The 57,671-nt window shown below is 64.8% G+C and carries 49 protein-coding genes and 2 pseudogenes (1 of these 51 cut by a window edge); 37 read left to right on the forward strand and 14 right to left on the reverse strand.

Features of this window, described 5'->3' with window-relative positions; translation table 11 throughout:
- Positions 1 to 55: 55 nt before the first annotated feature.
- The 13 genes and pseudogenes from pstC (V5F63_RS14150) to V5F63_RS14210 all read left to right on the forward strand — a co-directional run bounded on the left by pstC (V5F63_RS14150) (position 56) and on the right by V5F63_RS14210 (position 13,444).
- Positions 56 to 1,003 (forward strand): phosphate ABC transporter permease subunit PstC, encoded by a 948-nt coding sequence (pstC, locus tag V5F63_RS14150; RefSeq protein WP_394103187.1) that lies wholly within the window; start codon positions 56 to 58, stop codon positions 1,001 to 1,003.
- Positions 1,004 to 1,014: 11 nt separating this feature from the next.
- Positions 1,015 to 1,689 (forward strand): ABC transporter permease family protein, encoded by a 675-nt coding sequence (locus tag V5F63_RS14155; RefSeq protein ID WP_509210803.1) that lies wholly within the window; start codon positions 1,015 to 1,017, stop codon positions 1,687 to 1,689.
- Positions 1,637 to 2,514: pseudogene (locus V5F63_RS14160) on the forward strand (IS3 family transposase); the annotation flags it as partial. The gene V5F63_RS14155 and the pseudogene V5F63_RS14160, both read left to right, overlap by 53 nt.
- Positions 2,515 to 3,115: 601 nt before the next feature.
- The gene (locus V5F63_RS14165) at positions 3,116 to 3,415 is read left to right on the forward strand and encodes an ArsR/SmtB family transcription factor (protein WP_149577635.1); all 300 of its coding nucleotides are present in this window, start codon (positions 3,116 to 3,118) and stop codon (positions 3,413 to 3,415) included.
- A complete protein-coding gene (locus V5F63_RS14170) occupies positions 3,412 to 4,476 on the forward strand; it encodes a permease (protein WP_149577636.1) in 1,065 nt (354 codons plus the stop codon). The genes V5F63_RS14165 and V5F63_RS14170 overlap by 4 nt, the downstream gene beginning before the upstream one ends.
- Before the next feature lie 19 nt (positions 4,477 to 4,495).
- Positions 4,496 to 4,732, forward strand: coding sequence for a thioredoxin family protein (locus tag V5F63_RS14175; RefSeq protein WP_149577637.1), 237 nt, complete (start codon positions 4,496 to 4,498; stop codon positions 4,730 to 4,732).
- On the forward strand, positions 4,729 to 5,145 hold the full coding sequence (locus tag V5F63_RS14180; RefSeq protein ID WP_432445298.1) for an OsmC family protein: 417 nt from the start codon (positions 4,729 to 4,731) through the stop codon (positions 5,143 to 5,145). Before V5F63_RS14175 ends, V5F63_RS14180 begins: the two co-directional genes overlap by 4 nt.
- A gap of 67 nt (positions 5,146 to 5,212) precedes the next feature.
- A complete protein-coding gene (locus V5F63_RS14185; protein WP_149577639.1) occupies positions 5,213 to 6,400 on the forward strand; it encodes a thiolase family protein in 1,188 nt (395 codons plus the stop codon).
- A gap of 232 nt (positions 6,401 to 6,632) precedes the next feature.
- Entirely contained in the window at positions 6,633 to 7,508 is an 876-nt protein-coding gene (locus V5F63_RS14190; RefSeq protein WP_149577640.1) for a substrate-binding domain-containing protein, read from the forward strand.
- Between the two features lie 5 nt (positions 7,509 to 7,513).
- Positions 7,514 to 8,965, forward strand: coding sequence for a sensor histidine kinase (locus tag V5F63_RS14195; protein ID WP_149577641.1), 1,452 nt, complete (start codon positions 7,514 to 7,516; stop codon positions 8,963 to 8,965).
- A complete protein-coding gene (locus V5F63_RS14200; RefSeq protein ID WP_149577642.1) occupies positions 8,955 to 10,277 on the forward strand; it encodes a sigma-54-dependent transcriptional regulator in 1,323 nt (440 codons plus the stop codon). Before V5F63_RS14195 ends, V5F63_RS14200 begins: the two co-directional genes overlap by 11 nt.
- Before the next feature lie 171 nt (positions 10,278 to 10,448).
- Positions 10,449 to 10,970, forward strand: a complete 522-nt coding sequence (locus V5F63_RS14205) for an arsenate reductase (azurin) small subunit (RefSeq protein WP_012115921.1) — start codon at positions 10,449 to 10,451, stop codon at positions 10,968 to 10,970.
- Between the two features lie 11 nt (positions 10,971 to 10,981).
- Complete coding sequence (locus V5F63_RS14210; protein ID WP_149577643.1) at positions 10,982 to 13,444, forward strand: arsenate reductase (azurin) large subunit; 2,463 nt, start codon at positions 10,982 to 10,984, stop codon at positions 13,442 to 13,444.
- Positions 13,445 to 13,492: 48 nt separating this feature from the next.
- Here V5F63_RS14210 and V5F63_RS14215 read toward each other — a convergent pair whose 3' ends face one another.
- On the reverse strand, positions 13,493 to 14,341 hold the full coding sequence (locus V5F63_RS14215; protein WP_149577644.1) for a sulfite exporter TauE/SafE family protein: 849 nt from the start codon (positions 14,339 to 14,341) through the stop codon (positions 13,493 to 13,495).
- A 227-nt stretch (positions 14,342 to 14,568) separates the two neighbouring features.
- On the opposite strand from V5F63_RS14215, the gene V5F63_RS14220 reads away from it, so the two are divergent.
- Positions 14,569 to 15,522 carry a helix-turn-helix transcriptional regulator gene (locus V5F63_RS14220; RefSeq protein WP_149577645.1) on the forward strand — a complete coding sequence of 318 codons (954 nt, stop codon included), beginning with the start codon at positions 14,569 to 14,571 and terminating at the stop codon, positions 15,520 to 15,522.
- 84 nt (positions 15,523 to 15,606) lie between these two features.
- Here V5F63_RS14220 and pstB read toward each other — a convergent pair whose 3' ends face one another.
- From pstB to V5F63_RS14240, 4 genes are all read right to left on the reverse strand, one after another.
- Positions 15,607 to 16,446, reverse strand: a complete 840-nt coding sequence (gene pstB / locus V5F63_RS14225) for a phosphate ABC transporter ATP-binding protein PstB (protein WP_012115925.1) — start codon at positions 16,444 to 16,446, stop codon at positions 15,607 to 15,609.
- Entirely contained in the window at positions 16,446 to 17,381 is a 936-nt protein-coding gene (pstA, locus tag V5F63_RS14230; protein ID WP_012115926.1) for a phosphate ABC transporter permease PstA, read from the reverse strand. Before pstA ends, pstB begins: the two co-directional genes overlap by 1 nt.
- A 10-nt stretch (positions 17,382 to 17,391) precedes the next feature.
- Positions 17,392 to 18,243, reverse strand: a complete 852-nt coding sequence (gene pstC, locus V5F63_RS14235; RefSeq protein ID WP_081437185.1) for a phosphate ABC transporter permease subunit PstC — start codon at positions 18,241 to 18,243, stop codon at positions 17,392 to 17,394.
- 162 nt (positions 18,244 to 18,405) lie between these two features.
- Positions 18,406 to 19,407, reverse strand: coding sequence for a PstS family phosphate ABC transporter substrate-binding protein (locus V5F63_RS14240; protein ID WP_012115928.1), 1,002 nt, complete (start codon positions 19,405 to 19,407; stop codon positions 18,406 to 18,408).
- Between the two features lie 545 nt (positions 19,408 to 19,952).
- Here V5F63_RS14240 and pstS point away from each other — a divergent pair.
- The 13 genes from pstS to V5F63_RS14305 all read left to right on the forward strand — a co-directional run bounded on the left by pstS (position 19,953) and on the right by V5F63_RS14305 (position 32,698).
- Complete coding sequence (gene pstS, locus V5F63_RS14245; RefSeq protein WP_012115929.1) at positions 19,953 to 20,981, forward strand: phosphate ABC transporter substrate-binding protein PstS; 1,029 nt, start codon at positions 19,953 to 19,955, stop codon at positions 20,979 to 20,981.
- Between the two features lie 45 nt (positions 20,982 to 21,026).
- Positions 21,027 to 21,914, forward strand: a complete 888-nt coding sequence (locus V5F63_RS14250; protein WP_149577646.1) for an arsenate reductase/protein-tyrosine-phosphatase family protein — start codon at positions 21,027 to 21,029, stop codon at positions 21,912 to 21,914.
- A gap of 81 nt (positions 21,915 to 21,995) precedes the next feature.
- Positions 21,996 to 23,057 (forward strand): ACR3 family arsenite efflux transporter, encoded by a 1,062-nt coding sequence (arsB, locus tag V5F63_RS14255; protein ID WP_394102929.1) that lies wholly within the window; start codon positions 21,996 to 21,998, stop codon positions 23,055 to 23,057.
- Positions 23,058 to 23,109: 52 nt separating this feature from the next.
- Entirely contained in the window at positions 23,110 to 24,153 is a 1,044-nt protein-coding gene (locus tag V5F63_RS14260; protein WP_149577648.1) for an ArsJ-associated glyceraldehyde-3-phosphate dehydrogenase, read from the forward strand.
- A gap of 1 nt (position 24,154) precedes the next feature.
- On the forward strand, positions 24,155 to 25,414 hold the full coding sequence (gene arsJ, locus V5F63_RS14265) for an organoarsenical effux MFS transporter ArsJ (protein WP_149577649.1): 1,260 nt from the start codon (positions 24,155 to 24,157) through the stop codon (positions 25,412 to 25,414).
- Positions 25,415 to 25,480: 66 nt separating this feature from the next.
- Positions 25,481 to 26,449: a phosphate/phosphite/phosphonate ABC transporter substrate-binding protein gene (phnD, locus tag V5F63_RS14270; protein ID WP_149577650.1), complete on the forward strand. Its 969-nt coding sequence runs from the start codon at positions 25,481 to 25,483 to the stop codon at positions 26,447 to 26,449.
- 23 nt (positions 26,450 to 26,472) lie between these two features.
- Positions 26,473 to 27,327, forward strand: a complete 855-nt coding sequence (phnC, locus tag V5F63_RS14275; protein WP_394070222.1) for a phosphonate ABC transporter ATP-binding protein — start codon at positions 26,473 to 26,475, stop codon at positions 27,325 to 27,327.
- A complete protein-coding gene (gene phnE / locus V5F63_RS14280) occupies positions 27,324 to 28,130 on the forward strand; it encodes a phosphonate ABC transporter, permease protein PhnE (protein WP_149577652.1) in 807 nt (268 codons plus the stop codon). Before phnC ends, phnE (V5F63_RS14280) begins: the two co-directional genes overlap by 4 nt.
- On the forward strand, positions 28,130 to 28,948 hold the full coding sequence (phnE, locus tag V5F63_RS14285; RefSeq protein ID WP_012115937.1) for a phosphonate ABC transporter, permease protein PhnE: 819 nt from the start codon (positions 28,130 to 28,132) through the stop codon (positions 28,946 to 28,948). The genes phnE (V5F63_RS14280) and phnE (V5F63_RS14285) overlap by 1 nt, the downstream gene beginning before the upstream one ends.
- A gap of 17 nt (positions 28,949 to 28,965) precedes the next feature.
- Complete coding sequence (arsC, locus tag V5F63_RS14290) at positions 28,966 to 29,400, forward strand: arsenate reductase (glutaredoxin) (RefSeq protein WP_012115938.1); 435 nt, start codon at positions 28,966 to 28,968, stop codon at positions 29,398 to 29,400.
- A 121-nt stretch (positions 29,401 to 29,521) separates the two neighbouring features.
- On the forward strand, positions 29,522 to 29,926 hold the full coding sequence (locus tag V5F63_RS14295) for a PadR family transcriptional regulator (RefSeq protein ID WP_041575984.1): 405 nt from the start codon (positions 29,522 to 29,524) through the stop codon (positions 29,924 to 29,926).
- A gap of 61 nt (positions 29,927 to 29,987) precedes the next feature.
- Positions 29,988 to 31,403 (forward strand): FAD-dependent oxidoreductase, encoded by a 1,416-nt coding sequence (locus V5F63_RS14300; RefSeq protein ID WP_149577653.1) that lies wholly within the window; start codon positions 29,988 to 29,990, stop codon positions 31,401 to 31,403.
- Entirely contained in the window at positions 31,400 to 32,698 is a 1,299-nt protein-coding gene (locus tag V5F63_RS14305; RefSeq protein ID WP_149577654.1) for an MFS transporter, read from the forward strand. The genes V5F63_RS14300 and V5F63_RS14305 overlap by 4 nt, the downstream gene beginning before the upstream one ends.
- Before the next feature lie 306 nt (positions 32,699 to 33,004).
- Here V5F63_RS14305 and V5F63_RS14310 read toward each other — a convergent pair whose 3' ends face one another.
- From V5F63_RS14310 to V5F63_RS14350, 9 genes are all read right to left on the reverse strand, one after another.
- Entirely contained in the window at positions 33,005 to 34,216 is a 1,212-nt protein-coding gene (locus tag V5F63_RS14310; RefSeq protein WP_149577655.1) for a ZIP family metal transporter, read from the reverse strand.
- The gene (locus V5F63_RS14315) at positions 34,213 to 35,343 is read right to left on the reverse strand and encodes a multicopper oxidase domain-containing protein (protein ID WP_041577508.1); all 1,131 of its coding nucleotides are present in this window, start codon (positions 35,341 to 35,343) and stop codon (positions 34,213 to 34,215) included. The genes V5F63_RS14310 and V5F63_RS14315 overlap by 4 nt, the downstream gene beginning before the upstream one ends.
- A 582-nt stretch (positions 35,344 to 35,925) precedes the next feature.
- Positions 35,926 to 39,099 carry an efflux RND transporter permease subunit gene (locus tag V5F63_RS14320; RefSeq protein ID WP_348841910.1) on the reverse strand — a complete coding sequence of 1,058 codons (3,174 nt, stop codon included), beginning with the start codon at positions 39,097 to 39,099 and terminating at the stop codon, positions 35,926 to 35,928.
- Positions 39,096 to 40,517, reverse strand: coding sequence for an efflux RND transporter periplasmic adaptor subunit (locus V5F63_RS14325; RefSeq protein ID WP_012115945.1), 1,422 nt, complete (start codon positions 40,515 to 40,517; stop codon positions 39,096 to 39,098). The genes V5F63_RS14320 and V5F63_RS14325 overlap by 4 nt, the downstream gene beginning before the upstream one ends.
- Positions 40,514 to 40,921: a FixH family protein gene (locus V5F63_RS14330; RefSeq protein ID WP_012115946.1), complete on the reverse strand. Its 408-nt coding sequence runs from the start codon at positions 40,919 to 40,921 to the stop codon at positions 40,514 to 40,516. Before V5F63_RS14330 ends, V5F63_RS14325 begins: the two co-directional genes overlap by 4 nt.
- A gap of 131 nt (positions 40,922 to 41,052) precedes the next feature.
- On the reverse strand, positions 41,053 to 41,409 hold the full coding sequence (locus V5F63_RS14335) for a hypothetical protein (RefSeq protein WP_041577510.1): 357 nt from the start codon (positions 41,407 to 41,409) through the stop codon (positions 41,053 to 41,055).
- Between the two features lie 98 nt (positions 41,410 to 41,507).
- Positions 41,508 to 42,575, reverse strand: coding sequence for a helix-turn-helix domain-containing protein (locus V5F63_RS14340; RefSeq protein ID WP_012115948.1), 1,068 nt, complete (start codon positions 42,573 to 42,575; stop codon positions 41,508 to 41,510).
- A 3-nt stretch (positions 42,576 to 42,578) separates the two neighbouring features.
- Positions 42,579 to 43,220, reverse strand: coding sequence for a hypothetical protein (locus tag V5F63_RS14345; protein WP_209483271.1), 642 nt, complete (start codon positions 43,218 to 43,220; stop codon positions 42,579 to 42,581).
- Positions 43,221 to 43,511: 291 nt separating this feature from the next.
- Entirely contained in the window at positions 43,512 to 45,761 is a 2,250-nt protein-coding gene (locus tag V5F63_RS14350; RefSeq protein WP_348841909.1) for a heavy metal translocating P-type ATPase, read from the reverse strand.
- A 67-nt stretch (positions 45,762 to 45,828) separates the two neighbouring features.
- Between V5F63_RS14350 and V5F63_RS14355 the strand changes: the two genes are divergently transcribed.
- The 10 genes and pseudogenes from V5F63_RS14355 to V5F63_RS14400 form a co-directional block, all read left to right on the forward strand.
- The gene (locus V5F63_RS14355) at positions 45,829 to 46,353 is read left to right on the forward strand and encodes a MerR family transcriptional regulator (protein ID WP_348841908.1); all 525 of its coding nucleotides are present in this window, start codon (positions 45,829 to 45,831) and stop codon (positions 46,351 to 46,353) included.
- Between the two features lie 68 nt (positions 46,354 to 46,421).
- Entirely contained in the window at positions 46,422 to 46,853 is a 432-nt protein-coding gene (locus tag V5F63_RS14360) for a hypothetical protein (protein WP_149577664.1), read from the forward strand.
- 65 nt (positions 46,854 to 46,918) lie between these two features.
- Positions 46,919 to 48,190 (forward strand): TolC family protein, encoded by a 1,272-nt coding sequence (locus V5F63_RS14365; RefSeq protein WP_149577665.1) that lies wholly within the window; start codon positions 46,919 to 46,921, stop codon positions 48,188 to 48,190.
- Complete coding sequence (gene ihpB, locus V5F63_RS14370) at positions 48,187 to 49,176, forward strand: divalent metal ion exporter adaptor subunit IhpB (protein ID WP_348841907.1); 990 nt, start codon at positions 48,187 to 48,189, stop codon at positions 49,174 to 49,176. Before V5F63_RS14365 ends, ihpB begins: the two co-directional genes overlap by 4 nt.
- Entirely contained in the window at positions 49,166 to 49,555 is a 390-nt protein-coding gene (locus tag V5F63_RS14375) for a P-II family nitrogen regulator (RefSeq protein WP_149577667.1), read from the forward strand. Before ihpB ends, V5F63_RS14375 begins: the two co-directional genes overlap by 11 nt.
- On the forward strand, positions 49,552 to 52,761 hold the full coding sequence (locus tag V5F63_RS14380) for an efflux RND transporter permease subunit (RefSeq protein WP_149577668.1): 3,210 nt from the start codon (positions 49,552 to 49,554) through the stop codon (positions 52,759 to 52,761). The genes V5F63_RS14375 and V5F63_RS14380 overlap by 4 nt, the downstream gene beginning before the upstream one ends.
- Before the next feature lie 22 nt (positions 52,762 to 52,783).
- On the forward strand, positions 52,784 to 53,161 hold the full coding sequence (locus V5F63_RS14385; RefSeq protein WP_149577669.1) for a hypothetical protein: 378 nt from the start codon (positions 52,784 to 52,786) through the stop codon (positions 53,159 to 53,161).
- A 1,161-nt stretch (positions 53,162 to 54,322) separates the two neighbouring features.
- Positions 54,323 to 54,967: a hypothetical protein gene (locus V5F63_RS14390; RefSeq protein WP_348841906.1), complete on the forward strand. Its 645-nt coding sequence runs from the start codon at positions 54,323 to 54,325 to the stop codon at positions 54,965 to 54,967.
- 61 nt (positions 54,968 to 55,028) lie between these two features.
- Positions 55,029 to 57,533: pseudogene (locus V5F63_RS14395) on the forward strand (heavy metal translocating P-type ATPase).
- Positions 57,534 to 57,591: 58 nt separating this feature from the next.
- On the forward strand, positions 57,592 to 57,671 hold the 5' portion of the coding sequence (locus tag V5F63_RS14400) for a hypothetical protein (protein ID WP_188079577.1). It continues 397 nt past the right edge of the window; the window shows 80 of its 477 coding nt (coding positions 1–80); it begins with the start codon at positions 57,592 to 57,594; the stop codon falls past the right edge of the window.

Below are 57,671 nucleotides of genomic sequence, written 5' to 3' on the forward strand. Positions count from 1 at the left end.
AGCGGATCCGACGCCCGGGGAGGCGCTTTGGCGCCTCCCCACCATGAATGGAAGCTTGATCGACGTCATGATCGCGCAAGACAAAGCCTTGCGACCACGCCTGACGGTGTCACCCACATTCCTCGCGCTGCGGCGTATGGTGGATAGCACCATGCGCAGCGTTCTTTTTCTTTGTGCAGCGCTTTCGGTGCTGGTCACGATGGGTATCGTCTATGTCCTTTTGTCCGAAAGCACCAAGTTCTTCGCCCAGGTGTCGATCGTCGACTTCCTGACCGACACCCAGTGGACGCCTGTGTTCCGGGACAAGCATTTCGGCATCATGACCCTGGCTTCCGGCACCCTGGTGAGCTCTCTCATCGCCCTTCTGGTGGCAATTCCTGCCGGAACCGTGCTCGCCATCTATCTGTCGGAGTTTGCGCGGCCGCAGGTGCGAGAGACCATCAAGCCGTTCCTGGAACTGATCGCCGGCGTGCCGACCGTGGCCTTCGGCTATTTCGCGCTCCTGTTTCTCACGCCCATTTTCCAGATCTTCATCCTGGGACTCGCCGGCTTTAACCTGCTGGTGCCAGGCATCGTCATGGGGATCATGATCCTGCCCTACATCGTGTCAGTCAGCGAGGACGCCATGCGCGCGGTTCCCGGCACGCTTCGCGAAGGCGCCTATGCACTTGGCTTCACGCGGCTACAGACGGCGACACGGGTGGTGATCCCCGGCGCCTTCTCCGGGGTGACCGCGGGCTACATCCTCGGCATGTCGCGGGCGGTAGGCGAGACCATGGTGGTGGCCATTGCGGCCGGCCAGCAGGCCAAGCTCGCGCTCAACCCACTGGAAGGCGCCGCCACAATCACCGCTTACATCGTCCAGATCAGCCTTGGCGACGTGCCGCATGGCTCCATCGCCTATCTCACCATCTTCGCGGCTGGCATGACGCTGTTCCTCATGGCCTCCGCCTTCAACATCCTCGCCTTCTGGCTGCGCCAGAAGTACCGCGAAGTCTATTGAGGGAGATGCCTATGCAGCCGCTCGCCGCTCCCTCCTCCCGGCGCCGCTCGGACGCCGAGATCATCGCCCGCGCCCACCGTTCTGACCGCAGTTTCGCGGTTCTCGGCCTTGGCGTTCTCGTCCTCACCATGATCGTGCTGCTGTCGCTGATCGTCGACTTCATGGTTGATGGGCTCGGGCGCATCGACCTCGACTTCCTGACCAGCTTTCCCTCCCGGCGCGCGGCGGATGCCGGCATCCTGTCCGCTTGGGTCGGCACTACGCTGGTGATGCCGGTGACGACGGCGCTGGCGGTGCCGCTCGGCGTCGCGGCGGGCCTCAATCTTGAGGAACATGCGCCGAGCAACTGGATCACCCATCTCATCGAGATCAACGTCACCAATCTCGCTGGCGTGCCCTCCATCATTCACGGCCTGCTCGCTTTGGGCCTGTTCGTCCAGACCTTCGCCATGGGCCAGACTATCCTGGTGGCGGGCATGACGCTCGCGCTTCTCATCCTGCCCATTATCATCGTCGCCACGCGCGAGGCGGTGCGGTCGATCCCGATCGGGATCCGCGAGGGTGCCTGTTCTGATCCTCCCCCGTTTTTGTGGACACCCATGTTAGCTTTTGCGAGCTTCAGAGGAGTGTTCGATGGGCACACGGCGCCGGGTGTTTCCAGAGGCGTTCAAGCGGGAGGCCGTTGAGCGGGTAACCTCCAGCGGTCTTTCCGCCGGGCAGGTGGCGCAGGAGCTGGGGCTGCACGAGACGGTTCTGCGGCGGTGGGTGAGAGATCTGGCACCACAGGCGACGGGGCCGGCGCGGCGCCCGATCCTGCAGGCGGCGGGCCCGTCGCCGGCGGACCTTGCTGCGGAGAACGCCCGGCTCAGGCGGGAGAACGAGCGCCTGCGGATGGAGCGCGACATCTTAAAAAAAGCCGCGCTCATCTTCGGAGTGGCCTCCCGATGAAGTTCGGGTTCGTCGATGAGCATCGCGCTGTGTGGCCGGTTCGCGTGATGTGCGCGGCCCTCGGGCTGTCGGCCAGCGGCTATTATGCCTGGCGCGCCCGGCCGGAGAGCTTGCGCGCGCACACCAACCGGGCGCTCACCGACGACATCCGGCTGATCCACGCGCAGAGCAGCGGGACCTATGGCGCGCCCCGGATCCATGCGGTCCTGAGAGGGCACGGTCGGCGCGTGGGCCGTTCCCGCATCGAGCGGCTGATGCGCCGCGCCGGCATCCGGGGCCTGGCCGCCTTGCCAAGGCGCACGCGGACGACCGACAGCCGCCATTGCTATCCGATCGCTCCCAACAGGCTCGCCCGCAATTTCAGGACCTCCGTGCCGAACCAGATCTGGCTGGCGGACCTCACCTACATCCCCACCGGCGAGGGCTGGCTCACCCTTGCCGGCGTGCTCGACATGCACACCCGCAAGCTGGTCGGCTGGTCCATGCGCGAGACATTGCACACACAGATCGCGCTGGAAGCCCTCGCCATGGCCATCGAGCGCCAGCGGCCGGCACCCGGCCTCGATGCGGCCGAGGCAGAGATCAAGCGAATTGACCGGGAGCTCGACAAGTTGATGAAGCTCATCCTCGCGTCCGACAGCGACGACGCCCCCACCCCGATGATGAAGCACATGAAGGAGCTGGAGGCTCGCCAGAAGGAGCTAAAAGCGTTCCTGCAGGACGCCCAGGAGCCGCCGCCCCTCCTGCATCCAAACATGGCGCATCACAACCACGCCCAGGTGGATGAGCTGTATGCGGCGCTTCAGGAGGTTTCGGAGGAAAAGCGGATGACGGCGGCCGACCTGATTTGCTCGCCGGTGAAGGAGATCATCCTGACGCCGGCAGAAGGCGAGCTTCGGATCGACGTGCGAAGTGGCTGAAACTCTTGCGATTTCGCTCAAAAGCAAACGGCCCGCCAGAGGGGCGGGCCGATCGCAAGTCGAGATGGTTGCGGGGGCACGCAACCATCTCAAATTGCTATTTCGAGCCGCAGCATAGATATCCGCTCCGAGGTCGAGGGTGAGGGTTCAATTCCCCCTGATTTCGAGAAGCCCTGCGTTCCCAGTGACAAGCTAATTATAAAATGCGCTTGAACGCATATGCGCATTAAAGTAAAAGAAGCGTATGCAGTCCGCCCTCACCCTTCTGTCGGCCCTGGCCGAACCCACCCGCCTCGCGGCGGTCCACCTCCTGTGGGATGGGCACGAGCATTGCGTCTGCGAACTCGTGCGCGTCCTCGGCGTCACCCAATCCCGCATGTCGCGCCATATGGCGGTGCTCAAGCAGGCTGGCGTCGTGGTGGATCGGCGGGACGCCCAATGGGTGCGCTACCGTCGCAATCCCGAACTGCCGGCCGAGCAGGCAACCATCATCAATGCTGTCCTCACCACCCTGGACGCTTCATCGAACAGGAGAGCCGCATGAGCGCCGACCTGTCATTGACCGGGCGCAAGCCACCGAGGGATGCATCGTCACTGACCTGGGCGGCGGTGACGGCCGCGGCGATCGCCCTCTGGTTCGTGGTCTATGCCCAGCTCGCGCCGTTCTCCCAATGGCTAGTGGCCCGCCTGCCGGTGGAGCAAGGCAGCCATCTCGCTGAAGCGGTCGCGTTCTTCATCTACGACACGCCCAAGGTGCTGATGCTGCTGACGCTGGTGGTCTTCGCCATGGGCGTGGTGCGCAGCTTCTTCTCCGCCGAGCGCACCCGCGCCCTGCTCGCTGGAAAACGCGAGGGGCTCGGCAACATTGCGGCCGCCGGCCTCGGCATCGTCACGCCCTTCTGCTCCTGCTCGGCGGTGCCGCTGTTCGTCGGCTTCGTCTCCGCCGGGGTGCCCCTGGGCGTCACCTTCTCCTTCCTCATCGCCGCGCCCATGGTCAACGAGGTGGCGCTGGGCCTCCTGTTCGCGCTGGTCGGCTGGAAGGTGGCGCTCACCTATCTGGCATTCGGCCTCTCCATCGCCATTATCGCCGGCTGGGTCATCGGACGCCTGCACCTGGAGGGCTGGCTGGAAGACTGGGTGCGCAACGTGCGTGCCAGTCCGGTCGAGCTGCCGCCAAACGGTATGACGCTGGTGGATCGCATCAGGGCCGGCCTCGACGCGGTGCGCGACATCGTCGGCAAGGTCTGGATGTGGATCATCGCCGGCATCGCAGCGGGCGCCTTCATCCACGGCTATGTGCCGGAAGATCTCCTCGCCTCCATCATGGGGCGGGATGCGTGGTGGTCGGTTCCGGCTGCGGTGCTGCTGGGCATTCCCATGTATTCCAATGCCGCGGGCATCATCCCGGTGGTCGAGGCCCTGCTGGCGAAGGGGGCAGCGCTGGGCACCGTGCTCGCCTTCATGATGGCGGTCATCGCCCTGTCGCTGCCGGAAATGATCATCCTGCGCAAAGTCCTAAGCCTCAAGCTGATTGCCGTGTTTGTGGGCGTGGTCGGCATCGGCATCCTCGCCGTGGGCTTCCTGTTCAACGCGCTGTTTTCTTAAAACAAGAAAGGCAAAAGCCATGAAAGACGTGAAGGTGCTGGGCCCCGGCTGCTCTCGCTGCGAGGCAACGGCGCAGATGGTGCGGGATGAGGCGGCCAAGCTCGGGCTCGACGTCACGGTGGAAAAGGTCACCGACTATGCGGTGATCGCCGGATACGGCATCGCCTCGACGCCGGGCATCGTCATCGACGGCAAGGTGGTGCACGCCGGCGGCCTGCCGAAGCCGGACGATCTCGCCCGCTGGCTCGCGGCGTGAGCGCCGCCATGCTGGAATACAAGGTTCACGCGTCGCGCATCGACGTACACGGCAGCCTCGCCCGCACCAAAGAGGCCGAGATCACCCTCGACACCGACATTGGCGGGCGCGCCGATGCTTTCAACCCGGCGGAACTGTTCCTTGCCGCCATCGCGGCCTGCATGATCAAGGGCATCGAGCGGGTGACCCCGATGCTGAATTTCGAGCTGCGCGGGGTGGATGTCACGCTCCACGCCGTTCGGCAGGACGCGCCGCCGAAGATCATCTCGGTGGATTACGAGCTGATCATCGATACGGACGAGACGGAGCAGCGCCTGGCTTTGCTCCACACCAACGTCCGCAAGTACGGCACGATTTCGAACACCGTGGCGGAAGCGACCCGATTGGACGGGACGATCCGAAGGAAGGCATGAGGCGCATCAAGGCGCTGCGCGCACCCGCGCGAATGCGATCTGTCGTTATCCATGAAAGGCCAAGTCCATGACGAAACGAGACGTGGTCATCTGCGCGCCGGTGCGCACGGCGATCGGCACTTATAATGGCGCTCTGAAGGCGGTCCCCGCGACCGAGCTGGGTGCGACAGTCGTGCGCGAGACGCTCCGTCGCTCGGGCCTCGATGCAGCCAAGCTGTCGAGCCTCATCATGGGCAATGTGGTCCAGGCCGGCAACAAGATGAACCCCGCCCGCCAGGCGGCCGTCCATGGCGGCGTACCGGTGGAGGTGCCGGCCATGACTGTGAACCGGGTCTGCGGCTCCGGCGCCCAGGCCGTTGCCTCGGTCGCCCAGGAGATCTGGCTGGGCTTCGCCGATGCGGCGATCGCCGGCGGCATGGAGAACATGGACGCCGCGCCCTACCTCATGAGCGGCGGGCGCTGGGGCTATCGCATGGGCGATGCGCAGATCTACGATTCCATGCTGCGCGACGGCTTGAACGACGCCTTCTCGGGCGAGCATTCCGGTTGGCACACCGAAGACCTCGTGACCAAATGTGGTGTCTCCCGCGAGGATCAGGACCGTTGGGCGGCGCGCTCGCAACAGCGCTTTTCCCAGGCGCAGGCCGCCGGAAAATTCGATGCCGAGATCGTCGGTGTCGAAATCAAGGGCCGCAAGGGGCCGGAGATCTTCGCTCGCGACGAGCACAATCGGCCGGACACCACGATCGAATCCCTCACCAAGCTGAAGCCGGCCTTCCGTAAGGACGGCACCATCACCGCCGGAAACGCGCCCGGTCTCAATACCGGCGCCGCGGCGATGATCCTCGCCGAACGCGATTTCGCCGCGGCGAACGGCCTTGAGCCGCTGGCGCGGCTCGTCGCCTTCGGCGTCGGCGCGGTGGAGCCAGGCATGTTCGGCATCGGTCCGGTACCAGCCGTGCGCCAGGCGCTGGGGCGTGCGGGCTGGACGATCGCGGAGGTCGAGCGGGTGGAAATCAACGAGGCCTTCGCGGCGATCGCCCTCGCCGTTACCCGCGAGCTCGGCCTTGCCGAAGAGGTCGTCAATGTTGAAGGCGGGGCCATCGCCCATGGCCATCCCATCGGCGCGAGCGGGGCGATCCTGACCACGCGGCTCATCCATTCGATGCGGCGCGACGGCCTCAAGCGTGGCATCGTTACCCTCTGCATCGGCGGCGGCCAGGGCATCGCGCTGGCGATCGAAACACTGGCCTGACAGGCAGGTCAGACGCCCGTGCGGGCTGCCGGCTTCGGCCGCGATCCCGCGCGGGTTCTTTGAAAGTGGCCCTCGCGCCGCCAATTGATTCCACGGCAGAAGAACAAGCCTCCTGGCGGGGGCACTGCGCAAATTGTCGTTTCTCACGCCGACACGGATGCCCGTTTGCCTTTCAGGCCATCCGCGTTATTCTTCGATTTAAGAAGAATTACAAAGCGGGAGGCCCTAGCAAATGGGCGCCGGTTCGCGCATCGACCGCAGGGCGGTCCTTGCTGCCGCTGCTTCCATGGTCGGCGCGACGCTCGTGCCCCTGTTGGCGCGCGCCTCGGCCGGCATCATCCGTTTTGGCCTGACCCCCGTCTTCCTGACCTCCGACCTCGAACTGCTCGGCCGGCTTCAGATTTACCTGCGGCGGGCCACCGGCTTACCGGTCGAACTCGTCAGCCGGCGGACCTATCAGGAGATCACCGCGCTGCTGGTCTCGGGTCAGCTCGATGCCGCGTGGATCTGCGGCTATCCGTTCGTCGCCCATCGTGACGCGCTCCAGCTGGTCGCGGTTCCGCTGTGGCGCGGGCAGCCGCTCTATCAGTCCTGCCTCATCGTCGACCGGGACCGTGACGCACGGGACTTCCAGGACCTCAAGGGCGATATCCACGCCTTCTCGGACCCCGATTCCAATTCCGGCTTCCTCGTCACCCGCGCGCTTCTCGCGGAGCACGGCCTGAAGCCCCCGTCCTTCTTCGCCCGCACCTTCTTCACCTACGGCCATCGCAACGTGATCCGTGCCGTGGCCTCGGGCCTCGCCCAATCCGGTTCCGTGGACGGCTACGTCCTGGACGTTATGCGGGAGATCGAGCCGGAGCTGACGTCGCGCGTCGCCATCCTGCGCCGGTCCGAATGGCTCGGCTTCCCGCCCATCGCTGCCCCGCGCCATCCGCCAGACCCGCAGGCGCTCGCCGCGCTGACGGAGGCGCTTGCGCGCATGAACGAGGACGAGGATGGCAAGGCGGTGCTCGCCATGCTGCGGCTCGATGGTTTCGCGCCGCAGGAGGCGAGCCTCTTCGACCCCATCGCCGCAAAGGCGGCGCTCGTCGCGGGCACCGGGTGACGCCCATGATCGCGCGCCTTGACCCCCGCCAGTGGCCCGTCACCCTCAAGGTGCCCCTAGCGGTTGCGGCGCTCATGGTGCTGGTGGGGCTTGCACTCTCCGAGCGCGTGCTGAGCCGGCTGGGGGAGACGCAGGAGCGCCAGTTGCGCGCCTTGGCGCAGACCTATCTGGACAGCCTCTCCTCCGCGGTCGCACCCGCGATCCTAAGAGACGATGTCTGGGAAGTTTATGACGCCATCATGCGGGCACAGGCCCTCAACAAGAGCCTGCATCCGTTGAGCGCCGTGATCACCGACGCGGAGGGCCTCGTGATCGCGGCGTCCGATCCCCGTCGCTTCCCCATTGGGGTGCGTCTCCCGTCCGATCTCGCTCCGCTCGCAACCGGCCGGGATTTCAGATTCGAGGCGGGCGCCAGATCCGCCACCGCGACGCGCGTGCTTTCCTATCCTGGACGCATCGTCGGAATCATCCACGCCACTTTCGACACCAGCCATCTGGCTTTGGAGCGGCGCGACGTCGTCCTCGCGCTCGCGGCCACGAACGGGATGGTCACGCTGCTGCTCGCCGTGGCCGGCTGGTTGCTCGTCGCCCGCATGATGGCGCCGGTGCGCACGCTCTCGCGCTATCTGGGCGCTGCGAGCGAAGGGCGGGCGACGCCCGTTCCCCCGGAGGCGGTCGCGCGCAACGGCGCTGAATTCGCCCGCCTGTTCCTAGCCTACAATGCGCTGGTCCGGTCCATGTACGAGCGGGAGGACCTAGCCCGACAATTGGCGGACGAGCATCGGCTCGGCAGCCTCGGGCGGCTCACCTCGGCGCTCGCCCACGAGATCAACAACCCGCTGGGCGGCCTTTTTAACGCGCTGGCGACGCTGAAGACCCATGGACACCATGCGGCGGTCCGAAAATCGTCCCTCGGCCTTCTCGAACGAGGCCTCGTCGGTATCCGCGACGTGGTGCGCACCACCCTCGCTTTGTATCGGCCGGAGCAGGCGCCGCGACCCCTCGCCATGGCCGATTTCGAGGACCTGCAGCTACTGATTGCCCCCGCGGCGCGCCGGAAGGGTGTCGATCTGAGGTTCTCCGGTCCCGTCGACGTGTTGCTTCCTCTGCCCAGCACCCCGGTGCGCCAGGCCGTGCTGAACCTGCTGCTGAATGCGGTTTCCGCCGCCCCGCCGGGAAGCGAAGTGGCGGTGGATGCGTCGCTCACGCCGACGGCCCTGCATGTAATCGTGTCGGATCGAGGCAGCGGCCTGCCCGAGCCTGCGGGGTGCCTTCTTGCGGCTGGCGGGGAAACGGGTGGCCCACCCTGGGGCGGCGGCCTCGGCTTGTGGACCACCCGGCGCATCCTGGACGACCTCGGTGCCTCGGCCGAGGTCGAGCGGCCTGAAACGGGGGGAACGCGGATCCGTCTTCTCTTCCCTTTCATCGCCCCAATGGAGCTCGCCCATGTCGCATGAGCCTCCCGTCATCGGCCTCGTGGAGGACGATCCCATCATGGGCGAGAGCCTCGCGCAGCGGCTCGGCCTGGAGGGAATGAGGGTGCATTGGTGGCGGACCGGCTGCGCAGCGGTGGCGGATATCCGGAAGATTCGCTTCGAGGCTATCGTATGCGACATCCGCCTTCCGGATCTCGATGGGGAGGCTGTGTTCCGGGAAGCGGCGCACGTGCCTCGGACGCCGCCTTTCCTGTTCGTGACCGGCCATGGCGACATCGACCAAGCGGTGCGCCTGATGCGGTCCGGCGCGGCGGACTACGTCACCAAGCCCTTCGAGATGGAGGACTTCCTGGCGCGGCTCACCGACTTGCTGATGCCGCATGGAACCACGGAAGGCGGCACGTTGGGCGTCTCACCCGCCATCCGGCAGGTGGAGGCTCTGTTGTGCAGGATGGCTCGCCTGTCCTCCAATCTGCTCATCACGGGGGAGACAGGGACAGGTAAGGATGTAGCCGCCCGCTTCATCCATGCGCAATCGCGGCACGCGACCGCGCCGTTTATCGCGGTCAACTGCGCCGCCATTCCCGCCGACTTGATGGAAAGCGAGCTGTTCGGCCACGAGCGAGGCGCGTTCACCGGTGCCGCGCAGCGCCATCTCGGCTATGTGGAGCGCGCCGGCGACGGCACGCTGTTTCTCGACGAGATCGGGGAATTGCGTCCGGAGTTGCAGGCAAAACTCCTGCGGCTGATCGAGAGCAAGACGTTTCAGAGGGTCGGCGGTGAGCGCGAGATCGCCTTCGGCGGCCGTATCGTGACGGCCACCAACGCCGATCTGGCGCTGCGAGTTGTCGAGCGACAATTCCGCGAGGATCTCCTTTACCGCATCAACGCGGTCAGCATTCGCCTGCCATCTCTGCGGGAGCGCCCCGATGACATCCCATGGCTCATGGAGCGCTTCTTTACGGAATATAGCGCGGACACCGAGACCAACCTGAAAGGGATCAGCGCCCTCGCCGAGGAGGCCGCGATGCAGCATCCTTGGCCCGGGAATGTGCGGGAGCTGCGGAACCGGATGGAGCGTGCGGTCGCTCTTGCCTTGGGCCCCTGGCTGATGCCCGGGGATCTCTTTCCCGAGATCGTTCGCGAAGGCGCTGACGCCGGCCTACGGATCGGCTCACTGGAATCCGCGCGCCAGGAGGCGGAGAAGCGTCACATCCTCCGGGCGCTGTCCGCGACCGCGGGCGAACTCTCCGCCGCCGCCCGGCTCCTCGGCGTTGGGCGCACCACCCTGTGGGAGAAGATGCGCCGCCTCGGTTTGGGTAGCGACGGCTGACGGCGCGTTCGGGTTTCCGGACAGACGGCGCCGCAGCATGTTCGGGACGGCGGACGTGCTCGCCTCATCTCGCTCGTTAAATCATTGAATTCTCTACTCAGCTCCGCATGGCGCAGCTTCTGCAGGACGTCTTGCGTCCGAAAGGACCAATACGCTCTGGGAGGAGCTTTCATGAAAAGATGTCCCAGCCTCGTCGATGCCGGCCGCCGCAGCTTCCTGACCGGCGCCGGCCTTGCGACCGCAGGCGCCGCCGTCGCCTCCGTTCTGCCGGCCCAAGCCAAGGCGGCCCCTGCGGTCGCGTTGGTGAGATATCCAGCGAACCGCCTCGCCAATGTGAAGGACCTGAAAGTTAATGAGCCGCTGGACGTGGCCTATCCCGATGACGACGCGCCCGGCGTCCTTCTGAAGCTCGGGACACGCGTGGCCGGAGGCGCCGGACCCGACGGCGACATCGTCGGCTTCACCACCGTCTGCCCGCACAAGGGATTTCCCCTTTCTTACAGCACGACGGACAAGACGCTGAACTGCCCCGGCCATTATTCCCGCTTCGATTGCGAGAAAGGCGGCCAGCAGATCTGGGGCCAGGCGACGCAGAACCTGCCGCAATACGCGCTGCGTGTGGACGCGAAGGGCGACATCTATGCCGAAGGCGTGGATGAGCTGCTCTACGGCCGCCTCTCCAACGTGCTCTGAGGGAGGACACCATGGCTTACAAGCGCCAGATCGGCCAATTGCCCATCATTCCCGCCAATGCGACCGTCCACAACGTCGTCTGCCACTATTGCATCGTCGGCTGCGGCTACAAGGCCTATAGTTGGGACGCCCGATACGAGGGCGGCACGGCGCCGGGCGAGAACGCCTTCGGCGTCGATCTCTCCAGGCAACAGCCGGCAGAGACCGCAGCCTGGTATGCGCCGTCCATGTACAACATCGTCAGGCAGAACGGGCGAGACGTGCACATCGTCATCAAGCCCGACAAGGCGTGCGTGGTGAATTCCGGCCTCGGCTCCGTGCGCGGCGCGCGGATCGCCGAGATGAGCTATTCGCGCCAGCGCAACACCCAGCTCCAGCGCCTCACCGATCCCCAGGTCTGGCGCTACGGACAGCTCCAGCCCACGAGCTGGGACGACGCCCTCGACCTCGTCGCCCGCGTCACCGCAGCGGTGATCGCTGAGCAGGGCGAGGACGGCCTGTTCGTGTCCGCCTTCGACCACGGCGGCGCGGGCGGCGGATACGAGAACACCTGGGGCACCGGAAAGCTCTATTTCGGCGCCATGAAGGTAAAGAACATCCGCATCCACAATCGCCCGGCCTACAATTCGGAGGTCCACGGCTCGCGCGACATGGGGGTGGGCGAGCTCAACAATTGCTACGAGGACGCGGAGCTCGCCGACACCCTCGTAGCGGTGGGCACGAACGCGCTGGAAACCCAGACCAACTATTTCCTGAACCACTGGGTGCCCAACCTGCGCGGAACCTCCCTCGACAAGAAGAAGGCGGAGTTCGGCAGCGAGCCGGTGGCCAAGGCGCGCATCGTCATCGTCGATCCGCGCCGCACCGTCACCGTGAATGCCAGCGAGGTGGAGGCGGGCAAGGAGAACGTGCTCCATCTCGCCCTCAATTCCGGCACCGACCTGATCCTGTTCAACGCCTGGCTCACCTACGCGGCGGAGAAGGGGTGGATCGACAAGGGTTTCATCGCGGCCTCCACGAAGGACTTCGACAAGGCCCTGGCGGCCAACAAGGTGAGCGTGGCGGAAGCCGCTCGCGCCACCGGCCTCAGCGAGGCGGACATCGTCAAGGCGGTCACCTGGATCGGCGAGCCCAAGGCCGGCGGGGCACGTCGGCGGACCATGTTCGCCTATGAGAAGGGCCTCATCTGGGGCAATGACAACTACCGCACCAACCAGGCGCTGGTGAATCTCGCCCTCGCTACCGGCAATATCGGCCGTCCGGGCGGCGGCTGCGTGCGCATGGGCGGCCACCAGGAGGGTTATTGCCGCCCGTCCGACGCCCATGTGGGCCGGCCCGCAGCCTATGTGGACAAGCTGCTGATCGAGGGCAAGGGCGGCGTGCACCACATCTGGGGCTGCGACCACTACAAGACCACGCTCAACGCCATGGCTTTCAAGCGCGCCTACAAGATGCGCACGGACCTCGTGAAGGACGCCATGGCCAGCGTGCCCTACGGCGACCGCGATGCCATGGTGGCCGCCATCTTGGGCGCCATCCGCAAGGGTGGGCTGTTCAGCGTCGACGTGGACATCGTGCCGACCCATATCGGCGAGGCCGCCCATGTGATGCTGCCCGCCGCGACATCCGGCGAGATGAACCTCACCTCCATGAACGGCGAGCGGCGCATGCGCCTTACCGAGCGCTACATGGACCCGCCGGGCCAGGCCATGCCCGATTGCCTCATCGCCGCGCGGATCGCCAATCACATGGAGCGGGTGCTGCGCGCCATGGGCAAAACGGAGGTGGCGGACAAGTTCAAGGGCTTCGACTGGAAGAGCGAGGAAGACGCCTTCATGGACGGCTACGCCAAGAACGAAAAGGGCGGCGCGTTCGTCACCTACGATCGCCTGCGGACCATGGGCACTAACGGCTTCCAGGAGCCCGCCACGGCCTTCGCAGACGGCAAGATCGTCGGCACCAAGCGGCTGTTCGCCGATGGCAAGTTCAACAAGCCGGACGGCAAGGCGGTGTTCGCCGAAACCCGGTGGCGCGGCCTCCAGGCCCCCGGCAAACAGGCGGAGAAGGACAAGTTCGCCTTCCTCATCAATAACGGGCGGGCGAACCTCGTCTGGCAGAGCGCCTATCTTGACGTGGAGAATGAGCTGGTCATGGATCGCTGGCCCTATCCCTTCATCGAGATGAACCCGCAGGACATGGGCGAGCTTGGCCTCAAGAGCGGCGATCTCGTGGAGGTCTACAACGAGAACGGCTCCACCCAGGCCATGGCCTATCCCACCCCCACGGCGAAGCGGAAGGAGACTTTCATGCTGTTCGGCTTCCCGACCGGCGTGCAGGGCAATGTGGTGTCCGCGGGGGTCAACGAGGACATCATCCCCAACTACAAGCAGACGTGGGGCAACATCCGCAAGATCGCCGACGCGCCGGAAGGCGTGCGGCACCTGACCTTCAAGTCGAAGGAGTATCCGGCCTGACGGCGGGCACCATCGGCCGGCGTTCTGGCGCCGGCCGAGACCGCACCCTCATCCGTGGCGCCACACTTTCACCGATGACACGACGAGGATCAGCGCCAGGATGGGAAGCAAGACCTGCTCGGGCACAAGCCCAAGGAGGTGCCCGCCGATGAAGGCGCCCACGATGGAGCCCACCGCCATCACGGCCACGAACACCTTGTTCTGCGCGACGGTGGCGAAGGCGTTGTCGCGGCTGTAGCGGGTGAAGCCGACGATCATGGTGGGCAGGCTCACCGCCAGCGACAGGCTGCCGGCGAGCTTGATGTCCGCGCCGAAGAGAAGCACCAGCGTCGGAATCAGCAGCTCACCGCCGGCCACGCCCATCAGCGAGGCGACCACGCCAATGGCGAATCCCGCAATGACGCCGGCCACGATCAGCCAGGGTCCCGAAAGCAGCGCGGACGCTGCGGTCGATCCGTGTCCGAACAGGAGGGCGACGGCGATCAGCACCAGCAGGACTGCCAAGACCCGGTAGAGGGTGCGGGAGCTGAGCCGGGTGGCCCAGCCGGCGCCGAACCAGGCGCCAACGAGGCTACCCGCCAACAGGTTGAGGATGATCGGCCAGTTGGTCGCGATCGCGCTGAAGGGCACCGTCGCCGCCCTGAACGGCAGCGCGCTAGCGACGACGACCAGGCTCATGGCCTTGTTGAGGATGACCGCTTCGAGCGCCCGGAAGCGGAATGGGCCGATCAGCAGCGGCAGGCGGAACTCTGCGCCACCAAGCCCGATGAGACCGCCGAGCATGCCGATGAGGGCGCCCCCGGCGAAGGCCGGCACCGGCGGGGGGCCAGGGTTGGACCCCCGCTCGTCCCGTGTGTTGGCACGCTCGGACGACAGTGGAATGGACTGCTGGGACATGGATGAGCCTCCGGCCATGATCGTTCGGACGGAGCCGCCATCATGGTATGAAATGATATGAATTGATACGAAAACAAACGATTTGACGGGTATATTGCTGGTTTAATGAGCCGAGCGTGGCGAATAGATGTTGTTTTGTAAAGATAGAATGGTCAGGACGGCTGGCCGAAGGCCGAGCTATATGCCAAATGATATGAAATTAGATGAATTGAGATGCCGGACATTCCATGGATACGCCTAACGCCCTGACTGTCGAAGATGTGGCCGAGCGGCTGCACGTCAGCCGGAGCGGCATTTATGCTCTGATCAAGGCAGGCGGGATCGGCTTCTACAAGGTCGGCCGTAAGATCCGCTTCACCGAGGCGAACGTGCGCGACTATATCGAGCGCTCCGGCAGGGCCGCGCGCGCGCCCGAGCTGGCAGGCCGCCCGGCATTCGACGAGAACCGGTATTTTGACCTGAAGGCGGAGCGTCGGGCCGGGGACGGCTTCATCATCTGCGGCCAGGACCTCATCCTCGACATCCTGTCCAACTTCATGCGCATGCACGGCGTCATGGCGCTCAGGGCCTATATCGGCAGCTACGACAGCCTCGTCTCGCTCTATTACGGCAAGGTCTCCGTCGCGAGCGCACATCTGTGGGACAGCGCCGGCGACGACTACAACGTGCCCTATGTCCGTGCCTTACTGCCTGGCGTGCGCTGCGCGGTGGTCAACGTCACCTACCGCATGCAGGGCCTCTACGTCGCCAAAGGCAACCCGAAGGCCATCCGAACATGGCAGGACTTCGCCCGCGACGACATCACCATGATCAACCGCGAGAAGGGGGCGGGATCGCGGGTGCTGCTCGACGAGAACCTGAAGCTCCTCGATCTCTACGCCAGCCGGATTAAGGGCTACGATAGCGAGAACCAATCCCATCTCGCCGTGGCGAGCGCAGTGGGCCGTGGCGACGCCGACGTGGCGGTGGGGATGGAAAAGGTCGCCCGCCAAGTAGATAATGTGGACTTCGTCCCACTGAAGAGGGAACGCTACGACCTTGTGGTCCGTAAAGAGCATCTCGACACACCGGAGGTCGCGACGATGCTCAAGATCCTGCGCTCGGAGCGGTTCCAGAACGAGTTCAAGAGCATCGGCGGATATGACATCACCGACATCGGGAAGATCGTGGCTGAGACGTGAGGCCGAATCTACTGCCGTCGCTGAAGCGCCCGAATGCCAAGTCCACGAGCGAACTTCCCGCCGCCTCCCACCGAGCCGAACGCCTCAGCCGAACCGGCCGGTGATATAGGAGCGCGTGCGCTCCTCGGTTGGGTTGGTGAAGATCAGGCTGGCCACGTCGTATTCCACCATGTGGCCGAGATGCATGAAGGCGGTGAAATCCGAGATGCGCGCCGCCTGCTGCATGTTGTGGGTGACGATCACGATGGTGTAGGCGCCCCGCAACTCGTCCATCAGTTCCTCGATCTTCGCCGTGGCGATGGGGTCGAGGGCCGAAGTGGGTTCGTCGAGCAGGATGAGCTCCGGATCTGGGGCGAGGGTGCGGGCGATGCACAGGCGCTGCTGCTGGCCGCCCGACAATCCATAGGCGGATTCCTGGAGGCGGTCCTTCACCTCGTCCCATAGGGCGGCTTGGCGTAGCGCGGCTTCCACGCGCCCATCCACTTCGGAGCGATTCCGGATGCCCCGGATGTGGAGGCCGGATGCCACATTCTCATAGACCGATTTCGGAAACGGGTTGGGCTTCTGGAACACCATGCCGATGCGCAAACGCGCGAGCATTGGATCTACTTCCGGCGCCACGATGTTGATCCCCTCCGGATAGAGGATGATCTCGCCCTGATACCGGTTGCCCGGATATAGGTCATGCATGCGGTTGAAGCAGCGCAGGAGCGTGGACTTTCCACATCCCGACGGCCCAATGAGGGCGGTGACCTTACCCTCGACGATCGGAAGCTCCACCCCCTTGAGCGCCTGGTTGTCGCCGTAGAAGAAATTGAGGTTGCGAACAGAAGCGCGCAGGGGGGCGGGCTCCTTGCTGGCCACGGCGTCCAATGCTGGGGTCACGGCGGTCATCTCGTTCTCCGAAAGGCCGGGCTGCAGCATCAGCGCATGCTCCGGCGGATCTTGTAGCGCAGCCAGATGGCGATCGCATTCATCAGCAGCGTCATAAGCAGCAGAATGAGACCGGTTGCTGCTGCGTTCACGTGGAACGCCGCCTGGGGACGTGAAACCCAGTTGAACATCTGGATCGGCATCACCGTGAACGGCGAGTTGAGCCAGTTGAAATTGATGAACGGAAAGGTGTCCTGGACCGGTGAAGGCGGCAGGAAGGCGATGAAGGTGAGCGCGCCGATGGTGATGATGGGCGCGGTCTCGCCGATGGCCCGTGACATACCGACGATGGCACCCGTGAGGATGCCGGGACGCGCGGTGGGCAGGATGTAGCCGCTCACCGTCTGCCATTTGTCGGCGCCAAGCGCATAGGCGCCCTCGCGGATCTCGAGCGGGATGGAGCGCACCGCCTCGCGTGTGGCGACTATGATGATGGGCAGGATGAGAAGCGCCAGCGTGATGCCCGCAACTAGAATCGTCTGGCCCATGGCGAAGCTCTGCACGAACAGGCCGAGGGCGAGCAGCCCATAGATGATGGAGGGCACGCCCGCGAGATTGGTCACATTGATTTCGATGAGATGGGTGATCCAGTTCCGCGGCGCATATTCCTCAAGATAGAGGCCTGCTGCGACGCCGAGCGGCACCGCCAGCGCCGTCGTCACCAGCATCACCAGCGTGGTGCCGACCCAGGCGGACAGAATGCCGGCCTCCGAAGCGCGTCGGGAGGGGAAGCTCGTCAGGAAATCAAGATCAATGCGGCCAAGCCCGTCCACCATGAAGTCCACGATGAGCGACAGCAGAACGATCATGGAAATGACGAGCACGCTGAGGCCCAGGATCGCGAAATTGCGGTCGGACCGATGCGCCCGAGCGACGATTTCCGCGTCGGAGAGGCGGCGGGAGGGTTGAGCGGCGAGCGGCTTCACGGCCATCCCCTCAATAGACTTCACGGTATTTCTGGCGGAGCCAGAAGGCGAGAATGTTGAAGGCGAAAGTCATGAGGAACAGCGTCATGCCCGCCGCGAAGATGGTGAGATAAGCGATGGAGCCATGTGGCACGTCGCCGAGGCTGATCTGGACGATATAGGAGGTGATCGTGGCTGCGCCCTCCAGAGGGTTCAGGGCGAGCTTCGCCTGCTGGCCCGCAGCAATGGCCACCACCATGGTCTCGCCCACCGCCCGCGACATGCCGAGGATGTAGGCCGCCGTCACCCCGGAGAAGGCGCCGGGGATCACCACCCGCGTCGCCGTCTGGAGCCGCGTGAAGCCCAGCGCATAGGCCCCCTCCCTCAGTTCCGCAGGGACCGCGCGCATGGCGTCCTCGCTCACGGAAACGATGTAGGGCAGGATCATGATGCCCATGACGATGCCCGGCACGAGCAGGTTGAAGCCCGCCAGCCCGGGAATGAAGATCTGGAAGATGGGCGTGAGGAACAAAAGAGCGAAATAGCCGAATGCCACAGTGGGCACGCCTGCGATAAGCTCCAGAAACGGCTTGATGGTCTCGCGCACCTGTGGCCGCGCGAACTCCGACAGATAGATTGCGAGCACGGTACCGGCTGGAATCGCGACGAGCAGGGCGATGAGCGAACTCACCAAAGTACCGGATACCAGAGTCATGATGCCGAAGTGCTTGTCCTGAAACACCGGCGTCCATTGTGTGTCGGTCAGGAAGGAGATGATCGACACCTGTGCGAAGAATTTCAGGCTTTCGGACAGGAGGACGTAGACGATGCCCGCCGTGACCAGGACAGAGAGTGCGGCACTGAGAAACAGGACAACGCGCATGATGCGGTCCACCACCCGGCGTCGCGCCAGGAAGACCGGAGAAACCGTCAGGCGCAACCGGCCTGTTCTTGAGTCTGGAGACACCGGTGCGACCACGTCCAACCCTCACCTGAATGGAGGGAGGCGCCGGAGCACCTCCCTCAGGTCCCTCAAGATCACCTGTCAGTAGACGAGCTTTTCCTTGACGAGATCCTCGACGGAGACGCCGACCTTGGACCCGGTGAAGCCGGTGCCGATCTCACGCTTCTTGAAGCGCTCCTGGAACACCTTCAGGGCGGCCTCGGGCAGCGGCACATAGCCGACTTCCTTGACCAGCTCGACCGCGTGCTTCGGGTCCTGGTAGAACTCAACGAACTTCGCCACCTCCGGACGGGTTTCGGCCGCCTTCTTGTTCACGTAGATGAAGATCGGCCGCGACAGAGGCTGGTACTTGCCGGTGCGGGCGTTCTCGACCGACGGCTCCACGGCGGGCGCGGCGTCATCGACCTTGATCTTCACCGCCTTCAGCTTGCCGGTGTTCTCTTCATAGTAAGCAAGGCCGAAAAAGCCGAGGGCGTTGGGATCGCCCGCCACGCCCTGGACCAGCACGTTGTCATCCTCCGATGCGGTGAAGTCGCCGCGGCTGGAATGCTCCTTGCCGACGATGGCGGCGGTGAAATAGTCGTAAGTGCCTGAGTCGACGCCCGCGCCGTAGAGCACCAGCGGCCGATCCGGGTAGCTGTCGCGGACCTGCTTCCAGTTGGTGATCTTGCCCTGGGCCTCGGGCTCCCAGATCTTCTTCAGATCCGCAACCGTCATCTCGCTCGCCCAGGTGTTGGACGGGTGGACGATGACCGTGAGCGCATCAAGGGCGACCGGCAATTCGATATACTCGATGCCGGCTTCCTTGCAGGCCTTCTGCTCGGCGGAGGTGATGGGGCGCGAGGCGTCAGAGATGTCGATCTCTCCGCGGCAGAACTTCTTGAAGCCGCCGCCGGTACCGGAGATGCCGACCGTCACCTTGATATCCTTGTTCGCCTTCTGGAATTCCTCCGCCATGGCTTCGGTCACGGGGAATACCGTGGACGACCCGTCGACCTTGACCAGTGCCTGGGCAGCGGCGCCGTTGAAGGCCGCGCCGGTAGCGAGCAGCGCGAGGGCGCTCGCGAGAGTGATGATCTTCATGAGGATGCCGTCTCCCTGGACAGTGCCGCTAGGGCTTCTGATGCTCACCTAGCCTCACGGGCTCTAAGCATGTTATGTAACAAATTCATGACAATTTGTGTATATCGAGCGATATTCCTGAATCAACAGAGATTTTATCGAATATGACGCAACGTAGTTCTAGGCTATGGTTGGCTTTATTTCATGTAAATCATATGGACATCGTGGCAATTGTCCATGGTTGATTGCAATTTTTGAGAGGCTATCCGACTTCGATTGACGTATATTACTTATATAAAGTCCATATGAAGCGCCTATTATTCATTTCTCCTCCCGAACAAATTTGCCTCTCAACCTCGCGAGCATTCCGTCTCTACATTACATCATTTCCATTTGTATCGACATATCGATAATTTATACTATCGCTGCGATTGGCGCGACGCAAATGGCGTCACAAGAGTGACATGAAGGCCATATAGCGATCTGTCCACTCCTATCGACATAATGACTCGTATGGAGCTATCTGTTTCCAGCGATATGTCGCTAGGACCCAAGGGAGGCCAGCCGTGAATCGCATTCTTGTCTGGACAGCTGCGGCGACGCTCGCGGCCCTGTCGATGTTCGCGCCTCCGGCGCGCGCCGCGGAGGTGCGGGGTGCCGGCTCCACCTTCGCCTATCCGATCATCTGGAAATGGGCGGAGGCGTTTCGTGAGCGCACAGGCCACATCGTAGGATACCAGTCGGTGGGTTCGTCGGCCGGCGTCAACCGTATTAAGGACGGGGTGGTGGATTTCGGCGCGTCCGACAAGCCGCTGAAGCCGGAAGAACTGGAGAAATATGGCCTCGGCCAGTTCCCCATCGTGTTCGGTGGCGTCGTTCCGGTGTTCAACGTGGACGGCGTGGGGCCCGGCCAGCTCCGCTTCACCGGCGCCCTTCTCGCTGACATCTATCTCGGCAAGGTCACGACCTGGTCCGATCCCGCCATCAGGGCCCTCAATCCCGACGTCAAGCTGCCCAACGCGAAGATCGTGGTGGTGCACCGTTCCGATGGATCTGGAACCACGTTCAACTGGGTGTCCTACCTTGCCAAGGCGAGCCCGGAGTGGAAGCAGCAGGTCGGCGAAGGCAGCGCAGTCGCCTGGCCGGTGGGGTATGGCGCGCGCGGTAACGAAGGGGTCTCGACCGAGGTCAAGCGGGTCCCGAATGCCATCGGCTATGTCGAATACACCTATGTGGTGCAGGTGAAGCTGGCCTATGGCCTCGTCCAGAACCGTGCTGGCAAGTTCATCGCACCCAGCGCGGCGGCGTTCCAGGCGGCGGCGCTGAGCTTCGATTGGGCCGGCGCCAAGGACTTTTTCGTCGTCATCACCGATTCCCCCGCCGAGGATGCCTATCCTATTGCGGCGACCACCTTCGCTCTCATGTACCGCGAGCCGAAGGTGCCGGCGAACAGCCAAGCCGCCTTCGAGTTCTGGCGTTTCGCCCTGGGCGAGGGCGAGAAATTTGCGTCCGAGCTCGGCTATGTTCCCTTGCCGCCGGCTCTGGTCCAGCAGGTCAAGGACTATTGGGCCAGGACCTTCAAGGGCGGCGCCTGAGGCACTTGGGCTGACGCGTGAGCAGCATTCGAACGGTGAGACAAGATGGACGAGACGAAGCTGAATGGGGAAGACGCCACGCGGATCTTCGATGCGCTGTCCCAAGGCACGCGCTTCGAGACTTATCGTCTTCTGCTGCGCTATGTGCCCTATGGCCTTCAGGCGGGCGACATCGCCCGCCTGCTGGCGGTAGCGCACAATACCATGTCGGTGCACCTCGGCGTGCTGGAGCGTGCCGGCCTTGTCACGTCGCGGCGCGAGGGACGGTCCATCATCTATGCCGTCAGCTTGTCCACAGCGGGCCCTGTGCTGAGCCAACTGATGGCGGAGATGGGTTTTGCCGTCTCCCCCCGGTGCGGGACCGGCCCCGCGGCCTTTCCACAGCTGCGTCCTGCCGCTGGGAATGATCGCGTCTACAATGTTCTGCTGGTCTGCTCGGCCAACTCGGCACGGTCGCTGATCGCGGAGGCGTTGCTCAACCGCGAGGGGCGAGGCCGCTTCAAGGCCTACTCGGCCGGCAGTCGGCCGAAGCTCAAGCCGCACTCGATGGCTATCGATCTGCTCGACTCGCTCGGCTACGACACGACGAACCTCGCCTCCAAGAGCTGGGATGGGTTCGCCAGGCCGGATGCGCCCCAGATGGATTTCGTCATCACTACCTGCGACGCCGCAGCTGGGGAAATCTGCCCTGCCTTCCCCGGTCATCCGCTACAGGCCCATTGGGGTCTGCCCGACCCGATCCGGGTGAAGGGAACCGAAGCTGAGCAGAAGGCTGCCTTCGTTGCCACCTACCGTCGGCTCGCCGGGCGTATCTCCGCCTTCGTCAACCTGCCATTTGAGCAGCTCGATCTTGCTTCGCTCAAGGAGCGCATCGGCGAGATCGGGAAAATGGAGGGAGCGACGGACCTCACACTCTCGGGACAGGCCGCGTGAACTGTCGTCGTCCTGAAACAGACCGCGCCCACGCTCTCGCCGCAATCGGCCGCAGCTGGCGGCCTTGGGAGATCCCGCACCGTGTCCGTGTTTGAACGCTATCTCACTCTCTGGGTGTTCCTGTGCATCATCGCCGGCGTCGCGCTTGGCGCGCTGGCGCCGTCCGTGTTCCAGACCATCGGGGCGCTGGAAGTGGCGCGGGTCAACCTGCCGGTAGCCATCCTCATATGGCTGATGATCGTGCCCATGCTGGTCAAGATCGACTTTGCCGCGCTCAAGGAGGTCGGCCGGCACTGGCGCGGAATCTCGGTGACGCTGCTGGTGAACTGGGCGGTGAAGCCGTTCTCCATGGCGTTCCTCGGCTGGCTGTTCATCGGCTATCTGTTCCGACCCTACCTGCCAGCCGACCAGATCGATAGCTATATCGCCGGCCTCATCCTTCTGGCGGCGGCGCCCTGCACGGCCATGGTGTTCGTCTGGTCAAATCTCACCAAGGGTGAGCCCCACTTTACCTTGTCCCAGGTGGCGCTGAACGACGCCATCATGATCGTCGCCTTCGCGCCCGTCGTGGGGCTGTTGCTCGGGCTCTCCTCCATCACCGTGCCGTGGGACACACTCTTCCTGTCGGTGATGCTCTACATCGTCGTCCCGGTGATCGCGGCGCAGCTCCTCCGCGGGCGCATCCTGGCGACCGGTGGACAGGCCGGGCTCGATCGCCTGCTCGGCGTGCTCCAGCCGCTCTCCCTGGTGGCGCTGCTCGCCACCCCGGTGCTGCTGTTCGCCTTCCAGGGCGAGCAGATCCTCGCCCAGCCGCTGGTGATTGCGCTGCTGGCCGTGCCGATCTTGATCCAGGTCTATTTCAACTCGGGCCTTGCCTATCTCCTGAACCGGCTGTCCGGCGAAGCCCACTGCGTGGCCGGCCCCTCTGCCCTCATTGGGGCCTCCAATTTCTTCGAGCTGGCGGTGGCTGCCGCCATCAGCCTGTTCGGATTCAAGTCGGGTGCGGCTCTCGCCACCGTGGTGGGTGTGCTCATCGAGGTTCCGGTGATGCTCTCGGTGGTGTGGATCGTGAACCATACCAAGGACTGGTACGAAGCCGGCGGCGTGAGGGTGACGGACGCCGGCGACCGCACCAAAGCCTGAGATCATCGCGGCAACGCCGCACCTTTTCAAAGTTTGCGAGGATGACGGTGCCATGAGAGTAGGGATCAACGGCCTCGGCCGCATTGGACGGCTTTCGCTTCGCGCGGCCATGGGGGCGGCCTACCGCCCGGACAATGATCCGCGCGGCAACAACCGGCTCGAGATCGTTCATCTCAACGAGATCAAGGGTGGGGCGGAAGCCATCGCCCATCTCCTCGAATTCGACAGCGTACAGGGGCGCTGGCGTGCGCCCATCGCAGCCGAGGGCGCGGATAGTGTGCGCATCGGCGAGAAGAGCTTGTCTTTCTCCTCTCACGCGACGCCGGGCGATATCCCCTGGGGCGATCTCGGCGTGGACCTCGTACTGGAGTCCACCGGCAAGTTTCTCACCCCCGCCGTGCTCGAAGGTCACCTGAAGCGCGGCGCCAAGCGCGTAATCGTCGCCGCGCCGGTGAAAGACCCGTCCGTGCTGAACGTTGTGGTGGGGGTGAACGAGCAGCTCTACGACCGAGAGACGCATCCCATCGTCACCGCTGCCTCCTGCACCACCAACTGCCTCGCCCCGGTGGTGAAGGTGGTGCACGAGGCCATCGGCATCCGCCACGGCCAGATCACCACCATCCACGATCCCACCAACACCAACGTGGTGGTGGACGCGCCCCACAAGGACCTGCGCCGCGCCCGCTCGGCCATGCTCTCGCTGCAGCCTACTACCACCGGCAGCGCCACCGCCATCGCCCTCATCTATCCCGAGCTGAAGGGCAAGCTGAACGGCCATGCGGTGCGCGCCCCGGTGCTCAACGCCTCGCTCACCGACTGCGTGTTCGAGCTCAACCGCGAGACCACGGCGGACGAGGTGAACGCGTTGTTCGCCAAGGCCGCCGCGGGTGCGCTCAACGGTATCCTCGGCTTCGAGCCGCGCCCTTTGGTGTCGGCGGACTACGCCCGCGACACCCGCTCCGCAATCGTTGATGGGCCGTCCACCCTCGTCACCGACGGCACCTTGCTCAAGGTCTATGCCTGGTACGATAACGAGATGGGCTATGCCTGCCGCATGGTGGACCTTGCCTGCCACCTCGAACGCGTGGGGCTGTGAGATGGCGGCGTCATCCTCCGCGGGCCTGCGCAACTACGCCATCGTCACCGCGGCCTATTGGGGCTTCACGCTGACCGACGGCGCCTTGCGCATGCTGGTGCTGTTCACCTTCTTCAAGCTCGGCTACTCGCCCTTCACCCTCGCCTTCCTGTTCTTGCTCTACGAGGCGGCGGGCATCGGGGCGAACTTCATCGGCGGCTGGCTCGCCGCCCGCTTCGGCATCACCCGTATGCTGACAGTCGGGCTCACGACCCAGATCGCCGGCTTCCTGCTGCTCTCCGCCATGTCGCCCACCTGGGAAACGGCCGTTCTTGTTGCCTGGGTGGTGGCGGCGCAGGGCGTGTGCGGCGTGGCGAAGGACCTCACCAAGACCGCCTCCAAGTCCGCCATCAAGGTGACGGAGGCCGAGGCCAAGGGTAACGCCGAGGGGCGCCTGTTTCGCTGGGTGGCGTGGTTCACCGGTTCCAAGAATGCCATGAAGGGCTTCGGCTTCTTTCTTGGCGGCGTGCTCCTGGAGGCGTTCGGCTTTCGCTTGTCGCTGTGGCTCATGGCTGCCGTGCTGGCGCTGGTGCTTCTCGGCGTGCTGCTGTCCCTGCCGCCTATGATGGGCAAGGCCAAGGCGAGTAGTTCGGCAAGAGAATTGTTCGGCAAGAGCCGGGGTGTGAACCTGCTCGCTGCTGCCCGCGTCGCCTTGTTCGGCGCGCGGGACGTGTGGTTCGTGGTGGGCGTGCCGGTCTTCCTCTATGGGATGGGCTGGACCTTTCCCATGGTGGGCGGCTTCCTCGCGCTGTGGACCATCGGCTACGGCATCGTGCAGGCATCCGCGCCCGCCGTGGTGAGCCGCAGCCCGGACGGCCTGTCCAAGGAAGTGCCAGCGGCGCGCTGGTGGGCGCTCGGCCTCGCTCTGGTGCCGGTGGCCATCGCCGTGCTCCTCGCCGTGACACCCCTGCGGCCGGACATCATCGTCGTGATCGGGCTCGCCATCTTCGGCGCCGCCTTCGCCGTGAACTCCTCCCTGCATTCCTACCTGATCCTGGCCTATGCCGGATCGGAGAAGGCAGCCGAGGACGTGGGTTTCTATTACGCCGCCAATGCAGCGGGGCGCTTCATCGGCACCCTCCTGTCCGGCCTGCTCTATCAGGTGGGTGGGATCTATGCCTGCCTCGGGGGGTCGGCCCTGATGCTCGCCGTCTGTTTTGGCACCACCCTCCTGCTGCCGCTTCATTCCCAGCCGATGGGAACGCCGGCACCGAGCAGATAAGGCTCCGGCTTCGAGTTCGCGTACCAGCATCGTCCGATTGAACTACACCGTCACTGGAGAGAAGAGATGACGCTACCGCGCTTTCTCGCACGCACCCTCTTGCTTGCCGCCATGTGCCTGGGGCCAAGCATCGCCCATGCCGACTTCAAGCTCGACCCACGCTTCACGGACGCGAATGGCGACATGGTCGCGGACGCGCCGACTGATCCTTCCAAGCAGATCGACCCGGACACGCTGATCTTCTCCTACACCCCCGTTGAGGATCCGGCCGTCTACGCCAAGGTGTGGCAGGAATTCACCGACCATCTCGCGAAGGTGACCGGCAAGAAGGTGCAGTTCTTCCCCGTGCAGTCCAACGCCGCCCAACTCGAAGCTATGCGCGCCGGGCGCCTGCATGTGGCCGGCTTCAACACCGGCTCCAATCCCATCGCCGTCGCCTGCTCCGGCTTCGTGCCGTTCGCCATGATGGCCTCGAAGGACGGTGCCTACGGCTACGAGATGGAGATCATCACCTATCCCGGCTCCGGCATCACCAAGGTCGAGGACATCAAGGGGAAGAAGATGGCCTTCACCTCGGAGACCTCCAATTCCGGCTACAAGGCGCCGTCCGCGCTGCTGCGCTCGCAGTTCGGCATGGAGGCGGGCAAGGATTACGAACCCGCCTTCTCCGGCAAGCACGACAATTCCATCATCGGCGTCGCCAACAAGGATTATCCGGCAGCGGCCGTCGCCAATTCGGTGATGAAGCGCATGATCGCCCGCGGCGTGATCAAACCCGAGCAGGTGGTGACGATCTACAAGTCGCAGACCTTCCCCACCACCGGCTATGGCTATGCCTACAATCTGAAGCCCGAGCTCGCCGCCAAGGTGAAAGAGGCGTTCTTCAGCTTCAATTGGGATGGCACTGCTCTCCTGAAGGAGTTCCAGTCGGCCGAGCCGCCGCAGGAGAAATTCATTCCCATCACCTTCAAGGAGACCTGGGCGGTGGTGCGCCAGGTCGATGACGCCATGGGCGTCAGCTACGCCTGCAAGTAAACTCTGGAGAGAGGGACTGTGGGATGCTGACCATCGCCGGTCTGTCCAAGCGCTACGCCAAGGGGGACAAGGCCCTCGATGATGTTTCGCTCAGCATCCCCGCCGGCCAGGTGGTGGGCCTGATCGGTCCGTCGGGGGCAGGCAAGTCCACCCTCATCCGCTGCATGAACCGGCTGGTGGAGCCCACGTCCGGCTCCATCCGCCTCGGCGACACCGAGATCACCCGCCTCGGAGGCATGGGCCTGCGGCGCGCGCGGCGGCGCATGGGCATGATCTTCCAGGAATATGCCCTGGTGGAGCGCCTCACGGTGATGGAGAACGTGCTCTCCGGCCGGCTCGGATACGTGGGCTTCTGGCGCGCCTTCCTGCGCCGGTTTCCCCAGGCCGACGTTGACCGGGCCTTCGCCGTGCTCGACCGCGTTGGCCTGATGGATCACGTGGACAAGAGGGCGGACGAGCTGTCCGGCGGCCAGCGCCAGCGCGTCGGCATCGCCCGCGCTCTGGTGCAGGAGCCGGACATCATGCTAGTGGACGAGCCCACCGCCAGCCTCGACCCCAAGACCTCGCGCCAGATCATGCGCCTCATCGTCGAGGTGTGCGCCGAGCGCCGGCTCGCCGCCATCGTCAACACCCACGACGTGGCGCTGGCGCAGATGTTCGTCCAGCGCATCATCGGCCTCAAGGCCGGGCGCACCGTGTTCGACGGCCCTCCGGAGGCACTCGACACCGATGTGCTCACCGCCATCTATGGCGAGGAGGACTGGTCGCGCACCATCCGCGAGGCGGAGGATGATGCGGTGGAAGAAGCCGCCGCCGAGGATGCGGTCCGTGTCCTGCGGGTCCAGGCCACGCCATCCGCCGTGGCGAGGACGCTGTGAGCGCTGTGTCCGTTCCGGCGCACCGCTGGCGGCCGCCGCCGCTCGTCGCCAATCCCTGGCTGCGCTATGCACTCATCGGCGGCGCGGCGCTCTATCTGGCGCTCGCCCTCGGCAGCGTCGAGGTCAACTGGGCACGCCTGTCGGACGGCTGGGCGCGCGGGTTGCGCTTCATCTCCGGCTTCCTGGAGCCGAACTTCTCCCGGCGCTGGGACGACATCATCCAGGGCATGATCGAGAGCCTGACCATGACGGTGACCTCCACCGTGGTGGGCATCGCCATCTCGGTTCCCATCGGCATCGGCGCCGCCCGCAACGTGGTGCCGCGCGGGGTCTATTTCGCTTGCCGGGCCATCATCGCCGTGTCGCGGTCCCTGCAGGAGATCATCGTCGCCATATTGCTGGTGGCCATGGTGGGCTTCGGGCCGTTCGCGGGCTTCCTCACCCTGTCGTTCGCCACCATCGGCTTCCTCTCCAAGCTGCTGGCCGAGGACATCGAGGACATCGACCCCGCCCCTGTGGAGGCGATCCGCGCCACCGGGGCGCCCTGGCCATCGCTGATCGCCTTTGGGGTGCTGCCGCAGGTGGCGCCGCGCCTCCTCGGGCTTTCGCTCTACCGGCTCGACATCAATTTCCGCGAATCCGCGGTGGTGGGCATCGTCGGCGCGGGCGGCATCGGTGCCACGCTCAACACCGCTATCGATCGTTACGAGTTCGACAGCGCCGCCGCCATCCTCATCCTCATCATCGCCATCGTGATGGCGAGCGAATATGTCTCCGGCCTCGTGCGCGGGCCGGTGAAATAATGCCGGTCATAGCCCTCCCCGAAGGCCGCCGGTCCTGGCAACGGCGCACTTCGCGCGGCCAGATCGCCGTGTGGTTCGGCTGGCTTCTCGCCGTGGCCTTCACCGTGTTCTGCTGGCGGGTGATGACGGAAGGCACCATCTGGGCCTTCGTCTGGGATGCCCCCACCCAGGCCGCCGACATCGGCGCGCGCATGGTCCCGCCGCGCTGGTCCTATTTCCCGGCACTGCTCAAGCCGCTTTGGGACACGCTCAACATTGCCACCCTCGGCACGCTCATCGCCATCGTGCTGTCGGTGCCGGTGGCCTTCCTCGCGGCACGCAACACCACGCCTAGCGCCGCCTTCGTGCGGCCGCTGGCGCTGTTCGTCATCGTCGCCTCGCGCTCCATTAATTCCATCATCTGGGCGCTGCTGCTGGTGGCGATCCTGGGTCCGGGCGTGCTGGCCGGCATCATCGCCATCGCGCTCAGGTCCATCGGCTTCATCGGCAAGCTGCTCTACGAGGCCATCGAGGAAATCGACGAGAGCCAGGTGGAGGCGATCCGCGCTACCGGCGCCTCGGGCGCCCAGACCCTCGCCTACGGGATCGTGCCGCAGATCATGCCCGCCTTCGCCGGCATCAGCGTGTTTCGCTGGGACATCAACATCCGCGAATCCACGGTGCTCGGCCTGGTTGGCGCGGGCGGGATAGGACTCAACCTGGAAAGCTCGCTCAATACGCTGGCGTGGCCGCAGGTGACGCTGATCCTCATGGTGATCCTCGCCACCGTGGTGGTGAGCGAATGGGTGTCCGCCAAGGTCCGCCACGCCATCATCTGATCTTCGGAGCCTGAACGATGACTGAGCATTCCCTTGTCACCATCTGGCACAATCCGGCCTGCGGCACATCGCGCAACACGCTCGCCCTGATCCGCAACGCCGGTATCGAGCCGACGATCGTCGAATATCTCAAGACCCCGCCCGCGCGGGAAGAGGTCGCCGCCGCCATCGCCGCGGCGGGCCTCACGGTGCGCGCCGCGACCCGCCAGAAGGGCACACCCTATGCCGAACTCGGCCTCGACGATCCCGCCCTCACCGACGACACTCTGCTCGATGCCATGATGGCCCACCCCATCCTCATTAACCGGCCGTTCGTCTTCACCCCGCTCGGGGCGCGGCTGTGCCGGCCGTCGGAAAGGGTCCTGGACATCCTGCCCGCGCCGCAGAAAGGGCCGTTTACGAAGGAGGATGGAGAGGTGGTGATCGATGCCGAGGGACGGCGCGTTTGCTGACGCGGGGAGCGCTTTCAAGTATGCCTTGATGATTGACACATTGATGATCGATGTATAGCCTTCCTGCATGTCTCGAACCTCTCCATCGGCCACCCCATCCGTTCCGCCGTCGCCCGCCCCGGTGCCGAAGCCCGGGCCCGATTTCCTGAGCCGTGCCTACTGGAACGGCACCATCAAGATGAGCCTGTCCAAATTCTTCATTCTGTGCGTGCTGCATCAGCGGCCCATGCACGGATACGACGTGGCAAGGGCAGTCGAGGCAACGACGAACGGCTGCTGTTCCCCTGCAGAGGGCACCATCTATCCGGTGCTGCGGGAGTTCGAGGAGGGCGGATACGTCACCGCTGCAAGCGAGGTGGTCTCGGGCCGCGAGCGCAAGGTCTACACCCTCACGGACAAGGGCCGCGCCGCCTTCAAGGTGGCGGTGGAGGCCTGGATGGACGTAACGCGCTGTCTGGTCGACGCGGAGAAGATGATCGCCGGCGCGCCGGACAAAGTCGGGAGCACTCCGGGATGCTGCCCCTGACCCGCATTCATTTGCCCTTAAGCATCGCTCGTCAATGGATCGACCATCGGAGTCTCCCGTCATGACCGGATCGCTACCCGTCGCTATCATCGGAGCCGGCCCCGTGGGGCTTGCCGCCGCGGCGCATCTGCTGGCCCGCGGCCTCGCGCCTCTCGTCTTCGAGCGCGGCGCCGGCGTCGGCACCTCGCTCAAGGCCTGGGGCCACGTGCGGGTGTTCTCGCCCTGGGGCTACAACATCGACGCGGCCGCCCGCACGCTGCTGGAGGAAACCGGCTGGAGCGCGCCGAACCCCAAGGCCCTGCCGCTCGGCGGGGAGATCGTGCGGCACTATCTCGAGCCGCTGGCGGCTCATCCCGCCCTTGCGCCCCACCTGCGGTTCGGGGCACAGGTGAGCGCCATCGCCCGCCACGGCCTCGACAAGATGTCATCCGAGGGGCGCGCGGACACGCCGTTCGCGATCTGCTGGCGCGACGCGAACGGCGCTGAGCACCGTTCGCTCGCCCGTGCCGTCATCGACGCCTCCGGCACCTGGAGCCAGCCCAACCCCATGGGCGCGGACGGCCTGCCGGTGCCCGGCGAGGAAGAGGCAGCCGCGCATGTCGCCTATGGCATTCCCGACGTGTCCGGCGCTGAGCGCGAGACCTATTCCGGCCGGCGCGTGCTGGTGGTGGGCTCCGGCCATTCGGCCATCAATGTGGTGCTCGATCTTCTCCGCCTGCAGGAGGCGGCGCCAACGACCCGCGTCACCTGGGCGCTTCGGCGCAACCGCATGGAGAAGCTGCTGGGCGGCGGCCTCAACGACGCGCTGCCCGCCCGCGGTGCCCTCGGCCTTGCGGCGACGCAGGCCATCGCCGCCGGCCGGCTCGATGTCCTCGCGCCGTTCGCGGCGGAGCGGATTGTCGGCGGCGCGGCGGGGCTGGACGTGTCCGGCCGTCTCGGCACGGAGCCCTGGACCAGGACCGTGGACCGGATCGTGGTGGCCACCGGCTTTCGCCCCGACCTTGCCGTGCTGCGCGAGGTGCGCGTCGCCCTCGATCCCGCCGTCGAGGCACCGCCGGCCCTCGCGCCGCTGATCGACCCGAACCTGCATTCGTGCGGCACCGTCCCGCCCCATGGCGCGGCGGAGCTGGCCCACCCCGAGCCGGGCTTCTACATCGTCGGCTCCAAGTCCTACGGCCGCGCCCCCACCTTCCTGATGGCCACGGGCTATGAGCAGGTCCGCTCCATCGCGGCGGAGATCGCCGGCGATCACGACGCGGCGCGCAGTGTCCATCTGGTGCTGCCGGAGACCGGCGTCTGCAGCGCCGCACCGGTGACGGCAGGGGCATCCGGCTGTTGTGGTGGGCCTGCGCCTCGGGACGCCGATGCCTGCTGCGCGGACGATGCCCAGGCCAAGGCGGAAGGCAAGGACGGCTGCGGCTGCGATACCGCCGCGCCGCAGGCCGAGGCGCCACCCCGCCGCGGGACGGCCGCGTGACCAGCGGCCTGAGCGGCGAACTCGCGCAACCGGCGCCAGCGCGCCCGCTTTCCGGCCGCAGCCTGTTCATCACCGGCCTCGGCATTGGCCAGATCTGCTCCTGGGGATCGCTCTACTACAGCTTTCCCCTGATAGCGGAGGCCATGGAGCGCGACCTCGGCTGGTCGAAGCCGGATCTGTTCGGCGCCGCGACGCTCGGCCTCGCCCTCGGGGGCATGGCCGCCTTCCCCGTGGGCGCCGCCGTCGACAAAGGCCACGGCAGGTGGGTGATGGCGGCGGGAGCCGGCCTCGCCGGCCTCTGCCTCCTTGCCTGGTCGCAGGTGCAGCAGCTCTGGCTGTTCTATAGCCTGATGGCCGCCATCGGCGTCCTCCAGGCGGCAACCCTTTATGAGCCGGCGTTCGCGGTGGTGGCGCGCAGGACCGGAGCGGCCGGCGCCCGGGCCGGCATTACCGCGCTCACCCTATGGGGCGGATTTGCCTCCACGGTCTTCATTCCGCTGATCCAGATCCTGCTGGATCTGGCGGGCTGGCGTGGCGCACTGGTGGCGCTCGGCGCCGTGAACCTCGTGGTGTGCGCGCCGCTCTATGCCGCGGTGATCCGGCCCGCGGCCGACCACGCGGCATCGCCGGTCCACGCTCTTGCACTGTCGGGAGCGGGCACCCTGCGGCAGGTCATGGGGCGCGTTGCCCGCCGGCCCACCTTCTGGGCCCTGGCGGTGGCGTTCACCGCCTATGCCGCCACCTTCTCCGCCTTCACCTTCCACCTCTATCCCCTGCTGCTGGAGCGCGGCTTCACGGCGGGCAGCGTGGTGCTGGCCATGGCCATCATCGGCCCAACCCAGGTGGCGGGTCGGATCGCCGTCTCGGTGTTCGCGCCGCGCGCTCCGGTGCGACTCATCGGCAGCTGTGCCGTGCTAGCCTTTCCGGTCGCCATACTCGCCTTGGCGTGGCTGCCACCCAGCTTTGCCCTGGTGGCGGCCATCGTGGCGCTCTACGGCAGCGCCAACGGCATCATGACCATCGTGCGTGGGCTCGCCGTGCCGGAGATGCTGACCCGGCAGGCCTATGGCGCCGTGAACGGCGCGCTGGCGGCGCCCTCGATGCTCGCCCGCGCTTTGGCACCCGCCGGTGCCGCGCTCCTCTGGGCGCAATCCCAGTCTTACGGCGCGGTCCTCTCTGCCATGGCTGCGGGAGGCGTCCTGCTGGCGGGCGCCTTCTGGGCCGCAGCAGCCTTTTCGCGGAACGAGGACATGGAGCGCCACGAGAGGGCTCCTTCTATGCCGGACCGCCGCTAAGCCCCCGCCGCAACACACCCTTCCTGAAAAGAATTAAAGCGGAACAACGCATCCAACACCATCCGGCTTATCAGCGCTCGGCGGCTCACTGCATACGCGCTAAAGCTGCAGGAAACTGATGTGCTCCTCATTTCCCCTGCCAGTTACAAGTTTAGGTCTGGCGGGGTTTGGGTCCTCGTGGGACTGGTTGGCGAACGTCGACGATGGGAGGCCACCGAGGCTCATGTGAAGTCTGACGATATTGTAGTCGATTGCCCGAGCCTCGATGATCCGCCTCACCTCTACAAGTGAGGATGTTTGAAGCGTTCAGATCTTTACGAGCATCGCGGTCACGTACATCAGGCCCGCGCCGGTGGCGAGCCCCGTCATTGCGGCTGGCGTGAAGAACGAAACATGAGTCTCGCCGCTTCTGCGCACTAGTAGCGATCCGACTTCCGCAATCACCTGAAGGATAGCCCCGGCACCGACCGCCAGCGCTAGCGCCGACCACTGCGGCGCGTAGGCAAGGCTGCCGATCCACAGACCTGCGACGGCTGGTCCGCCCGCAAGCAGCGTCAACCCGGCGAAGGTCCAAAGTGGTGGGCGTACTTTCAGTATCGGCGCGGCAATGCCGATGCCTTCCGTGATGTTGTGCAACGTAAAGCCGAGCACCAGAAAAATACCGAGATCCGCCGCTCCGGAGGCGAAAGAAGCGCCGATGGCAAGGCCTTCGCCGAGATTGTGCAATCCTATCCCCAGCGCAATGAAGGTCGATAGGGCCAGCCCGGTCGGTGTGCCACGGCTGCGGCCGACAGCCATCAGCAAGAGGAAACTCCCCATAGTGGTGAGGATGACCATCACCGGTCCCTGGAACAAGGCGGCGGCCTCGCCGGCAAGTTCGAGCGCTTCAGCAACTGCATCAATCACGAGGAAAGCGAGAAGCCCCACCGTCAATGCGAGTAGGAAGTCCATGCCGTTGCGGCCAACGCCACGGAGAACTGGGTAGAACATGAGGCCGATAGCGACGGGAAGGATGCCGACAAAGACGCCAAGGGCAGCCTGGGATACGAAGCTCATCGAATCCACGGTCGGTGTCGCAACCGCGACGGGGATCTCACGCTTGAACGTGGCGCCGGTGTTGGTGAGGATTTTCACGCCGTGCGCCTCGCCGACCACCCAAGGGAACGGCAACTGAACCCAGGCGGTCGCGCCGCGGGCGATCGGACCCGGCGGTGTCTGCGTAAACTGCCAATAGGCGTCATCGACCTGGACCTGGGCGATCGTCATGGGTTGCGAGCCGCCGGCACGGACCAGTAGGCGAACTCCATCGGAACCTAGGATCGTCCGCTCGAAGGTCAGCTTCTCGACCGGCGGTGCGCCGTTGCGAAAGCTCGATAACGGATCGGTCCCAATCAACCACGCCATCGCGAGACCAAGCACGGTAAACGGGATAGCGATCCAGAACAACGAGGCTCGACCCGGACGCCCGACTGGAAGTGTTGTCGCAGCATTGGAAGGGGGCCGCCCAGCTTGGTTCATGATACGGTCTCCACGACATCGAACATGCCCACCCAACCGAGTTCGGTGAACTCCGACTGATGCGGGTGGAACATGTAGAGACCGGGCTCGTGCTCCGTGAAATGGAACTCAAGGATGCCGCGCTCGGCTTGGCATTGGGTGATGAGGTCGACGGTCTTCAGGGTCGGGGTCAAGGTCGTGCCTTGATTGAAGTATTCAAAGAAATTAGCATGCAAATGAAAAGAATTTATCGGATCGAACTCGATCACATTGATAAGGTAGACGCGAACCGGTTTGTCTCTAAGGATCTTGATGGGTTTTTTTGCATAGGCATGGGCTACCGTATTGACAGCATAGACCTCGTTCTTGCCGTCGAAATTGGTATCGAATGCATTCATAACCATTACGAGCTCTTGCCACTCGGCATTCTCCGCCGTGCCGAGCAGGCGTGAGCGGGCAACTGCCTCATATTCGGGATGGCGAGTGGGATCCGGGTCGATGACGAAGGCTCCGTACATGCCCTTGTGAATATGCCGCTTCAGCGGCAGAGCGTGACAGTGATAGAGGTGACATCCGAAAGGCCGTGCATCAAACTCGTAGACAAACTCCTCGCCCGGAGCGACTAGCCCTGCGCCTGGAACGCCATCCATCCGCGCCGCATGGATGCCATGAAAATGCATCGAATGAGGATGCGAGCCGTAGTTTTTGAAGACGATCCTCAGCCGCTCACCTTCGGTCGCGCGCAGTGACGGGCCGGGCACCCGGCCATTATAGGTCCAGGCCAGAAACATGATACCGGGGGCGATCTCGATCTCCTTGTCCTCGGCGGTGATCTCGAAGGTTCTTAGCGTCCGCCCATCCGGAAGCTGGGACACAGTGCCTCTATCCCAGTCGGTCAGAAGCTTGGTCGGATCGAAGCCATTACGAGCTTCGTCGACCCCGCCCACCGTGATCATCGCACCATGGGCTCCGCGGTGGGCTGAGGCCAGCTTTGCTTCAGCGCCGACAGTTCCTGCATGCGAAGCGTGTCCTGACTGCGCTAGAGCACCAGTCATACCTATCGCTGCGCCGCTGGCAGCCGCTAGCCCGCCTCCCAGCACCACGCGCCGGCTCAGCCGTTTACGTAACCAAGCTGGCACTTTGATCATATGCATCTCTTTCTGCAAATGCGAATTAGTCGCATATAAATAGCATAAGCTACAATTGGTGGCCATTGCCAATTGACGTCGAGAAGGGCTTCCTCCTCTCCGCAACATGGGCGCCAACTTCCGCCATATCGCAGAAGATCAGGCAATCGGGGCATGCCGAGTCTAGCCTTGAGGGGCGCGAGGTTGGCTGCCTCGATCAGGTCCGGAAATTCGACTGCCCTCACATAGGCAAGCCAACCGCCACGATGGCCACAGTTCGGATCGCTGGTCACGGTCATCTTGTGCGATGTCTCGGCCGCCCAGAGGCGCGATAGCACGGGCATAGCAGTCGCCTATGTGGCGCCGATCACCAACTCACGGTGTGCCGCGAAAAGCTCGGCTGTCATGCCGCTTCTCCTTTCGTTGGCTGTTTCCTCGCGCACAGCTTCCGATCGAAGCTGCGCATGACGCTCCTCACCGAAAGAAGACGTATTTCGTGAGGGCGGCGATCACCAGCACCAAGACGAGGATGCCGATCAGGCCGGCAAGGCCCATGCCCCATCCCATGGATCCCATCATGTCGTGCATCATTGGAACCTCCTCTTATTTGGCGGCCGCCTTGAGGCCGGCCGGCCCCTGTTCGATCGCCCTCTCGGAGGCGACGCTCCGCGGCAATCGCCAACCCTTGATCAAACCGTAGACCGCTGGGATCACGGCGAGCGTCAGCACCGTCGAGGACACCATGCCGCCGATCATCGGCACCGCGATGCGTTGCATCACCTCCGAGCCGGTGCCGGTGCTCCACAGGATGGGGACGAGCCCGGCCGTGATCGCGATGACCGTCATCATCTTCGGCCGCACCCGTTCTACGGCGCCGAGCATGATCGCCTGATAGAGGTCGATGCGGGTGAAGGGCCGTCCTTGCGCCTCCCGCTCAGCCTTCAGTTCCGCCATCGCCTGCTCGAGATAGATCAGCATGATGACGCCGGTCTCGGCGGCCACACCTGCGAGGGCAATGAAGCCGACGGCAACGGCGACCGACATGTTGAAGCCGAGCCACCACATCAGCCAGATGCCACCGACCAGCGCGAAGGGCAGCGACAGCATGACGATAAGCGTCTCGGTGAGTGCCCGGAAGTTGAGGTAGAGCAGCAGGAAAATGACCAGCAGCGTCACCGGCACGACGATCTTCAGCCGCGCCTCGGCGCGCTGGAGATATTCGAATTGGCCGCTCCACGAGACATAGGTTCCGGGCGGCAGCTTGATCTCGTTCGCGACCGCCTGCTGCGCCTCGGCGACATAGCCGCCCAGGTCCCGGCCAGCGATATCCACGAAGACATAGACGGCGAGCTGGCCGTTCTCGGTGCGGATCGAAGTTGCGCCGCGGGTGAGCTCGACCTTGGCGACTTCGCCGAGCGGCACCGTTCCGCCGCCTGGCAACGGCACCTGCACGTCGCGGGCGATTGACTGCGGGTCACTCCGGAAGTCGCGGGGATAGCGGATGGTGACGGCGTAGCGCTCGCGGCCCTCGACTGTGGTGGTCACCGTCTCCGCCCCGAGCGCGCTTGCGATCACGCTTTGGACATCGCCAATGGCCAGGCCGTAGCGGCCGAGCACCTCCCGGTCCGGCACGATGTCGAGATAGTAGCCGCCGATAACGCGCTCGGCATAGGCGCTCGATGTGCCCGGCACCGATCGCAGCACCCGCTCGATCTCACGGGCGCTCTGCTCCATCTGGGCGAGATCGGTGCCGAACACCTTGACCCCGACCGGGGTGCGGATGCCGGTCGCGAGCATGTCGATGCGGGCGCGGATCGGCATGGTCCAGGCATTGGAGACGCCGGGGAATTGTAGCGCCTGGTCCATCTCGGCCTTCAGACTGTCAATGGTGAGGCCGGGGCGCCATTCGTCCTTCGGCCTCAGGTTGATGATGGTCTCGAACATCTCGGTCGGCGCCGGATCGGTCGCTGTGAGCGCGCGCCCCGCCTTGCCATAGACCGAGGCTACCTCCGGGAAGCTCTTGATGATGCGGTCCTGCACCTGAAGCAGTTCGGCCGCCTTGGTGACCGAGATGCCCGGCAAGGTGGTCGGCATGTACATCAGCGTGCCCTCGTCGAGGCTCGGCATGAATTCCGAGCCGAGCTGGCGTGCCGGCCAGAGGGTCACGCCGAGCACGACGAGCGCGACGAGGATGGTGAGCGTCTTGGCCTTCAGGACGCCGCTAATGACGGGGCGATAGACCCAGATCAGGAAGCGATTGATCGGGTTCCTGTGCTCCGGGATGATCCGGCCGCGCACGAAGACCACCATCAGCGCTGGCACCAACGTCACCGACAGCAACGCTGCAGCTGCCATCGAGAAGGTCTTGGTGAAGGCGAGCGGGCCGAACATCCGGCCTTCCTGCGATTCCAGCGTGAAGATCGGCAGGAAGGAGACGGTGATGACGAGCAGGCTGAAGAACAGCGCCGGCCCGACCTGGCTCGCCGCCTCGATCAGGATCTCGACGCGCGGCTTGTCCGGAGGAGCCCGCTCCAGATGCTTGTGGGCGTTCTCGATCATGACGATGGCCGCGTCGATCATGGCGCCCACCGCGATGGCGATGCCCCCGAGGCTCATGATGTTGGAGCCAAGCCCGATCGCCTTCATCGCCGCGAAGGCGATCAGGATGCCGACCGGCAGCATCAGGATGGCGACGAGCGCGCTGCGCAGATGCAGCAGGAACACCACGCAGACCAGCGCGACGATGATGCTTTCCTCGATCAGCGTGCCCTTCAGCGTCTCGATCGCCCGGCCGATCAGCTCGGATCGGTCATAGACCGGCACGATCTCGGCGCCCTTGGGCAGGCTCGTCGCAATCTCGGCGAGCCGCGCCTTGACGTTCTCGATCACTGTCAGCGCATTGGCGCCGAAGCGTTGCAGCACGATGCCGCTGGCGACCTCGCCTTCGCCATTGAGCTCGGTGATGCCACGCCGCTCGTCCGGGCCGATCTCGACGCGGGCCACATCCTTGACCCGCAGCGACACGCCGCGGTCGGTCTTCAGCACCACGTTCTCGATGTCGGCGACGCTCCGGATATAGCCGCGCCCGCGCACCATGAACTCGAACTCGGAGAGCTCGACGGTGCGCCCGCCGACATCAGCATTGCTGGCCTTGACGGCGTCGCGCACCCGATCGAGCGAGATGCCCAACGCCCGCAGCCGGTTCGGATCGACCACGATCGCATACTGCTTCACGAAGCCGCCGACGCTGGCGACCTCGGCGACACCCTCCGCTTTGGACGCGCCGAAGCGGATCACCCAGTCCTGCAGCGAGCGCAGCTCGGCGAGCGTCATCTCCTTGGCGACGACGGCATATTGGTAGACCCAGCCGACACCGGTCGCGTCCGGTCCTAAGGTCGGCGTCACGCCCGCCGGCAACCGCTGCGCGGCGGCGTTGAGATATTCCAGCACGCGACTGCGTGCCCAATAGGGGTCGGTGCCGTCCTCGAAGATCACATAGACGAAAGAGACGCCGAAGAAGGAGAAGCCGCGCACCACCTTCGATTTTGGTACCGTCAGCATCGAGGTGGTGAGCGGATAGGTGACCTGGTCCTCGACCACCTGCGGCGCCTGGCCGGGATAGTCGGTATAGACGATCACCTGCACGTCCGAGAGGTCGGGGATGGCGTCGAGCGGCAGCGTTTTCAGCGCATAGAGCCCGGCAGCGACGGCGAACACTGTGCCAATGAAGACCAGCACGAGGTTGCGGGCGGACCAGCCGATGAGGTGGGCGATCATGGCTGTGCCTCCGCAGGTGTCAGGCCACGCAGCGCCGCCTTCAGATTGCTCTCGGCGTCGATCAGGAAGTTCGCCGCGACAACGACACGGTCGCCTTCCGCGATGCCCTCGCGGATCTCGGTGAAGCCTTCGCCGCGCAGGCCGATCTTTACCTCGCGCGGTTCGAACCGGCCCTCTCCACGATCAATGATCACGACCTGCCGCGTGCCGGTGTCGATCACCGCGCTATCGGGGACAGCAACCACCGGCGCGGCATCGCCTGTGCCGATCTCCACTTCGGCATACATATTGGGAAGCAGAACACCGCCGGGATTGGCGATCTCGATCCGCACTCGCGTGGCCCGCGTTGCTTCACCGACCTGCGGATAGATCAGCGACACACGTCCTTCGAAGGTGCGTCCCGGCAGGCTTCGAGCCCGGATCGTCACCGGCGCGCCGAGCCGGACGGCCCCAAGATCGAACTCCGGCACATCCGCCAGTACCCAGATGGTCGAAATGTCGGCGAGGCGGAACAGCACATCGCCCGGTGCTGCCTTCATGCCGTCGACGACATTGCGTTCGAGTACGACGCCATCGCGCGGCGCACGCCACGTCATCGACAGCGGCACCTTGCGCGTGCGCTCGATCTCGGCGATCGCTTCAGGCGGCAGGCCGAGATTCTCTAGGCGCTGGCGGGCGCCTCCGAGAGCACTATCGCGGCCGCCGCTTTTGAGATCGGTTAGGAGCTGGGCGCCGGCGGTGGCGATATCCGGCGCATAAAGCCGGAGCAGCATCTGGCCCTTCGTCACCCGGTCGCCCGTGGTGACGTTCGCCACCTCGTTGATGAAGGCGTCGCTCCGGGTGGCGACCACGGAGATGCGCCGCTCGTCGAGCTGGACGGTTCCCGGCACCCGCACCAGCCTGCCGACGACACGCCGCGCGGCCAACTCGGATCGCACACCGGTCCGCTGCAGCTTGCCAAGCGAGACCTTCACGACCGAGCCGTTGTCGTCCTCGCCCTCATGGACGGGGATGTAGTCCATCCCCATCGAGTCCTTCTTCGGCATCGGCGAGGTGTCCGGCAGACCCATCGGGTTGCGGTAGTAGAGGATGCGCCGCGGGCCGGCCTGCCCAGCCGCCTCAACTGTCGCCGGCGGCCTGCCTTCGAAGCTCACATCCTCGCTGGCGCGAACGGTGCGGAAAGCCCGGCCATCCCTGGTCCGGCGCGGCGTTGCCGAATAGACCGGCTTGCCGTCGGGATCCTGATAATAGATCACCGCTCCCGTCCCGACCGGCTCAGCCGCCGCAAGGGTCGCCTCGACACCGAACCATTCGCGCAGGCCGGCTACTGGGAAATCCCGGACGCCCGCCCAATAGCCTCCGATCCCCGCCGCCAGAATGGCGGCGAGAGCGAGGCCCACAAGGCCGATCCGTTTCACGGTACGGCCTTCAGGACCAGCTTGTTCTCGAGCGTGCCGGTCTCACCCTGGATCTTGGCGCCGAGCGAAAGCCGCCAGCCGCCGGCCATCATCAAGTTGGTCTTGAAGCGATAGACACCCGGCTCGGTCGACGGCAGAGCCTCGATCGGCGCCGCCATCGTCTCCATGCCGTCAGGCGCCATGTCGATACGGGTCGCGAAGATGACGGCGTCGGGAACCGCCTTGCCGGATCGCTTGTCGACGAGCCGGACAGCGACGATGGCACCGTTGCCCTGCTTGATGTCCGTCTGAACGAGCCGGAACTCGTAGTCCGTGATGTCGGCATACGCCGTCGAGAGGGTAGCCACGGAAAGCGCGGCCGCGAGCGTCGCCGCAGCGGCGCGCTTCATGGAAGAGTTCGTCATAATTTGAAAATCCCAGATTCATCGGAGCACCGTGCGCATGGCCCGGTGTTGCGCGGCTTATGGCCACGCGCCCTCGGCCACCCGAGCCTCGCTGGGGCGGCACGAGCCGGCGCACAAACGCCGGCGATGTCTTAGGTTCGCGGAGGTCGAGCCGGAGGCTCCAGGGTGAGCGCGTCGCCCATGGCGTCACTGCCAGGGCGGATGGCATCGCTCCGATCCCAGAAAGCGAAGGCCAGGCGCGAAAGCATCGGTGCCACCGAGAAGCACTTGGCCATGCACAATGCCATTAATGGGCAGGTCTTCTGGCAGTCAGGAGCTGCCGGCGTCTCATGCGGACAACACGGCATGTCGTCCGCCATTTCGGGCATGGACATATCGACGGCGGCCGCCATGGCGGCGCCGTTCACCGGTGCGGTGAACGGTCCGGCAACAAGCCCTACGATCGCAAGGATCGGGAGCAGCCTGCGGAGCCAAGTGGCGACCTTCATGCAGCGCAACATGTCATAGGCGAGGCAATTTGGGAATGCGAGCAGCGGTACGAAGCTGTCACAGGTTCGTGGCAGATGGACGCTGCTTCCGGGCTCAATCACCGAACTAGCCGGAGAGACGAACCACCGACGGATGGCGGACTCACATCGCCGGTAAGGCCGAACAGCAGATTGTCGAGTTCTGCCTCGGGGATATCCAGGCGGGCCGCAACGTGCCGGCGTGTCACGCCTTCCCGCCAAAGCTCCGTAAGGACACGTTGCCATATTGCAGATCGCTCCGGTGGGAGACCGTCAGGTTCGTTCGTGCCGAACCGCTTGTTTATCTGGATGCAGAAGGTCCGGTAGTTCCAATCGGAGATCCGGCCGATCCGGTGGAGCCGGTGTGCGAGCGCAGCTACGGACACGCCCCATCGCTTCTTTGCGAGTACCAATTGATCAAGGCTTCGGACGAATGGGATCGTCGCCACGACGTCGTCGTGAGGCATCAGGAACGACGATGCAAACGCATGTGCCTCGAGCTCGGCAGCGCGCCCTTGATTGGGACCGCCGTGCTTGTGCAGGACGAGGTGAGCCAGTTCATGAGCGGCGTCGAACCGGCTGCGCTCTGTGGTCTTGAAGGTGTTGAGGAAGACATACGGCTCGCCATCATGCCAACAGGAAAAGGCATCCACATTCTTCGTGTTCTCGGCCAGCGAGAAGACGCGAACGCCCTTCGTCTCAAGCAGCTTGATCATATGCGAGATCGGCCGCTCGCCGATCGCCCAATGCTGGCGCAGCGCACGTGCGGCTCCAGCGGGATCGCGTTCATGGCTGAGGTCGAGCAGGTCTGGCTGAGGCAGAACGAACCTTTCCCGCACCCAGGCTGACATCTCGAAGGCCAGTGAGCCGGCGGCGAGCGCCGCATCGCGCTCTCGCGCCGACATCGCCGTGAGGCTCCGGAAGCTGGCGGCATCAGCGCTGATCGGAGCCGCGTCGTCCCGGAAGAAGAACTCCCGCGGGAATCCCAGCGCGCGCACCAAGCCGTCGACCGTGTCTTCATCCGGAATCTGCTGCCCGTTGACGACACGCGACAAGGTGACCGGCGATATGCCAGCCCGCTCGGCGAGAGCCTTGGCGGTCAACCGTTGCCGCTTTCGCGCGAGCTCCATTCTGCCAATGTTGAACATGGCCTAGCGACGCAAAACAGCAGGCTCGAACTCGATGCCATCCGGACGATCGCTATCAACGATGACATCCGCCGGCCATTCACCACCACCGAGGATGAAGATGCGCTCGATAAAGCCCTCGAAATTGCCGCCGGAAATGCCCGAAGGCAGCGACAGCTCGGCACGGACATCACCACCTTGAACCGACACGCAGAAGAACCATACGCCGGTCTGGAGCTCCGCGAGGCTCTGATCCCGCGCCGCTGACATCTCCTCCTCCGGGAACAGTCCCGCCTGTCCCACCGCAATGATGCGGTCAGCACCGGAACCTTTTCCGGACACTGCCTGCGGCTTGTGCAGTGTGTCGGCCGCGAGATCGACGCTCTGGTACACGACCTTCAGCGGCCGGTCGGGATGTTTGACCGATTCGACGTTGTTCTCGCGGTAGCGGACCCATTCGTGGGCCAGGAAGACCTGCCGCACATAGCGGGTGCCATAGATATACGCTAGCAGCCCTTCGGCCGAGGCGGGATCGTCCAACGTCGCGTCCGAGCGAGCAGCGACCACGCCGCGCACGACCTCAAGCAGTTCCTGACGCGTGACGCCGAACTCGGCGAGGCGAGCGTCAACTTCAGGATGATCGGCAAGCACGCGAACCGCAGCCATCGAATCGCTCCCACGATAATTTTCTTACCCTCATTTGTGGAGGAAAAAATTATCGCGAGCAACTGTCTTGGTTGGGTGGTCGGGGGCGGCGAAGGATCGAAGAAGAGTTCTAGTGTGAAGGTATACTCCGCCATCGCCGGCCACCGAGCGCAATAGCGGGCCTGATCTTCGCGGGCAGCCTCATATTTGTAACCGCCGTGCTCAAAAAGATCTGAAGCAAGAGACTCGCGCGCGTTGAGCTATCAAGGTCTGGAATGAAGAGCCGGGCTTCGCTGCGAATTGCCCGCCCTGTCACCCACGCCCCCAGGAGAGGAGCCGCAGCGCGTTCAGGGTCACCAGCACGGTGGCGCCGGTGTCGGCCAAAATCGCGGGCCACAGCCCGGTGATACCGGCAATGGTGGTGACGAGGAATACCGCCTTCAGCCCCAGCGAGATGGCGATGTTCTGGTGAATGTTGCCCATGGTGCGCCGGGACAGGGCGATCATGGAGGCAACGTCCTTCACCCGGCCATGGAGGGCTGCGGCATCCGCCGTTTCCAGCGCCACGTCGGTGCCGCCGCCCATGGCGATGCCGATGTCGGCGGCGGCCAGCGCCGGGGCGTCGTTGATGCCGTCGCCCACCTTGGCCACCACCGCGCCCTCTTGCTGCAGCTCGCCGACGATCCGCAGCTTGTCCTGCGGCAGCAGCTCGGCACGCACCTCGATGCCAAGCTGCCGGCCGATAGCCTCCGCCGTGCGCCTGTTGTCGCCGGTGAGCATCAGCGTGCGGATGCCCTCCCGCTTCAGCGCGGCAAGGCCCTCGGGGGCGTCCGGGCGGGGCTCGTCGCGCATGGCGATGGCCCCGGCGATGGCGCCGTCGGCCACCAGCAGGGACACGGTCTTGCCGGCGTCGTTCAGCGCCGCGATCTGGTCGGCCTGCGCCTGTGTCAAAGGCGCGCGCGCGGCGGCGGCCTGGGGCGAGCCGAGGAACACCTCGCGTCCCTCCACCTGCGCCGACACGCCCTTGCCGCCCAGCGCCTGCGCGGCCTCGGCCACGGGAATGGCGATGGCGTCCGCCGCCGCCCGGTCGAGGATGGCCTTGGCGAGGGGGTGGCTCGAACCGGTCTCCAGCGCCGCCGCGAGGCGCAGCACCTCGGCTTCCGGCTGGGCGAAGGCGATCACGTCCGTCACCTGCGGGCGGCCTTCGGTGAGAGTGCCGGTCTTGTCGAAGCAGACGGTGGTGACCTTGCCCGCCGTCTCCAGCACGGCTCCGCCCTTCAGCAGCAGCCCGCGCCGCGCCCCGGCGGAGAGGCCGGCGGCGATGGCGGCGGGCGTCGAGATCACCAGCGCGCAGGGGCAGCCGATGAGCAGGATGGCAAGACCCTTGTAGATCCAGGCATCCCACGCCCCGCCGAACAGCAGCGGCGGGATGATTGCCACCAGCGCCGCCACCACCACCACGCCGGGGGTGTAATAGCGCGAGAAGCGATCGATGAGCCGCTCGGTGGGCGCGCGCTTTTCCTGCGCCTCCTCCACCAGCTTCACCACCCGGGCGATGGTGTTGTCCTCGGCGGTGGCGGTGACGCGCACCCGCAGCGCCGCCTCCCCGTTCACCGTGCCGGCGAAGACGGTGGCGTCGGGCCCCTTGCGCACCGGCACGCTCTCGCCGGTCACCGGGCTTTCGTCGATGCCGCTCTCGCCGGCGACGATGAGGCCGTCCGCGGAAATCCGGTCGCCGGGCCGCACCAGGATCACCTCGCCCACCGTGAGGCTCGCGGCGGGCACCTCGACGGTGGCGCCGTCGCGCTCCACCAACGCGGTCTTGGGCACCAGCGCCGAGAGCGCGCGAATGCTGGCGCGTGCCCGGCCGGCGGCGACGCCTTCCAGCAGCTCGCCCACCAGGAACAGGAACACCACCGCCGCCGCCTCCTCGGCCGCGCCGATGATGACGGCGCCGGCCGCCGCGATGGTCATCAGCATCTCGATGGTGAAGGGCATGCCGTTCGCCGCCGCCGCGATGGCGCGGCGGGCGATGGGCACGAGGCCCACCAGCATGGCGGCAAGATAGAGCCAGGATTGCACCGCCGGGACGAAGGTGCCGATGCCGAAGGCCGCCACCAAGGCGAGGCCGCTCAGGAGCGTGAGGCGCGCCTTGCCGGTGGACCACCAGCGGCCCTCGGCGGCGGGGACAGCACCATGGTCGTGGCCGCCGGTTTCGGCGTGGTCGTGCTTTGCGTGATCGTGGCCGGTGTGGTCGTGGCCCGCATGGTCGTGGTCGGAATGATCGTGCCCCGCGCAGCTCTCTCCATGGTCGTGTGCCTTGCGCTGCCCGCCGCCGGCCGCGAGCGGAGCGAGGGCGTAGCCCATGGGGGAAAGGCGCCCGGCGAGGGGCGCAAGGTCGGCGTCCGGGGCATGGCGGATCACCAGCGTGCCGGCCGCCACCGAGACCTCGGCTTCCGCCACGCCGGCGATGCGCAGCGTGGTGCCCTCGATCTTCGCGGCGCAGGAGGCGCAGTCCATCCCGGTCACCCGGAACCGGCTTTGAACGAGAGGGGCGGTCATGATGCGGCCTTTCTTTGCGTCACGCTGCGGATCCTAGATGCTCTAGTCACTAGAGGAGCAAGCCCCAATGTCCGGCCCGTCGTCCGAAAATTTTCCCGACCTCCTGCCCATCGGCGCGGCGGCGCGCTTAAGCGGGGTGAAGGTGCCCACCATCCGCTTCTATGAGGAGATCGGCCTGATGCCGGCGCTGCCGCGCACCGAGGGCAACCGCCGCCTCTACAGCGCCACCCACCTGCAGCGGCTGGCCTTCATCCGCCATGCGCGCGAGCTGGGCTTTGACATCGAGGCTATCCGCACCCTGCTGACGCTGCAGGACCGGCCCGAGCAGTCGTGCGCGGCGGCGGACGAGATCGCCAGCGCGCGGCTGATCGAGGTGCGCAGCCGCATCGCCGCGCTCAGGGCGCTGGAGGCGGAGCTTCAACGCATGGTCGACGGCTGCGCCCACGGCCACGTGGCACAGTGCAGGGTGATCGAGACGCTTTCCGATCACGGACAATGTCAATTTCATAACGGCCAGGGCGAAAACCTTGGGATCGGCCGAAATTCAAGCGATCTCCCAAGCTTTTCGGGTACGCTGACGCAGCGCTTCTGAAAGACTTGACACATCGCGGCTCTTGGGGTCTCTCATGGTCCATGCTTCGCGTCTTGGCAAAAGTCCTCATGTCGATCACCGGTCCGGCGTTCCGCCGCGCCGTGTCGGTCGTCGTGGTGGCATGCCTTGTGGCCGGGCCGTTCGCAAGCGCACTGGCAGCGCATCACATCTTTGATGTGGACGGCGCTCTGGGAGAGTTGGCTGGGACCTCAGTTACGCTGACGGGCGTCGGTGTGTCGAGCACCGACCTGTCGCCCGTCGAGGCATCCGTTGCGGACCCCTCCCTCGCCGCTACGGATGCCAAGGTGTTCGGCGCCGCGCATGACCCGGCCCAGCCCCAGCCTGCCTCGGACCATGACTGCCATGGCTGCTCCATGGTGGTGCCATATACTCCGGCAGCAAGCGAGGCCCTGCGTCTGCCATCCACGTCGGAGGTAGCGCCCACGCGCCTGAGCGCCGGCCGCTCCGTTCCCGCAGACATCCGCCCCCCGCGCGCCTGATCCGACTTCTGCTCGCGCGCTGACGCCCCGCGTCGGCGATCCGCCATCAGACTTTGGATCAGATCATGTCGCCTCGTGCCCTCGCGCTTGCGCTTGGGGCAGCGCTCGCGCTGCTTCACGCGTCGCAGACGCGCGCCGAAACCGCCCGTCCGCTGACCCTCACAAGCGCCCTCGCCAGCGCCCTTGCCGCCAATCCGCGCCTCACGGCGGCGGAACGCGACATCGGCATCGCAGCCGGCCGCAATACCCAGGCCGGGGCCCTGCCCAACCCCAACCTCTCCCTAGAGGTGGACAATGCGGCGGGCTCGGGCTCCTACCAGGGGCTGGACCTTGCCGAGCAGACGATCCAGATCAGCCAACTGGTAGAGCTGGGCGGCAAGCGCGAGGCGCGGCTGGCGGCCGCCGGCGCCGGGGTCGGCGTGGCGCGCTGGGAGCGGGAGGCGATCCGCCTGCAGGTGCTGGCGGATACCGCCGCCGCCTTCGCCGCCGTGCTCGGGGCGCAGCAGCGCGCCCAGATTCTTGAGACGCAGGTGGCGGCGATCCAGCGGCTCGCTCCCTTGCTGCAGAACCGCGTCCAGGCCGGCGCTTCCTCCCCGGCCGAGATTTCCCGCGCCCGTGTCGCCGCCGATTTCGCCCGGGTGGAGCTGGACCGAGCCCGCGCTGCGCTCGGCACCGCGCGGCGGGAACTCGCGCTGCTCATGGGCCTTCAGGAGGCAAGGTTCGGGCGGGCGACCGGCAACCTGCTGAAGGTCAGCGCCCCCCCGCCACTGCCGGGGCTTGTCAAGCAGGCGCTGGGCAATCCGCAGCTCACCCGCTTCACCGCCCTGCGCGCCCAGCGGCAGGCGGACCTGCGCTCGGCACAGGCCAAGTCGGTGCCGGACGTGACCCTGGGGGTCGGCTACCGGCATTACAACGAGACCGCTGACAGCGGCATGCGCTTCTCATTGTCCATGCCGATCCCCCTGTTCGACCGCAATGACGGCGGCATCGCCGAGGCGAACGAACAGATGCTGCGGGCCGAAGCGGAGGAAGCCATCGCCCGCAATGCCCTCATCTCCCAGCTTGGCCGGGCCCATGACGGGATGAGGGCGGCCTTCGACGAAATAGCGCTATTGCGCGGCAGCACCATTCCAGGCGCGCGGACTGCCTTCGAGGGGGTAGAGACCGGCTATTCCGAAGGCCGCTACACGCTCCTGGAACTGCTTGACGCCCAGTCCACCCTCACCGACGCCGCCCTGCGCGAGCTCGATGCGCTGGTTTCGTTCCACACCGCACTCGCCACCCTCGAAGGGCTGACGGGTCGGCCGGTGAATCTCAACAAAGGAAAAGCCAAATGAGCCGCACGGCGCGACGCGACGTGGCGATGCTCCTCATCGGCCTGCTGGCCGGCGCGGGGGCGCTGTACGCATTCCAGGACCGCAACGCTCCCGTTTCGGGCAGCCTAGCCGCTGAGCGCGGACATGGTGCGGAGGGTGGGCATGGAGAAGAGGGAGGCGGACATGCCGAGGGCGGGGTGGAACTGGACGACACCAGGCTTGCTGCTGCCGGCATCGGCCTGGAGACGGCCAGCCCCGGGACGCTTCGCCAGAAGCTACGCCTCAATGGCTTGGTCCAGCCCAATCAGGAAAACGTGGTCCAGGTAACCCCGCGCTTTCCCGGCATCGTCCGGGAGATCCGCAAGCGGATCGGCGACAAGGTGGCCAAGGGCGACGTTCTCGCGGTCGTCGAAAGCAACCAGAGCCTCACCACCTACGACATGAAGGCGCCGATCTCCGGCACGGTGGTGGACCGGCAAGTCGGGCTTGGCGAATACGCCTCCGAACAGAAGCCGGCTTTCGTGGTGGCCGACCTTTCGACTCTATGGGTGGATCTCTCCGTCTATCGCCGCGATTTTCCACGGGTGCGTGCCGGCGACACCGTCGCCATCGATCCGGAGGACGGTGGGCAGGTCATCGACGGCCGAGTGGCTTATGTCTCGCCCATCGGATCAGCCGACACCCAGACCGCGCTGGCGCGGGCGGTCATTCCCAACGACGGCATGCGGCTGCGGCCCGGCCTGTTCGCCGTGGGCACCATCACCCTGACTGAGAAGCCGGTGGATCTCGCGGTCCGAACCAGCGCGCTTCAGACCATCGACAACCGCACCGTCGTGTTCGTGCGCGACGGTGACGCGTTCGCCCCCCGCGATGTGGAGATCGGTGATCGCGATGCGGAATGGGCCGAGGTGCTGTTCGGGCTCATGCCCGGTGATGTCTACGCCGCGCGAAACAGCTTCGTGGTGAAGGCGGAACTCGCCAAAGGGAGCGCTAGCCATGAGCACTGAGGCGTCCCCCGGCGCGATGGACGACGGCCTGCGGCTCGTCACTGCCTTCATTCATCCTCATCTTGAAGGGCGCGTGGTGCGAGCCCTGCACGAGCTACCTGAATTCCCGGGATTTACCTTCACCGAAGCGCGCGGCCAAGGTCGCGGCCGCGGTGCCGGCGGCACCTATGTGGCGAGCGAATACGACCTCACCTACCAGCGCCATCTCCAGTTGCAGATCGTCTGCCGTGCCGGCGTCGTGGAGGCAGTGATCTCGACCCTCACGCGCGCTGGGTGGACCGGACACCGCGGTGACGGAGTGGTTTTCGTTACGCCGGTGGAGCGCTTCGCCCGCATCCGTGAGGCAGGCAAAGCTCAGGCTCAGGAGGGGGCGCGATGATCGACGCCATCCTCGCCTTCTCCATCCGCCAGCGTTGGCTGGTGGTCATGTTCTGCCTCGCCATCGGCGCCTTCGGGGCCTGGAACTTCACGCGCCTCCCCATCGACGCGGTGCCCGACATCACCAACGTGCAGGTGCAGATCAACACCTCGGCGCCCGGCTTCTCGCCGCTGGAGACCGAGCAGCGCATCACCTTTCCCATCGAGACCTCCATGGGCGGCCTGCCCGGCCTGCAATACACCCGCTCGCTGTCCCGCTATGGCCTCAGCCAGGTGACGGTCGTGTTCCGCGATGGCACCGACATCTACTTCGCCCGCCAGTTGGTGAACGAGCGCATCCAGCAGGCGAAGGACCAGCTTCCGCTGGGGGTGGAGACCGCCATGGGGCCGGTGTCCACGGGCCTTGGCGAGATCTACATGTACACGGTGGAGGCCAGGGACGGGGCGAAGAAGCCTGACGGCCAGCCCTTCAGCCCCACCGACCTACGCACCATCCAGGACTGGATCATCAAGCCGCAGTTGCGCACCGTGCCGGGGGTGGTGGAGGTGAACACCATCGGAGGTTTCGAGCGGCAGTTCCATGTGCTGCCCGATCCGGCGCGGTTGATGGCCAATCGCATTTCGTTCCGCGAGGTGATGACGGCGCTGGCCGCCAACAACGCCAACGTGGGCGCCGGCTATATCGAGCGCAACGGCGAGCAGTATCTGGTGCGCACGCCGGGCCAGGTGGCGGACGCCGCCGAGATCCGCGAGATCGTCATCGGCAGCCGGGGCGGCACGCCGCTGCGGATAGGCGATATTGCCGAGGTGCGCGAGGGGCGTGAGCTGCGCACCGGCGCGGCGACCCTGAACGGAGAAGAGGTGGTGCTGGGCACCACCATGCTCCTCATCGGCGAGAACAGTCGCACCGTGGCCCAGCGTGTCGCCGCGCGATTGGAGGAGATTTCCCGCTCGCTGCCTGAAGGCGTCATCGCCCGTGCCGTCTACGACCGCTCACACCTGGTGGAAGCCACCATCGCCACGGTGGAGAAGAACCTTCTGGAAGGCGCGCTGCTGGTGGTGGTGGTGCTGTTCGTGCTGCTCGGCAATTTCCGCGCGGCGCTGGTGACGGCCTTCGTCATTCCGCTCGCCATGCTCTTCACCATCACCGGCATGGTGGAGAACCGTGTCAGCGCCAACCTCATGAGCCTTGGTGCCATCGACTTCGGCATCATCATCGACGGGGCGGTCATCATCGTCGAGAACTGCCTACGCCTGCTGGCGGAAGAGCAGCATCGGCGCGGCCGGCTCCTGACCCGCGCCGAGCGGTTCGAGACCATCCTCGCCGGCTCCAAGGAGGTGATCCGGCCGAGCCTGTTCGGCACCATGATCATTGCCGTGGTCTACCTGCCGGTGCTCACCCTAACGGGGGTGGAGGGCAAGATGTTCACGCCCATGGCCATCACCGTCCTGATGGCGCTGGCCGGCGCGGCTCTGTTCTCCATGACCTTCATCCCGGCGGCCATCGCGCTGCTGGTAACGGGCAAGGTCTCCGAGCACGAGAACGTCATCATGCGCGGGGCGCGGCGCTTCTATACGCCGTTGCTCGATGCCGCCATCAACTACCGCGCCGTGGTGGCGGTGGCCGCGGCCGGCCTCGTGGTTGCGAGTGGCCTTGCCGCCTCCCGCATGGGCGGCGAGTTCATTCCGAGCCTCGACGAGGGCGATGCGGCGATCCAGGCGCTCAGGGTGCCGGGCACCAGCCTTACCCAGTCGCTGGAGATGCAGCAGGCGCTGGAGAAGAGCCTGCTGAAGGTGCCGGAAGTGAAGGAGGTGTTCGCCCGCACCGGTACGGCGGAAGTTGCCACCGACCCAATGCCGCCCTCCATCTCCGACGGTTACGTGATGCTGAAGCCACGCGCCGAATGGCCGGACCCCGGCAAGTCCAAGAGCGCGGTGATGACCGACATCGAGAAGGCGGCGGAGGGCGTGGCGGGGAGTAATTACGAACTCTCCCAGCCGATCCAGCTGCGCTTCAACGAGCTGATCTCCGGCATCCGCAGCGATGTGGGCGTCAAGATCTTCGGCGACGACCTCGACATGCTGCTGCAGGTGGCCGGGCAGGTGCAGAGCGTGCTCCAGGCGGTGCCGGGCGCCGCCGACGTGAAGACCGAGCAGGTCTCCGGCCTGCCGATGCTGACGGTCGCCCTCAATAGAGCGGCCATGGCCCGTTACGGGGTAAGCGTCGCCGACGTGCAGGAGCTGGTGGAGATCGCGGTGGGCGGCCGCGAGGCCGGCGCCCTGTTCGAGGGCGATCGCCGCTTCGACATCGTGGTGCGCCTGCCGGAGGAATTGCGCACCGACATCGAGGCCCTGCGCGCGCTGCCGGTGCCGCTTCCCCCTGCGGCGAGCGATGAGGCCAAGCCAGTCCAGGCCGCTTGGGTCCCGGGATCTGGCGGGCAGATCCGCTACGTGCCGCTGTCCGCCATCGCCAACCTCACGGTCTCCCCTGGCCCGAACCAGATCAGCCGGGAGAACGGCAAAAGGCGCATCGTGGTGAGCGCCAACGTGCGCGACCGCGACCTCGGCTCCTTCGTCACCGACGCCCAGCGCCAGGTGGCAGATAAGGTGAAGCTGCCCGAAGGCTACTGGATCGGCTGGGGCGGCCAGTTCGAACAGCTGGTTTCGGCCACACAGCGCCTTGCCATCGTGGTGCCCATCGCGCTGTTGCTCATCTTCCTGCTGCTGTTCATGAGCTTCGGCTCGGTAGCGGATGCGCTGCTGGTGTTCTCCGGCGTGCCGCTGGCGCTCACGGGGGGCATCGCGGCGCTAATCTTGCGCGACCTGCCGCTCTCCATCAGCGCCGGCATCGGCTTCATCGCGCTCTCGGGCGTGGCGGTGCTGAACGGCCTCGTCATTATCGCCTTCATCCAGCGCCTGCGGGCGGAAGGGCGGGACGTGGTGACGGCGGTGCGCGACGGCGCCCTGACACGCCTGCGCCCGGTGCTGATGACGGCGCTGGTCGCTTCGCTCGGCTTCGTGCCAATGGCCATCGCCACCGGCCCGGGCGCGGAGGTGCAGCGCCCGCTCGCCACCGTGGTCATCGGCGGCATCATCTCCTCCACCATCCTGACCTTGCTCGTGCTGCCAGCGCTCTACGTGCTGTTCCGGCGCGAGACCAGGCCAGCGGCCTCCCCCGAGGCGCAGGCCGAAGCCCCATCCCCCTAGCCCCAAAATCGGAGAAAGACCCGTGCTTAAGAGCCTGATCGTCGCTTTCAGCCTGCTTGCCGCTGGGCCCGCCCTCGCCCAGCATGCCCATGGTGCGCAGAAGGGTCCCAATGGCGGCCCCTTGGAAGACGTCGCCGGCGTCCATGCCGAACTTGTCGTCTCGGGCGAGACCTTGACCTTCCACGTAGTCGATGAGGCAGGCAAGCCGGTCGATACCGCCGGCTTTACCGGTTCTGCCATGCTGGCCTCCGGCGCCGATCGCAAGACTATCCAGCTTACCGCAGGCGGTCAGACCCTGGCCGGCAAGGCGCCATCAACCATCGTCAAGGGCACGGCGGTCACGCTGCTCATTAAAACCCCGGCCGGCAAGTCCGGTCAGGCCAAGTTCACCACCCCATAAGGAAGTGTGTCATGAAAAGTACTGTGTGGAACTACGTTGCCCGCGGCACCTTGTGCGTGCTCGTGTTCGGCATCGCGTCGCCGGCACTGGCACTCGATCCGCGACCGAAGACATATCGTGAGAAGCAGAGGCACGATTTTCGAGACGTCCAACTCGGGGTTACTCACCCGTTGCCCCATGGTCGCAGCACATCTATCCGTTCCGGCCAGACGCGCGATGTTCCGTCCGAGCAACGCACTATGGAATCCAGCCGGTGAATTCAATATTCGGTCGTTTCGATCAAGAGGGAGAGGCGGTGTGAGAGGCTTTATCCGAAGCATTTTGCTAAGTCTCATGCTGATCGTAGTCTTGTGTATTCCGGGGTATTCCTGGAACGCGAGCGCGATGTCATTAGAAGCGAGCGCATTTACGGATGAAAACCACCATCAGAGTGACGAAGACACCCGCAATCCGGCCTGCGCTGCGGTGCGGTGCGAGTGCCACGCTTGCCCGCACGTCTCCCCCTTCGATGAAGGTGCGTCGTCGGGGCCCCCAGAGTGGAGAGTGTGCGGGCAATGGGCGAACGAGACCCGTAGTGGTGTCGGCCTAGGCGTAGAAATCCCCCCTCCTCGCTACGCGAATGTTGAAAACAAATGAAATAAATCAAGTTTAATTCGACATTCGAGGTTAAATCATGAAGATTTATGTCCTTGCTCTTAGTTTCATCCTCCCTCCGCTTACGGCTTTCGCAGAGCCGTATCCGTCGACGCTCGGCGTGGAGGAGCAAGAGCGACATGAATTCCTTGACGTGCAGCAGGAAAGTTATCCCGGCGGCCGTCTTTCTGGGACAACGAGCGGCTCGCCTAAGGTGCAGATGAGCCGCCCTCAGGCGCCTACCCCAGGGACCTTCATTCCCTCGCCCTCGCCGTGGCTTAACGATCGCGCGGTGCGCTAAGCCGAGTCATTAAGAAGGAAGAGGGACGAATATTCGCCCCTCTTCATCCATCTAAATTCCAATTTTTGGAGGTAAAATCATGAATAAGGCGATTTTTACAGCGTGCATTTGCATCGCGTTAAATAGCATTTGCATCGGAGCGGCTTTCGCCGCGGGCACGCAATTCACCCCATTTTATCTGCCTGCGCAAACTTCACAAACGTCGGCAATAGGCTGTGAACATTCAAATGTCGGAGAGCATAAATTGTTTTGTGCAAAGAATAAATCTTCATGTTACGACAAAAATAGGTCTTTCAGGCCGCACGAGCTTACTCATTGCAAAATTCAATATGATCAATGCATGCGAGCTTGGGACTAACGCAATGATACAAATAGTGAAAGAAAAATTATCTATATGTGCATTTTTCGCATGTATTTATATGTTATGTATCGATATCAGATCCGCTAATGGAAACGAAATATTGGAAACAATATTGACTAGATCGTTTTTTATACAGAATATTACAATATATTGCTCTCAGTTTATACCAGATGTAACCGAGAGGTCGTCAGGAAAATATGGTGATATATCTCGATTGACCTATCATATACGCCAAGAGGTGGTTGGTGAGTTGCCCGCTGACCAATCGATCTTTGTAGTCCGCCGTTCAGCTGACATGGCGCGAGCGGGTGCGCTGCAGGCAATTCGGCAACTTTATGAATTCGACCGAGATCGTGAGCAAGCACGTATCGTAGAGTGGTGCGAACAGTCCGCGGCACTCGAGATTGCCGAATACGTCCGTGACCATGATGGAAGACACGATGAATTCGTTGCAATCATTGCTGCAGCCAAGAAGGGCGGCGATAGATCCAAGTCAGAATTAAAACCCTAAGGTGTCTTTATTGTCAGATGTCGGGTTGGGCGATGCTGGTGAATCTGGGGAGCTTACAAAGATGATCGAGAAGCTTCGACTGGACATTCCAATCCTTCTGCCAAACGTGCCCGACGCTGTAGACTCCTGTGTGAGTCGGCTCGTTTCGGAGCTTCAGGAGCGCGCGGGCATTGAGTATGTGCACGTCGCTGGCGGCGAGTCGGCGCAGCTCTGCCTCCACTATGACCCGACGGTAATCGGCTTACCTCGCATCCGGGAACTTGCCCAAAGCGTTGGCGCGCAGATTACCGAGCGGTTCGGTCACGCGATTTGGCAGGTGGAAGGGATCACCCATGAACGGCGTGCGCGCACCGTTGCCGAGAAACTGCGTAAGCTTTCCGGGGTATTGGAGGCCGAAGCCAGTGCATCTGGTCTCGTACGCGTCGAATTCGACCGCGAGGCGGTAACAGAGCAGGAAATCCGAAACGCCCTCGTTCAAATGGGGGCTATCGCCGCGAGGGATGCGGCCGCGCTACGGCTGGATAGGCTGCCCTCTCACGCTTGATATGATCATCGGTCAGTCATGTTTACGCATGCCAGGTCAGAACATAAGGACGGAAAAGGGGAGCACGATCATGCCCATGGCAGGATCCTCGGACCGAACACTGAGCTAATCTTCTCTCTTGCCTGCGGCGCGCTGCTCGTCGTCGGTTTTGCCATCGAGAAGCTATTACCGGCCGCACCCGGCTGGCTGCCTATCGTGTGTTTCGTTGGAGCATATTTCTTTGGCGGCTTCTACACGGTCCGCGAAGCGATAGACAATCTGCGCCTGCGCAGGTTCGAGATCGATACGCTGATGCTGGTAGCGGCTGCGGGCGCGGCTTCGCTTGGCGCATGGGCGGAAGGCGCGCTGCTGCTCTTCCTGTTCAGCCTAGGCCACGCATTGGAACACTATGCCATGGGCCGCGCCAAGCAGGCGATCGGGGCCCTGGCCAAGCTCGCTCCACGCACGGCCACGGTGCGCCGCGCTGATGGCACCTTGGAGGTTCCCGTGGAGGAACTTGTGATCGGCGACGTGGTGCTGGTCCGCCCTAACGAGCGTCTACCTGCCGACGGCTTCCTGGTGAAGGGCTCCTCCGCCATCGATCAGGCTCCTGTCACCGGCGAGAGTATCCCGGTGGACAAGCGCCCGGTTGACGACGTTGCTGAGGCACGGGCGCGGCCCGACACGGTTGGCTCTGCCTCGCGGGTCTTTGCGGGAACAATCAACGGTGCCGGCGCCATTGAGGTGGAGGCGACGCGCTTGTCGAGCGACACGGCGCTGGCAAAGGTCGTGAAAATGGTGAGCGAGGCGGAAACGCAGAAATCACCGACCCAGCGGTTCACTGAGACGTTCGAACGTATCTTCGTGCCCGTGGTACTGGCGCTCGCGATCCTCCTTCTGTTCGCCTGGGTGGTGGTGGACGAGCCATTCAGCTCAAGCTTCTATCGCGCCATGGCGGTACTGGTCGCCGCAAGCCCGTGCGCTTTAGCCATCGCTACACCGAGCGCGGTGTTGTCAGGCGTCGCGCGAGCGGCACGTGGCGGCGTGCTGGTGAAGGGCGGCGCGCCACTGGAGAATCTGGGCTCGCTGAGCGCTATCGCATTCGACAAGACGGGAACGCTGACGGAGGGCAAACCGCGTATCACCGACGTCTTGCCGGCCGACGGGGTTCCGGAACATGAGCTCCTCTCAGTAGCGGTTGCGGTAGAGGCGCTCAGCGATCACCCGCTAGCCGCCGCAATCGTTCGCGACGGGCGAGCCCGGCTGGGAGGACGAGAAATAGAGGAGGCGACTGAACTCAAAAGCCTCACCGGGCGAGGCGTGGTCGCTACATTTGCCGGGCAGCCGGTCTGGCTCGGGAAGGCCGAGATGTTTGGGCAAGACGGCATTACCCAGCTGAATCCAGCTGTGAAGGCGTCGATCGCGAAGCTGCGGGACGCCGGGCGCACTACGATGGCTGTGCGGATTGGTGAGCGAGATCTCGGAGCCATCGGCCTTATGGACACTCCGCGGGCTGCCGCTCGCGACGCGCTCAAGCGGCTGCGCGATCTTGGCATCACTCGGATGCTCATGATCTCGGGCGATCACCAGAAGGTGGCCGACGCCATCGCCAAAGATTTAGGACTAGACGAAGCTTGGGGCGACCTGCTCCCCGAGGACAAAGTTGCGGCGATTCAAAAGCTGAGGAAGGAAGCCAAGGTTGCGATGGTCGGCGATGGGGTCAATGATGCGCCGGCCATGGCGAACGCCACGGTCGGCATCGCTATGGGAGCCGCGGGTTCCGATGTGGCGCTAGAGACCGCAGACGTCGCACTCATGGCGGATGACCTGCGACATTTGCCGTTCGCGGTCGGACTAAGCCGCCGCACGCGCTTCATCATCCTTCAGAACGTGTTCATAAGCTTGGGTGTGGTGGCGTTGCTGGTTCCGGCGACGATATTTGGCCTCGGCATCGGCCCGGCCGTGGCGGCGCACGAGGGGTCCACGCTGGTGGTAGTGTTCAATGCACTACGTTTGCTTGGCTACCGCGATGGGCAGGCATGACGTGATAGTGAATGTAGAATCGCAACCTATCAAAAACAGCTCGGTGCGGGAATATGACATGAAGAAAACGTCAATTGCAATATTTGCTTGGATTATAATTTGTGTGTCTTTTACAGACTCTGCCTTTTCAGAGGTTGA

This window comes from Xanthobacter wiegelii (genome assembly GCF_043193855.2).
GTDB lineage: Bacteria > Pseudomonadota > Alphaproteobacteria > Rhizobiales > Xanthobacteraceae > Xanthobacter > Xanthobacter flavus_A.

What these genes read in the sequence shown, in the direction of transcription:
- V5F63_RS14155 (WP_509210803.1), top strand. Translation starts at nt 1,015, where the DNA reads ATGCAGCCGCTCGCCGCTCCCTCCTCCCGGCGCCGCTCGGACGCCGAG.
- V5F63_RS14165 (WP_149577635.1), top strand. Translation starts at nt 3,116, where the DNA reads ATGCAGTCCGCCCTCACCCTTCTGTCGGCCCTGGCCGAACCCACCCGC.
- V5F63_RS14170 (WP_149577636.1), top strand. Translation starts at nt 3,412, where the DNA reads ATGAGCGCCGACCTGTCATTGACCGGGCGCAAGCCACCGAGGGATGCA.
- V5F63_RS14175 (WP_149577637.1), top strand. Translation starts at nt 4,496, where the DNA reads ATGAAAGACGTGAAGGTGCTGGGCCCCGGCTGCTCTCGCTGCGAGGCA.
- V5F63_RS14185 (WP_149577639.1), top strand. Translation starts at nt 5,213, where the DNA reads ATGACGAAACGAGACGTGGTCATCTGCGCGCCGGTGCGCACGGCGATC.
- V5F63_RS14190 (WP_149577640.1), top strand. Translation starts at nt 6,633, where the DNA reads ATGGGCGCCGGTTCGCGCATCGACCGCAGGGCGGTCCTTGCTGCCGCT.
- V5F63_RS14195 (WP_149577641.1), top strand. Translation starts at nt 7,514, where the DNA reads ATGATCGCGCGCCTTGACCCCCGCCAGTGGCCCGTCACCCTCAAGGTG.
- V5F63_RS14200 (WP_149577642.1), top strand. Translation starts at nt 8,955, where the DNA reads ATGTCGCATGAGCCTCCCGTCATCGGCCTCGTGGAGGACGATCCCATC.
- V5F63_RS14205 (WP_012115921.1), top strand. Translation starts at nt 10,449, where the DNA reads ATGAAAAGATGTCCCAGCCTCGTCGATGCCGGCCGCCGCAGCTTCCTG.
- V5F63_RS14210 (WP_149577643.1), top strand. Translation starts at nt 10,982, where the DNA reads ATGGCTTACAAGCGCCAGATCGGCCAATTGCCCATCATTCCCGCCAAT.
- V5F63_RS14215 (WP_149577644.1), bottom strand. Translation starts at nt 14,341, where the DNA reads ATGTCCCAGCAGTCCATTCCACTGTCGTCCGAGCGTGCCAACACACGG.
- V5F63_RS14220 (WP_149577645.1), top strand. Translation starts at nt 14,569, where the DNA reads ATGGATACGCCTAACGCCCTGACTGTCGAAGATGTGGCCGAGCGGCTG.
- pstB (WP_012115925.1), bottom strand. Translation starts at nt 16,446, where the DNA reads ATGCTGCAGCCCGGCCTTTCGGAGAACGAGATGACCGCCGTGACCCCA.
- pstC (WP_081437185.1), bottom strand. Translation starts at nt 18,243, where the DNA reads ATGCGCGTTGTCCTGTTTCTCAGTGCCGCACTCTCTGTCCTGGTCACG.
- V5F63_RS14240 (WP_012115928.1), bottom strand. Translation starts at nt 19,407, where the DNA reads ATGAAGATCATCACTCTCGCGAGCGCCCTCGCGCTGCTCGCTACCGGC.
- V5F63_RS14250 (WP_149577646.1), top strand. Translation starts at nt 21,027, where the DNA reads ATGGACGAGACGAAGCTGAATGGGGAAGACGCCACGCGGATCTTCGAT.
- V5F63_RS14260 (WP_149577648.1), top strand. Translation starts at nt 23,110, where the DNA reads ATGAGAGTAGGGATCAACGGCCTCGGCCGCATTGGACGGCTTTCGCTT.
- arsJ (WP_149577649.1), top strand. Translation starts at nt 24,155, where the DNA reads ATGGCGGCGTCATCCTCCGCGGGCCTGCGCAACTACGCCATCGTCACC.
- phnD (WP_149577650.1), top strand. Translation starts at nt 25,481, where the DNA reads ATGACGCTACCGCGCTTTCTCGCACGCACCCTCTTGCTTGCCGCCATG.
- phnC (WP_394070222.1), top strand. Translation starts at nt 26,473, where the DNA reads ATGCTGACCATCGCCGGTCTGTCCAAGCGCTACGCCAAGGGGGACAAG.
- phnE (WP_012115937.1), top strand. Translation starts at nt 28,130, where the DNA reads ATGCCGGTCATAGCCCTCCCCGAAGGCCGCCGGTCCTGGCAACGGCGC.
- arsC (WP_012115938.1), top strand. Translation starts at nt 28,966, where the DNA reads ATGACTGAGCATTCCCTTGTCACCATCTGGCACAATCCGGCCTGCGGC.
- V5F63_RS14300 (WP_149577653.1), top strand. Translation starts at nt 29,988, where the DNA reads ATGACCGGATCGCTACCCGTCGCTATCATCGGAGCCGGCCCCGTGGGG.
- V5F63_RS14310 (WP_149577655.1), bottom strand. Translation starts at nt 34,216, where the DNA reads ATGAACCAAGCTGGGCGGCCCCCTTCCAATGCTGCGACAACACTTCCA.
- V5F63_RS14315 (WP_041577508.1), bottom strand. Translation starts at nt 35,343, where the DNA reads ATGATCAAAGTGCCAGCTTGGTTACGTAAACGGCTGAGCCGGCGCGTG.
- V5F63_RS14320 (WP_348841910.1), bottom strand. Translation starts at nt 39,099, where the DNA reads ATGATCGCCCACCTCATCGGCTGGTCCGCCCGCAACCTCGTGCTGGTC.
- V5F63_RS14330 (WP_012115946.1), bottom strand. Translation starts at nt 40,921, where the DNA reads ATGACGAACTCTTCCATGAAGCGCGCCGCTGCGGCGACGCTCGCGGCC.
- V5F63_RS14335 (WP_041577510.1), bottom strand. Translation starts at nt 41,409, where the DNA reads ATGAAGGTCGCCACTTGGCTCCGCAGGCTGCTCCCGATCCTTGCGATC.
- V5F63_RS14340 (WP_012115948.1), bottom strand. Translation starts at nt 42,575, where the DNA reads ATGTTCAACATTGGCAGAATGGAGCTCGCGCGAAAGCGGCAACGGTTG.
- V5F63_RS14345 (WP_209483271.1), bottom strand. Translation starts at nt 43,220, where the DNA reads ATGGCTGCGGTTCGCGTGCTTGCCGATCATCCTGAAGTTGACGCTCGC.
- V5F63_RS14350 (WP_348841909.1), bottom strand. Translation starts at nt 45,761, where the DNA reads ATGACCGCCCCTCTCGTTCAAAGCCGGTTCCGGGTGACCGGGATGGAC.
- V5F63_RS14355 (WP_348841908.1), top strand. Translation starts at nt 45,829, where the DNA reads ATGTCCGGCCCGTCGTCCGAAAATTTTCCCGACCTCCTGCCCATCGGC.
- V5F63_RS14360 (WP_149577664.1), top strand. Translation starts at nt 46,422, where the DNA reads ATGTCGATCACCGGTCCGGCGTTCCGCCGCGCCGTGTCGGTCGTCGTG.
- V5F63_RS14365 (WP_149577665.1), top strand. Translation starts at nt 46,919, where the DNA reads ATGTCGCCTCGTGCCCTCGCGCTTGCGCTTGGGGCAGCGCTCGCGCTG.
- ihpB (WP_348841907.1), top strand. Translation starts at nt 48,187, where the DNA reads ATGAGCCGCACGGCGCGACGCGACGTGGCGATGCTCCTCATCGGCCTG.
- V5F63_RS14375 (WP_149577667.1), top strand. Translation starts at nt 49,166, where the DNA reads ATGAGCACTGAGGCGTCCCCCGGCGCGATGGACGACGGCCTGCGGCTC.
- V5F63_RS14380 (WP_149577668.1), top strand. Translation starts at nt 49,552, where the DNA reads ATGATCGACGCCATCCTCGCCTTCTCCATCCGCCAGCGTTGGCTGGTG.
- V5F63_RS14390 (WP_348841906.1), top strand. Translation starts at nt 54,323, where the DNA reads ATGTCGGAGAGCATAAATTGTTTTGTGCAAAGAATAAATCTTCATGTT.